The 56,942-nt window shown below is 62.3% G+C and carries 53 protein-coding genes (1 of these 53 running past the window's edge); 20 read left to right on the top strand and 33 right to left on the bottom strand.

The window, feature by feature from the left end:
- On the top strand, nt 1–841 hold the 3' portion of the coding sequence (locus AC07Y9_RS27570; RefSeq protein ID WP_102681405.1) for a sigma-54-dependent transcriptional regulator. It extends 488 nt beyond the left edge of the window; the window shows 841 of its 1,329 coding nt (coding positions 489–1,329); its start codon lies beyond the left edge, outside the window; its stop codon occupies nt 839–841.
- Here the strand turns inward: AC07Y9_RS27570 and thiO are convergent.
- The 7 genes from thiO to AC07Y9_RS27535 are packed head-to-tail and all read right to left on the bottom strand — an operon-like array spanning nt 838 to nt 7,583.
- Nucleotides 838–1,938 carry a glycine oxidase ThiO gene (gene thiO, locus AC07Y9_RS27565; protein WP_102681404.1) on the bottom strand — a complete coding sequence of 367 codons (1,101 nt, stop codon included), beginning with the start codon at nt 1,936–1,938 and terminating at the stop codon, nt 838–840. The genes AC07Y9_RS27570 and thiO overlap by 4 nt on opposite strands.
- Before the next feature lie 54 nt (nt 1,939–1,992).
- Entirely contained in the window at nt 1,993–2,394 is a 402-nt protein-coding gene (locus AC07Y9_RS27560) for a type IV pilin protein (protein WP_007924724.1), read from the bottom strand.
- Nucleotides 2,395–2,407: 13 nt separating this feature from the next.
- Complete coding sequence (locus AC07Y9_RS27555) at nt 2,408–5,479, bottom strand: pilus assembly protein (RefSeq protein WP_102681403.1); 3,072 nt, start codon at nt 5,477–5,479, stop codon at nt 2,408–2,410.
- The gene (locus tag AC07Y9_RS27550) at nt 5,466–5,942 is read right to left on the bottom strand and encodes a pilus assembly PilX family protein (RefSeq protein ID WP_256581005.1); all 477 of its coding nucleotides are present in this window, start codon (nt 5,940–5,942) and stop codon (nt 5,466–5,468) included. The genes AC07Y9_RS27555 and AC07Y9_RS27550 overlap by 14 nt, the downstream gene beginning before the upstream one ends.
- Nucleotides 5,943–5,953: 11 nt before the next feature.
- Nucleotides 5,954–6,664 (bottom strand): PilW family protein, encoded by a 711-nt coding sequence (locus AC07Y9_RS27545; protein WP_102681401.1) that lies wholly within the window; start codon nt 6,662–6,664, stop codon nt 5,954–5,956.
- Nucleotides 6,661–7,116 (bottom strand): type IV pilus modification protein PilV, encoded by a 456-nt coding sequence (gene pilV / locus AC07Y9_RS27540; protein WP_007924729.1) that lies wholly within the window; start codon nt 7,114–7,116, stop codon nt 6,661–6,663. Before pilV ends, AC07Y9_RS27545 begins: the two co-directional genes overlap by 4 nt.
- The gene (locus AC07Y9_RS27535; protein ID WP_102681400.1) at nt 7,113–7,583 is read right to left on the bottom strand and encodes a GspH/FimT family pseudopilin; all 471 of its coding nucleotides are present in this window, start codon (nt 7,581–7,583) and stop codon (nt 7,113–7,115) included. The genes pilV and AC07Y9_RS27535 overlap by 4 nt, the downstream gene beginning before the upstream one ends.
- 133 nt (nt 7,584–7,716) lie before the next feature.
- Here AC07Y9_RS27535 and AC07Y9_RS27530 point away from each other — a divergent pair, with 133 nt between their 5' ends.
- A complete protein-coding gene (locus tag AC07Y9_RS27530) occupies nt 7,717–8,241 on the top strand; it encodes a GspH/FimT family pseudopilin (RefSeq protein WP_102681399.1) in 525 nt (174 codons plus the stop codon).
- Here the strand turns inward: AC07Y9_RS27530 and ispH are convergent, their stop codons facing one another.
- From ispH to murJ, 6 genes are all read right to left on the bottom strand, one after another.
- On the bottom strand, nt 8,242–9,189 hold the full coding sequence (ispH, locus tag AC07Y9_RS27525) for a 4-hydroxy-3-methylbut-2-enyl diphosphate reductase (protein ID WP_085534619.1): 948 nt from the start codon (nt 9,187–9,189) through the stop codon (nt 8,242–8,244).
- Between the two features lie 139 nt (nt 9,190–9,328).
- Nucleotides 9,329–9,766 (bottom strand): FKBP-type peptidyl-prolyl cis-trans isomerase, encoded by a 438-nt coding sequence (gene fkpB, locus AC07Y9_RS27520; protein WP_172833189.1) that lies wholly within the window; start codon nt 9,764–9,766, stop codon nt 9,329–9,331.
- A 7-nt stretch (nt 9,767–9,773) separates the two neighbouring features.
- On the bottom strand, nt 9,774–10,286 hold the full coding sequence (gene lspA / locus AC07Y9_RS27515; protein ID WP_009045705.1) for a signal peptidase II: 513 nt from the start codon (nt 10,284–10,286) through the stop codon (nt 9,774–9,776).
- Nucleotides 10,279–13,110 carry an isoleucine--tRNA ligase gene (ileS, locus tag AC07Y9_RS27510; RefSeq protein ID WP_102681398.1) on the bottom strand — a complete coding sequence of 944 codons (2,832 nt, stop codon included), beginning with the start codon at nt 13,108–13,110 and terminating at the stop codon, nt 10,279–10,281. The genes lspA and ileS overlap by 8 nt, the downstream gene beginning before the upstream one ends.
- Nucleotides 13,111–13,123: 13 nt before the next feature.
- Nucleotides 13,124–14,068, bottom strand: a complete 945-nt coding sequence (ribF, locus tag AC07Y9_RS27505; RefSeq protein ID WP_007924736.1) for a bifunctional riboflavin kinase/FAD synthetase — start codon at nt 14,066–14,068, stop codon at nt 13,124–13,126.
- A 129-nt stretch (nt 14,069–14,197) separates the two neighbouring features.
- Nucleotides 14,198–15,736, bottom strand: coding sequence for a murein biosynthesis integral membrane protein MurJ (gene murJ, locus AC07Y9_RS27500; protein ID WP_087091944.1), 1,539 nt, complete (start codon nt 15,734–15,736; stop codon nt 14,198–14,200).
- A 253-nt stretch (nt 15,737–15,989) separates the two neighbouring features.
- On the opposite strand from murJ, the gene rpsT reads away from it, so the two are divergent.
- Complete coding sequence (gene rpsT, locus AC07Y9_RS27495) at nt 15,990–16,268, top strand: 30S ribosomal protein S20 (protein WP_007924739.1); 279 nt, start codon at nt 15,990–15,992, stop codon at nt 16,266–16,268.
- A 152-nt stretch (nt 16,269–16,420) separates the two neighbouring features.
- Here the strand turns inward: rpsT and AC07Y9_RS27490 are convergent, their stop codons facing one another.
- From AC07Y9_RS27490 to rplU, 5 genes are all read right to left on the bottom strand, one after another.
- Complete coding sequence (locus AC07Y9_RS27490) at nt 16,421–16,885, bottom strand: CreA family protein (RefSeq protein ID WP_007924741.1); 465 nt, start codon at nt 16,883–16,885, stop codon at nt 16,421–16,423.
- A gap of 10 nt (nt 16,886–16,895) precedes the next feature.
- The gene (gene proB, locus AC07Y9_RS27485) at nt 16,896–18,014 is read right to left on the bottom strand and encodes a glutamate 5-kinase (protein ID WP_085534615.1); all 1,119 of its coding nucleotides are present in this window, start codon (nt 18,012–18,014) and stop codon (nt 16,896–16,898) included.
- A gap of 121 nt (nt 18,015–18,135) precedes the next feature.
- Complete coding sequence (gene cgtA, locus AC07Y9_RS27480; protein WP_007924745.1) at nt 18,136–19,359, bottom strand: Obg family GTPase CgtA; 1,224 nt, start codon at nt 19,357–19,359, stop codon at nt 18,136–18,138.
- Nucleotides 19,360–19,554: 195 nt separating this feature from the next.
- Nucleotides 19,555–19,812, bottom strand: a complete 258-nt coding sequence (rpmA, locus tag AC07Y9_RS27475) for a 50S ribosomal protein L27 (RefSeq protein ID WP_003228360.1) — start codon at nt 19,810–19,812, stop codon at nt 19,555–19,557.
- Nucleotides 19,813–19,847: 35 nt separating this feature from the next.
- Entirely contained in the window at nt 19,848–20,159 is a 312-nt protein-coding gene (gene rplU / locus AC07Y9_RS27470; protein ID WP_007924746.1) for a 50S ribosomal protein L21, read from the bottom strand.
- Between the two features lie 241 nt (nt 20,160–20,400).
- Between rplU and AC07Y9_RS27465 the strand changes: the two genes are divergently transcribed.
- The 3 genes from AC07Y9_RS27465 (at nt 20,401) to AC07Y9_RS27455 (ending at nt 22,341) form a co-directional block, all read left to right on the top strand.
- Complete coding sequence (locus tag AC07Y9_RS27465; protein WP_007924747.1) at nt 20,401–21,369, top strand: polyprenyl synthetase family protein; 969 nt, start codon at nt 20,401–20,403, stop codon at nt 21,367–21,369.
- Between the two features lie 150 nt (nt 21,370–21,519).
- Nucleotides 21,520–21,861 (top strand): zinc ribbon domain-containing protein YjdM, encoded by a 342-nt coding sequence (locus AC07Y9_RS27460; protein WP_007924748.1) that lies wholly within the window; start codon nt 21,520–21,522, stop codon nt 21,859–21,861.
- Between the two features lie 207 nt (nt 21,862–22,068).
- Nucleotides 22,069–22,341: a PA4570 family protein gene (locus AC07Y9_RS27455; RefSeq protein WP_009045712.1), complete on the top strand. Its 273-nt coding sequence runs from the start codon at nt 22,069–22,071 to the stop codon at nt 22,339–22,341.
- Between the two features lie 98 nt (nt 22,342–22,439).
- Here AC07Y9_RS27455 and bamJ read toward each other — a convergent pair whose 3' ends face one another.
- The 3 genes from bamJ to AC07Y9_RS27440 form a co-directional block, all read right to left on the bottom strand.
- Nucleotides 22,440–23,057 carry a BamJ family beta-barrel-assembly machinery protein gene (gene bamJ / locus AC07Y9_RS27450; protein WP_007924751.1) on the bottom strand — a complete coding sequence of 206 codons (618 nt, stop codon included), beginning with the start codon at nt 23,055–23,057 and terminating at the stop codon, nt 22,440–22,442.
- Between the two features lie 131 nt (nt 23,058–23,188).
- Nucleotides 23,189–23,491, bottom strand: coding sequence for a DUF6482 family protein (locus tag AC07Y9_RS27445; protein ID WP_102681338.1), 303 nt, complete (start codon nt 23,489–23,491; stop codon nt 23,189–23,191).
- Nucleotides 23,492–23,626: 135 nt separating this feature from the next.
- The gene (locus tag AC07Y9_RS27440) at nt 23,627–24,115 is read right to left on the bottom strand and encodes a TIGR00645 family protein (protein ID WP_007924753.1); all 489 of its coding nucleotides are present in this window, start codon (nt 24,113–24,115) and stop codon (nt 23,627–23,629) included.
- 159 nt (nt 24,116–24,274) lie between these two features.
- On the opposite strand from AC07Y9_RS27440, the gene AC07Y9_RS27435 reads away from it, so the two are divergent.
- Complete coding sequence (locus tag AC07Y9_RS27435) at nt 24,275–26,107, top strand: hypothetical protein (protein WP_102681337.1); 1,833 nt, start codon at nt 24,275–24,277, stop codon at nt 26,105–26,107.
- Between the two features lie 32 nt (nt 26,108–26,139).
- On the opposite strand, the gene AC07Y9_RS27430 is transcribed toward AC07Y9_RS27435, so the two are convergent.
- Nucleotides 26,140–26,451 carry a PA4575 family protein gene (locus AC07Y9_RS27430; RefSeq protein ID WP_007924756.1) on the bottom strand — a complete coding sequence of 104 codons (312 nt, stop codon included), beginning with the start codon at nt 26,449–26,451 and terminating at the stop codon, nt 26,140–26,142.
- 210 nt (nt 26,452–26,661) lie between these two features.
- Entirely contained in the window at nt 26,662–29,100 is a 2,439-nt protein-coding gene (locus tag AC07Y9_RS27425) for a Lon protease family protein (RefSeq protein ID WP_007924759.1), read from the bottom strand.
- A gap of 273 nt (nt 29,101–29,373) precedes the next feature.
- Between AC07Y9_RS27425 and AC07Y9_RS27420 the strand changes: the two genes are divergently transcribed.
- The 4 genes from AC07Y9_RS27420 to AC07Y9_RS27405 all read left to right on the top strand — a co-directional run bounded on the left by AC07Y9_RS27420 (nt 29,374) and on the right by AC07Y9_RS27405 (nt 32,828).
- On the top strand, nt 29,374–29,862 hold the full coding sequence (locus AC07Y9_RS27420) for a DUF3015 domain-containing protein (protein ID WP_007924760.1): 489 nt from the start codon (nt 29,374–29,376) through the stop codon (nt 29,860–29,862).
- A 94-nt stretch (nt 29,863–29,956) separates the two neighbouring features.
- Nucleotides 29,957–31,810 (top strand): DUF7840 domain-containing protein, encoded by a 1,854-nt coding sequence (locus AC07Y9_RS27415; RefSeq protein ID WP_102681336.1) that lies wholly within the window; start codon nt 29,957–29,959, stop codon nt 31,808–31,810.
- Between the two features lie 94 nt (nt 31,811–31,904).
- The gene (locus tag AC07Y9_RS27410; RefSeq protein WP_009045718.1) at nt 31,905–32,261 is read left to right on the top strand and encodes a hypothetical protein; all 357 of its coding nucleotides are present in this window, start codon (nt 31,905–31,907) and stop codon (nt 32,259–32,261) included.
- A 72-nt stretch (nt 32,262–32,333) separates the two neighbouring features.
- On the top strand, nt 32,334–32,828 hold the full coding sequence (locus AC07Y9_RS27405) for a GreA/GreB family elongation factor (RefSeq protein ID WP_007924763.1): 495 nt from the start codon (nt 32,334–32,336) through the stop codon (nt 32,826–32,828).
- On the opposite strand, the gene gdhA is transcribed toward AC07Y9_RS27405, so the two are convergent.
- Nucleotides 32,825–34,162 (bottom strand): NADP-specific glutamate dehydrogenase, encoded by a 1,338-nt coding sequence (gdhA, locus tag AC07Y9_RS27400; protein WP_102681335.1) that lies wholly within the window; start codon nt 34,160–34,162, stop codon nt 32,825–32,827. The genes AC07Y9_RS27405 and gdhA overlap by 4 nt on opposite strands.
- Nucleotides 34,163–34,421: 259 nt before the next feature.
- Nucleotides 34,422–36,086: an energy-dependent translational throttle protein EttA gene (gene ettA, locus AC07Y9_RS27395; RefSeq protein WP_007924767.1), complete on the bottom strand. Its 1,665-nt coding sequence runs from the start codon at nt 36,084–36,086 to the stop codon at nt 34,422–34,424.
- 285 nt (nt 36,087–36,371) lie between these two features.
- Between ettA and AC07Y9_RS27390 the strand changes: the two genes are divergently transcribed.
- The 5 genes from AC07Y9_RS27390 to AC07Y9_RS27370 all read left to right on the top strand — a co-directional run bounded on the left by AC07Y9_RS27390 (nt 36,372) and on the right by AC07Y9_RS27370 (nt 44,911).
- On the top strand, nt 36,372–40,211 hold the full coding sequence (locus tag AC07Y9_RS27390) for a sensor domain-containing protein (RefSeq protein WP_102681334.1): 3,840 nt from the start codon (nt 36,372–36,374) through the stop codon (nt 40,209–40,211).
- Between the two features lie 235 nt (nt 40,212–40,446).
- Nucleotides 40,447–41,700: a serine hydroxymethyltransferase gene (gene glyA / locus AC07Y9_RS27385; protein WP_102681333.1), complete on the top strand. Its 1,254-nt coding sequence runs from the start codon at nt 40,447–40,449 to the stop codon at nt 41,698–41,700.
- Nucleotides 41,701–42,054: 354 nt separating this feature from the next.
- Nucleotides 42,055–43,368 (top strand): C4-dicarboxylate transporter DctA, encoded by a 1,314-nt coding sequence (locus AC07Y9_RS27380; protein ID WP_009045724.1) that lies wholly within the window; start codon nt 42,055–42,057, stop codon nt 43,366–43,368.
- An 83-nt stretch (nt 43,369–43,451) separates the two neighbouring features.
- Nucleotides 43,452–44,156, top strand: a complete 705-nt coding sequence (locus AC07Y9_RS27375) for a FadR/GntR family transcriptional regulator (protein WP_007930042.1) — start codon at nt 43,452–43,454, stop codon at nt 44,154–44,156.
- 44 nt (nt 44,157–44,200) lie between these two features.
- Nucleotides 44,201–44,911 (top strand): GntR family transcriptional regulator, encoded by a 711-nt coding sequence (locus AC07Y9_RS27370; RefSeq protein WP_102681332.1) that lies wholly within the window; start codon nt 44,201–44,203, stop codon nt 44,909–44,911.
- 81 nt (nt 44,912–44,992) lie between these two features.
- Here AC07Y9_RS27370 and yjiA read toward each other — a convergent pair whose 3' ends face one another.
- The 3 genes from yjiA to AC07Y9_RS27355 all read right to left on the bottom strand — a co-directional run bounded on the left by yjiA (nt 44,993) and on the right by AC07Y9_RS27355 (nt 48,395).
- Complete coding sequence (gene yjiA / locus AC07Y9_RS27365) at nt 44,993–45,964, bottom strand: GTPase (RefSeq protein WP_102681331.1); 972 nt, start codon at nt 45,962–45,964, stop codon at nt 44,993–44,995.
- Between the two features lie 151 nt (nt 45,965–46,115).
- Nucleotides 46,116–46,313: a YbdD/YjiX family protein gene (locus tag AC07Y9_RS27360; protein WP_007930039.1), complete on the bottom strand. Its 198-nt coding sequence runs from the start codon at nt 46,311–46,313 to the stop codon at nt 46,116–46,118.
- A gap of 15 nt (nt 46,314–46,328) precedes the next feature.
- Entirely contained in the window at nt 46,329–48,395 is a 2,067-nt protein-coding gene (locus AC07Y9_RS27355; RefSeq protein ID WP_053262750.1) for a carbon starvation CstA family protein, read from the bottom strand.
- Between the two features lie 209 nt (nt 48,396–48,604).
- Between AC07Y9_RS27355 and AC07Y9_RS27350 the strand changes: the two genes are divergently transcribed.
- The gene (locus tag AC07Y9_RS27350) at nt 48,605–49,066 is read left to right on the top strand and encodes a methyltransferase family protein (RefSeq protein ID WP_102681330.1); all 462 of its coding nucleotides are present in this window, start codon (nt 48,605–48,607) and stop codon (nt 49,064–49,066) included.
- A 53-nt stretch (nt 49,067–49,119) separates the two neighbouring features.
- Nucleotides 49,120–49,488 (top strand): PilZ domain-containing protein, encoded by a 369-nt coding sequence (locus AC07Y9_RS27345; protein WP_007930036.1) that lies wholly within the window; start codon nt 49,120–49,122, stop codon nt 49,486–49,488.
- Nucleotides 49,489–49,513: 25 nt separating this feature from the next.
- Here AC07Y9_RS27345 and AC07Y9_RS27340 read toward each other — a convergent pair whose 3' ends face one another.
- The 4 genes from AC07Y9_RS27340 to katB form a co-directional block, all read right to left on the bottom strand.
- Nucleotides 49,514–50,242, bottom strand: coding sequence for a hypothetical protein (locus AC07Y9_RS27340; RefSeq protein WP_102681329.1), 729 nt, complete (start codon nt 50,240–50,242; stop codon nt 49,514–49,516).
- 24 nt (nt 50,243–50,266) lie between these two features.
- Nucleotides 50,267–51,634: a DNA repair protein RadA gene (gene radA / locus AC07Y9_RS27335; protein WP_102681328.1), complete on the bottom strand. Its 1,368-nt coding sequence runs from the start codon at nt 51,632–51,634 to the stop codon at nt 50,267–50,269.
- Between the two features lie 46 nt (nt 51,635–51,680).
- Nucleotides 51,681–52,229 carry an ankyrin repeat domain-containing protein gene (locus AC07Y9_RS27330; protein ID WP_007930033.1) on the bottom strand — a complete coding sequence of 183 codons (549 nt, stop codon included), beginning with the start codon at nt 52,227–52,229 and terminating at the stop codon, nt 51,681–51,683.
- Nucleotides 52,230–52,416: 187 nt separating this feature from the next.
- A complete protein-coding gene (katB, locus tag AC07Y9_RS27325) occupies nt 52,417–53,958 on the bottom strand; it encodes a catalase KatB (protein ID WP_009045732.1) in 1,542 nt (513 codons plus the stop codon).
- A gap of 286 nt (nt 53,959–54,244) precedes the next feature.
- Between katB and mscL the strand changes: the two genes are divergently transcribed.
- Nucleotides 54,245–54,658, top strand: coding sequence for a large-conductance mechanosensitive channel protein MscL (gene mscL, locus AC07Y9_RS27320; protein ID WP_007930031.1), 414 nt, complete (start codon nt 54,245–54,247; stop codon nt 54,656–54,658).
- Between the two features lie 56 nt (nt 54,659–54,714).
- Here mscL and AC07Y9_RS27315 read toward each other — a convergent pair whose 3' ends face one another.
- The gene (locus AC07Y9_RS27315; RefSeq protein ID WP_009045734.1) at nt 54,715–55,491 is read right to left on the bottom strand and encodes a ferredoxin--NADP reductase; all 777 of its coding nucleotides are present in this window, start codon (nt 55,489–55,491) and stop codon (nt 54,715–54,717) included.
- A gap of 228 nt (nt 55,492–55,719) precedes the next feature.
- Between AC07Y9_RS27315 and AC07Y9_RS27310 the strand changes: the two genes are divergently transcribed.
- Nucleotides 55,720–56,844: a methyltransferase gene (locus AC07Y9_RS27310; RefSeq protein ID WP_102681327.1), complete on the top strand. Its 1,125-nt coding sequence runs from the start codon at nt 55,720–55,722 to the stop codon at nt 56,842–56,844.
- Nucleotides 56,845–56,942: the final 98 nt, after the last annotated feature.

Genomic DNA, 56,942 nt, shown 5'->3' with positions numbered 1-56,942 from the left:
CGGAAGCGGCAAGGAACTGGTCGCCCGCGCGATCCACGATCTGGGTCCTCGAGCCAGCCACGCCTTCGTGCCGGTCAATTGCGGGGCCATCCCACCGGAACTGATGGAGAGCGAGTTTTTCGGCCATCGCAAAGGTAGCTTCAGCGGCGCTATCGAAGACAAGCCCGGCCTGTTCCAGGCGGCGCACGGCGGCACGCTGTTTCTCGATGAGGTGGCCGATCTGCCGCTGGCGATGCAGGTCAAATTGCTCCGCGCGCTGCAGGAGAAGGCGGTACGTTGCGTCGGTGGGCAGCAGGAGGTCCAGGTCGATGTGCGCATTCTCTGCGCCACTCACAAGGCGTTGCAGGCGGAAGTGCACACCGGGCACTTTCGCCAGGATCTCTACTATCGCCTGAACGTGATCGAGCTGCCGGTGCCACCGCTACGGGCGCGCAAGGTTGATATCGAACCCTTGGCCACCGCCATCCTCGAGCGCCTGGCACAGGGTAACGACCAACAACTGGCACGGCTTCAGCCAGGTGCGTTGCTGGCACTCCAGGGCTACGACTTTCCCGGTAACGTGCGCGAACTGGAGAACCTGCTCGAACGGGCGCACACCCTGTGCGAGAACCGGCGGATCGAAGCACGCGACCTGCGCCTGACGCCCAACGGCGCCCACCCGGCCATCACGCCCGGCCCGGCACAGGTGATCAACCTTGAGAAACATCTGCAAGAAGTCGAGCGCCGACTGATCCTCCAGGCCCTGGAGCACACCCGCTGGAACCGCACGGCGGCGGCCCAGCGCTTGAGTCTGTCGTTTCGTTCGATGCGCTACCGGTTGAAGAAACTCGGCCTGGATTAAATTCGCCCACTGGGCGCATAAGGCGCCGGGTCGATGATCGGCTCCCGGCCCAGCATCAGGTCGGTGAACAGCTGGCAGGACGCGGGCGCCAGGACCAAGCCATTGCGGTAATGCCCGCAGTTCAACCACAGCCCCGCCAGCCCGGGCACCGGGCCGATATAGGGAATGCCCTCGGGCGAACCTGGGCGCAACCCCGCCCAATGTCCCACTACCTCGGCCTGCGCCAGCGCCGGGATCAACTCGATGGCCGAAGCCTTCAGGCTTTCCAAGGCCGACGAGGTTGGGGTCTTGTCGAAGCCTTCGTGCTCCAGGGTACTGCCGATCAAGATGTGACCGTCGCGCCGGGGAATCGCGTAACGCCCCTTGGCCAGGACCATGCAGGAAAGAAAATCCGACGCGCACTTGTAGAGGATCATCTGGCCTTTGACCGGTTCCACCGGCAATGCCAGACCCAGACTCTTGAGCAATTCGCCGCTCCAGGCCCCTGCCGCCAGCACCACCTGATCGCCACGGATTTCGCCCAGTGAGGTCTGCACCCCGAGCACCCGCTCCCCTTCGCGGATAAACCCGCTGACTTCGCACTGCTCGTGAAGGGTCACCGCTGGCAACGCCGACAGGGCGGCCTTCAGCGATTTGACCAGGCGCGGGTTGCGCACGTTGGCCACGTCGGCCATGTAGATCGCCCGCGAAAAACCGCCACCCAGCACCGGCACCGCGTCATGGGCCACCGAGATATCCACAGCGCTCAATGGCCTCTGCTCCCGCCGGGCCCAGACCAGCGCTTCGGCCTCGTCGTCGAGGTCCAGCCAGTACAGACCGGTGGTGTGCACTTCGGGATCGACACCGGTGGTGGCGAACAGACGTTCGGCCAGCTGTGGATAAAAATCCTGCGACCAATGCGCCAGCGCGGTGACCGCCGGGCTGTAGCGCCAGGGGTACAGCGGCGAGACGATCCCGCCGCCGGCCCAGGAGGATTCCTGGCCGACATTCGAGCGTTCGAGCAGCACCACCTGCTGCCCGGCGGACGCCAGGTTGAACGCGGTCAGCAGGCCGATCACGCCACCGCCGACAATCACCACTTGCTGTTGCTTTGCCATAGTCCAGTCCAGGAAATGAAAACACCGGGCGCCGCCAGCGCCCGAAAAGGTTGTTCAGCGCCCCCAGCAATCTTTGCTGGTCACCCCGTCGGCCATATTGTTGTTGCCCATGGCACCGGTGTGGCTAAGGGTGAACTCGCCGCACTTGTCGCCGGCCATCATGCTCTCGGTTTTCGGCGTCGCGGTCAGGGTAAAGCTCTGGTCGGCCAGGACTGGCGTGATGCTGTAGTCATCGTTGCCGGCGCTGAGGCCCGGAGCGTTGCTGTAGACACCGCCCTTGGAATGAAACCGCTCGAGGCTCTGCGCCTGTTCCGACAGCAGGCCGGCAATCTGCGTGCGATGGGTTTTCTTCACGTACTCGGTGATGCTGGGCAGGCTCAGGGTGACAACGAGCCCGATGATCGCAATCACGATCATGATTTCGATCAGGGTAAAACCTTGGTTGGATCTACGCATGCCTCACTCTCACTTACTGTATTTGTCGCCACATGATGCGGCGGCTGCCACCGCCCGGTTTCTCGACCAGGGAGGCGATACCGCCGCTGGAATCGCTGACGATTTTGCGGGTAGCGCGATTAAGCACAGCGCTCAATGCAGGAATGCCGCCGGTAAAGATGACACCGCTGGAAGGCGTATCCAGACCATCGACCACTTCATCGCCATTGGTGTCGAGCACCGCGTCATCGAGCATCTTACCGCTGAATGCGTCCAGCTCGACCAATTTGCCGTTGCCGGCGCTGGAACAAGGGTCGCCCGCCTCGACAGCAGCAGTGCTGAAAACAATGCGACCCGCCACCAGCGTGGCCTGATTGATGACCCGCTCGCCACTCGACGCCTCCCCCAGCGGCAGGTACCAGCCCTGCTCGGCCGGATAACTGACGTCCGCCTGGGTGCTGGTGATATAGGAGCCCGCGCTGCCGGCAAACAGCCCGGTGATCGCTTGCGCCTGCAGGTCAGCCACGGTGATGCTGCCCGTACCAGCCGGGGCATCCCAGACCGCGTAAAAGCCCTGGGCATCCTTGCTGCGTTTGTCGGCCAGCTCGCTGAGCTTGCCGGTGCCGAACAGCACCAGCTTGCCGCCCTCGGGATGATCCACCAGCAACGGCTGCGCGGTGATCGGCTGGCTCGCGCCACCCGGAGCGCTGAACAACGGAGCACCGCCAAAGGCCGGGCCCCAGCTGTCCGGCGCCGAACCGCTCAAATCGAACTTCCACAGATGGCCCTGGAGGTCGCCGCCATAGGCCGCCTGGACCACATTCTGGCTGTCCACCCGAACCTTCACCGAGGACAGGCCGTTCTCCTGCCCATTGCCATCGACCGGGATTTTCCTGATCAGCGAGCCATCGCGAATATCCACCACATACAGGGCGGCGACCCCGGAATGGCTGCCATAGCCATTGCCGACAAAGGCCGCCCAGCGCCCGTCGGCCAAGCGTGCCACTTCCGGGCGGGCGTAGGCATAACCCAGGTCATTGAACGGGTGGCTGTTATCGGCAACCTCAGGCGCGGCGATTTCCCACAGCGCCTGAGGCGTATTGCCGGCCTGGCCATACAGCTGCACTGCGTAAAACACCTTGCCGCCGGCCCCGGTGCCCGCCAGCGCCAGGGTTGCCCAGGCCGTGCCGAGTTGGGCATCGAAGACCGCCACCGGGCCATCGGCCAAAAATCGGTGACGCTCCCCGTTGACATAGCCGGGGTCGGCGATGTGATGCAGCAGCGGCAAGGCACTGGAGGGCATATAGGCGTAGCGGCGCCGGCCATTCTCAGGGTCGATCAGCGAAAGCAGGCCATCATTGGCGTTGACCAACAGGCTCGGGGTCATGCCTTGGGCCTTGCTCGCCAGGTAGGCGCTGTAGTCGCTGTCGCCCTGCAGGTCGGCGGCGTCCTGCGCGGTCGGCGCCGCCATGACCAGCGGCGAGTTGACGATGTCCCCCAGCAGGCGGGTACGCACCTTGAGCCCAGCCCGGTTACTCCCCTGGCTCCAGGCCAGTAGATCGGCCGCGGTGGTGCCGGGCGGCAGGTTCTGGGCGAGCGCGGCCTGCTGCGCGCCGGACAATTGGTCATGGCGCAAGGCAACGGCGGTTCGGGAGGCACTGTTCCAGGTCTGGAAGATCCCCGGCGACGCATCGGCAACCAGGGTCGAGTCCGTGCTCCACAGCGGCGTACGGGTGTCGACCGCACCAGCGGGGCTGATGCCATACGCCCTGATGGTGCCGTGCCAATCGACGGGGTCATAAGACGCCTGGAAATAACTCGAACCGCTGGCCAGCCCGGCGGCCCCCGCCGTGGCGCTGCCCGCCTGGGCGGCGGAAGCTGAAACCTCGCCCAGGGCCGAGGCCAGTGCGGCGTCGAGCCCAGCCTTGTCGGTCACCGGGTAGAACTTGCCCCGGCCATAGTTCGCCGCATCCGCCAGCATGGGGTACTGCGCGTTGAGACCGATGGTGTAAGTGTTCATGTGCTGCTGCGCGAAGCCCGCCGAATCCCAGCTTTTCCCCGCGATATCCAGGCCTGCCGCGCGCATGTCGATATCCACCGCCAGCTTGGCGATGTCATCCAGATACAGGCTGCTGCCCTCCTCGTTGCCGCCAGGATCAATGCCGTCATTGGGCACCCCATCCCAATCTGGCAGGCTGCTCGCCCCCTGGGGTTCACGGGAGGGAAAACTGTGGTCGTAACTGGGCAGGCCATCGGTCACCACCAGGCCGTAATTGCGCTGGCAGCGATACTGGATCGGGCTGCCATAGGTAGAGGGCGTGCGGTTGTAGTAAGGCGTCAGCCCCCGAAAATAACGGCTGATCTCGTAATAGGTTTCCGCCAGCGGCGCCTCGGCCGAGGCCCTGAGCCCGCCGATGGCGGACAGCAATACCCGGTAATTGTCGTCAGCCTGAGCCCGGCTGACCTGATCGCCGACCGGTGCCAGATCGCTGATGGCGCGCACGATACGCCCACCCGGCGCCAGATCGCCGCCCGCTGGCGGGTTGAAGCTCGCCAGGCCAATGCGCAGCGCGCGGTTGTCAGCCACCAGCTTGCTGGCGGCCTCACGCACCAGGGTCATCCGGTCCTGAGCGGGAATCGAGCCATCGGTGAAATCCCGGTCGCGACCATCGGCCAGGGCCAGCAGGTAAGCCAAATAGGCAGCCGAATAACGGGTGCGGCCGTTCCCCGCGGGATCAGGCAGCTTGAGGCACTGTGGCCGGGCATGGTCGCGGTAGAAACCGACATAACCGCTGGCGCAGTCCGCCTGGCTCAGCGTTGAGAGAGTAAGCGAATCCGCGCTCGGACTGGCTCCGGCCAGGCATTCGCCCGCCTGCATCCGGCACGGCCTGACCGGCGCCCGCGCCAGCCCGGGATCGAAGCCCGGGGCATAGACGACGCTGTTCATGCTCTGCGAATCGTCGAGCAGCAGCATCACATTCGGTGCCACCGCCGCCGCGTTCGCCAAAGGTGCCTGCGCCGGGCTGAAGCCATAGGCCGGAGCACTCAGATAGAGGCCCAGCAAAGCACCAGCCAGCAATCCCCCAGGCCTTTCAATACTTGGCATAAATGCTCTCCAGCACGCTGCGCGAGTGGCCGGCCAGCCCGACAGCGGTCACCCGGTACAGGGTCGCGGAAACGTTGCTCGGCACATGGACTGCCCCCAGCGTCGTACCGAGGTTCTGCACAGCGTAAAAACCGTTATCGGTGGCGATCCAGGTCACGCCCGAATGGCTGTTGTGGCCCGCGGCACCGACAGCCGCGGACTCGCCGGGCGGCGCGCACTGGCCGCCGCTACAGGCCGCCAATACATAACTGTCCTGCTGCACCGCGCTCTCACCGATGCGCAGCGCCATCTCCGCCGCCTGGAACGACTGATTGCGCAGCCACAGGCCGCCGGCCATCTTTTCCTGCAAGGTCGCGCTCTGCATCGACGAAATGCCGATCAAGGTCAGCAGCAACAGGAACACCAGGCTCATCAACAGCGCCATGCCGCGCTGCGCCCCGGGAGCCGTTCGATACGAAGTCATCGGCAACTCCCTCACAACAGGCGATTGCGCAAGGCGGCCACCACATTGAACGTCTGCGGCCGCACTCGCGCCTGGGGATCGCTCAGGGTCAGGCTCAAGCGCACGCTGCGGATCCGTGCCGGGTCTGCGGGATCACGGCTATAGCTGGAGGCCGCGACATCCGTGGCGGTGCTGGCGATGCCGAACGACACGTCGAACGCGCTGACATTGTTCACCAGCACCGCCTGGCCGGAGCCAGTGCCGGTGCCCATCAGCAGTTGATCGTCCTTCAAGCTGTACACCAGGCGCCGCACCGCAAACGCCTGCTGCCCCGAGGGGGCCTTGCGGGCGCCGGTGTAGGCGGTGGCGCTATTGCGGCAATCGCTCAGCACGGTCCAGGTCGGGGCGCCACCGCTGTCGCCGATATCGGCCGTGACCAGCGTCAGCCGGTGGTTGGCGTTGTCCCAGCGGATCGGCGTTTGCGCATGGCCGGCGAAGTCCGCGGCAATGCTGGCATCGGCGATGCTCTGCAGGCAGCCGAACATGCCGGCCATGCGTATCTCCTGGATCATCTTGCTCAGCACGAAGCGCGCATCCTCTTGCAGGCTGGCCGAAGCGTTCTGGCTGACATAGGTGTTTTTGGCCGAGATGAAAATCTGCGTCACACCCAAGGCCACGATCAGGCTCAACGCCAGCGCCACCAGCATTTCGATCAGACCGAAACCGCTGTTCCCGCGTCTCATGGCTTGCTCCCCGGATCCACCGCCACCCGGCTGCTCAGGACAAAACTGCGGGAGCCTTCAGCAGGCTGGGCAGAAACATGGGCGGCACGGGCGTCGTCCCAGGTGATGCTGATGGTGAACACGCCCTGCTTGAGGCTGATATGGCCCTCGGCGGTCGGCCCGCCGAAACTCTCGACATTGCGCTGGAAGTCATAGAGGTCCTGGTCCCGAACCACACCGAAATTGCCGGCCTCGGGAGCTGCCACGGTGTAGTCCGCGGCGCTGTTGGCGCGGATGCGATCGAGCATGTCATAGGCGATGAAGCTGGCCTGGCTGGTCATCAATGCACTGTCGGTGTAGCGCAGGGCATTGAGCTGGACCGCCGCCGCACCGAGCAGGCCGACGCCGAGAATCAGCACCGCCACCAGCACCTCGATCAGCGTCATTCCGGCCTGCACGCTCCTGCCCGTCATTTGCACTCCCCGTTTACCGCTATCCGTCCGTTCAGGCACAGCGTGATCGTCCTGTGTTGCTCGCCCAGCACATAAGTCATGACCGGCGGGACCGCTGCCGATACACCGCCCAACGCGTTGAAGCCAATGCTGTCGAATTCAGAGGTTAGCGTCAGCCGGGCGCCGCGACTGACCGCGGGAACAACCCGCAATACATTCGTCGCCGGTCCGTCGCCTTGATAAATCGACAGCCCCCGGCTCCAGTCCGAATCGACCGCGGCCGGGCGCAGGTGAACCGGCAAGCCGCTGTCGATCGCCTCCAGACGCGCGTAATTCAAGCTGCGCAGCAGTTCGCTGATGTCGCTGTCGGCCTTGGAGCGCTGCGCCATCTGACTGAACGCGGGAGCCACCAGGGTCAACAAAACCGCCGAAACTGCCAGGGCCACCAGCAATTCGATCAGCGTGAAACCTTCTGTACGGTGACGCATGCCATCCCCTTGAGCGGCCAGCGGCTATAACTGGCTCTGGCACTTCGAACCTTCATAGACCGAGGGTTTGAGGTTTTGCTCAATGGCCGGGCAAGGATTGTCCGGACCTGGCGCACTCCATGGAGGGAGAACCATGTCGCAGAAGGGTTTCGGCCTGATCGAAATAATCGTGGGCCTGGCGCTTGCCAGCCTGCTGATGCTGTTCGCCACCACCTCATTCGGGGAGTTGTTCCAGTCGACACGCCGGCTGGATGCCGCACAGATGCTTGCCAGCAGCATTCGCAATGCCCGCACCGAAGCCATCCTGCGTCAGCAGCGAACCGTGATTCACGGGTTGAACGATGACTGGAGCCAAGGCTGGCGGATCATTCTGGATATCAGCGGCGAGGGCTCGCAGGACAGCGATAACCCGGTATTGCTTGAACGCCGGGGGGACGCCCGGGTGGCGATTGTCGGCAATCGCCCGGTGGAGCATTTCGTGCGCTTCAGTGGCCTGGGCGATCCGCAGTTGCCCAGCGGCGCCTTTCAGGCCGGGACGCTGCACATCTGCGCGGCCGATCCGGGAACGAGCCAGCACCAGGTGGTGCTTTCCCGCAGTGGGCGGGTCAGCCTGCGCAGCGACAAGGCCACGCAGGCGTTATGCGACAGGCGGGGCTGATCAGAGCAGGGAGCGAACGCGCAGCTCTTTGGGCATGGAGAAAGTGATGTTTTCTTCGCGGCCGGCCAGTTCGTCGGCGCCGGTGGCGCCCCAGGCGTGCAGCTGCTCGATCACGCCCCGTACCAGCACCTCGGGAGCCGAAGCCCCGGCGGTGATGCCGATGCGCTCGACGCCGTCGAACCAGCTGCGTTGCATGTCCTCGGCGCCGTCGATCAGGTACGCCGGGGTGGCCATGCGCTCGGCCAGCTCACGCAGGCGGTTGGAGTTGGAGCTGTTCGGGCTGCCCACCACCAGTACCACATCGCACTCGTCGGCCAGTTGCTTGACCGCGTCCTGACGGTTCTGCGTGGCGTAGCAGATGTCGTCCTTGCGCGGCCCGCCAATCGCTGGGAAACGCTGGCGCAAGGCATCGATGACCCGGCTGGTGTCGTCCATCGACAAGGTGGTCTGGGTAACGAACGCCAGCTTTTCAGGATTGCGCACCTGCAGCTCGGCGACGTCTTGCTCGTCCTCCACCAGGTAGATCGAGCCTCCATTGCTGGCGTCGTACTGGCCCATGGTGCCTTCGACTTCCGGGTGGCCGGCATGGCCGATCAGGATGCATTCGCGGCCGTCGCGGCTATAGCGCGCCACTTCGATATGCACCTTGGTCACCAGCGGGCAGGTCGCATCGAAGACTTTCAGGCCACGGCCCGCCGCTTCGCTGCGCACGGCCTGGGAAACGCCGTGGGCGCTGAAGATCACGATGACGTCATCCGGCACCTGGTCCAGCTCTTCGACAAAGATCGCGCCGCGAGCGCGCAGGTCTTCGACGACAAATTTGTTGTGCACCACTTCATGACGCACGTAGATCGGCGGCCCGAAGACCTCCAGGGCGCGATTGACGATTTCGATCGCGCGGTCCACGCCAGCGCAGAAGCCACGGGGGTTGGCGAGTTTGATTTGCATGCTGTGCCTCGTGTCTTGCCCTGTAGGAGCGAGCTTGCTCGCGAAGAACTCAAAGACGCCGCGCTCATCCTGAATGCCAGCGTTATCGTTGAAGAACTTCGCGAGCAAGCTCGCTCCTACAGCAGGCTGGTTTCGTTAGTTACAGCGCTTTAACGTCGATGATCTCGACATCAAAGGTCAAGGTTTTACCGGCCAACGGATGGTTGAAATCAACCGTCACCTGGGCGTCATCAAAAGCTTTGACCACGCCTGGCAGCTCGGTATTCGCCGCATCGTTGAAGATCACCAGCAGGCCTTCGGACAGCTCCATATCCTGGAACTGCGAACGCGGGATGATCTGCACGTTTTGCGGGTTCGGCTGGCCAAAGGCGTTTTCCGGCTCGATGGTCAGGTTACGCTTGTCACCCGCCTTGAAGCCGAACAGGGCCGCTTCAAAACCTGGCAACAGGTTGCCGTCACCGACCTTGAAGGTCGCCGGGGCCTTGTCGAAGGTGCTGTCCACCGTGTCGCCGTTCTCCAGGCGCAATGCGAAATGCAAAGTGACTTCCGTGTTCTGGCCGATGCGTTGTTCAGCCAATACCTGTTCAGTCATGAACGGCTTCTCCGGTTTTCTTGCTTTTGAACATATCCAGCGCAAGCATCACCGCACCTACGCTGATGGCGCTGTCGGCAAAGTTGAACGCCGGGAAATACCAGCGGTTCTGCCAATGCACCAGGATGAAATCGATCACATGGCCCAGGGCGATGCGGTCATACAGGTTGCCCAGCGCGCCGCCCAGCACCAGTGCCAGGGCGACCGCCAGCCAGGTTTCGTTGCGCCCCAGGCGCTTGAGCCAGACCACCAGCACCGCGCTGACCACCACCGCGATCAGGGCGAACAACCAGCGCTGCCAGCCCGAGCTGTCCGCCAGGAAGCTGAATGCCGCGCCGGTGTTGTAGGCCAGGGTCCAGCTGAAGTAATCCGGGATCACCACGATCTGCTGGTACATCGACAGCGAGCTTTCGAAGTGCAGCTTGCTGGCCTGGTCGATGACCAGGACCAGCACGCTCAACCACAGCCAGCCCAGACGGCCGAAACGGCCCGTGGCATTAGGCATAGTGACGAACCTCGCCTGCGCCGCTGATGTTGTCGACGCAGCGACCGCAGATTTCCGGGTGCTCGGGGTGCACGCCGACATCTTCACGGCAGTGCCAGCAACGGGCGCACTTGGCGAAGCTCGACTTGACCACTTTCAGCTTGAGGCCGGCGACTTCGGTTTCCACCGCATCCGCCGGTGCCTGCGCGAAAGGCGCGACGCTGGCGGTGGAGGTGATCAGCACGAAGCGCAGTTCGTTGCTCAGCTTGGCCAGGTCGGCGCTCAGCGCTTCCTCGGCGTACAGGGTCACTTCGGCTTGCAGGTTGCCACCGACGGCCTTGGCCGCGCGCTGGATTTCCATTTCCTTGTTGACCGCGACCTTGACCGCCATGATCCGCTCCCAGTAGGCACGGTCCAGCTCGAAGCCTTCCGGCAGCTCGCTGAGGCCCTGGTACCAGGTGTTGAGCATGACCGACTCGTTGCGCTCGCCCGGCAGGTACTGCCACAGCTCGTCGGCGGTGAAGGCGAGGATCGGCGCGATCCAGCGCACCAGCGCTTCGGAGATGTGGAACAGCGCGGTCTGGCACGAACGACGGGCCTTGCTGTCGGCGCCAGTGGTGTACTGGCGGTCCTTGATGATGTCCAGGTAGAAACCGCCCAGCTCCTGCACACAGAAGTTGTGCACCTTGGAGTAGACGTTCCAGAAGCGGTACTCGCCGTAGTGCAGTTCCAGCTCGCGCTGCAGCAGCAGGGTGCGGTCCACGGCCCAACGGTCCAGGGCGAGCATTTCTTCGGCCGGCAGGATATCGGTGGCCGGGTTGAAGCCGCTCAGGTTGGAAAGCAGGAAGCGCGCGGTGTTGCGGATACGCCGGTAGGCGTCGGCGCTGCGCTGCAGGATCTGGTCGGAAACCGCCATTTCACCGGAGTAGTCGGTGGCCGAGACCCACAGGCGCATGATGTCGGCGCCCAGGGTGTCGTTGACCTTCTGCGGCGCGATCACGTTGCCCAGGGACTTGGACATCTTGCGACCGTTCTCGTCGACGGTGAAACCGTGGGTCAGCAGTTCGCGATACGGCGCATTGCCATCGATCGCGCAGCCAGTCAGCAGGGACGAGTGGAACCAGCCGCGGTGCTGGTCGGAACCTTCCAGGTACAGGTCGGCACGCGGGCCGCTGGCGTGGCCCATCGGGTGCGAGCCGCGCAGCACGTGCCAGTGAGTGGTACCGGAGTCGAACCAGACGTCCAGGGTGTCGCTGATCTTGTCGTATTGCGAGGCTTCGTCGCCCAGCAACTCGGCCGCGTCCATCTTGAACCAGGCTTCGATGCCTTCGTGCTCGACACGCTTGGCAACGATTTCCATCAGCTCGACGGTGCGTGGGTGCAGATCGCCGCTTTCCTTGTGCAGGAAGAACGGGATCGGCACGCCCCAGTTGCGCTGACGGGAGATACACCAGTCCGGACGGTTGGCGATCATCGAATGCAGGCGCGCCTGGCCCCAGGCCGGCACGAACTGAGTCTCTTCGATGGCCTGCAACGCACGCTGGCGCAGGGTGTTACCGCTGGTTGGCTGCTTGTCCATGCCGACGAACCACTGCGCGGTGGCGCGGTAGATCAGCGGGGTCTTGTGGCGCCAGCAATGCATGTAGCTGTGGCTGATGGTTTCGGTGTGCAGCAGCGCACCGACTTCAGTCAGCTTGTCGACGATGGCCGGGTTGGCCTTCCAGATGAACTGGCCGCCGAAGAACTCCAGCGAGGTGGCGTACACGCCATTGCTCTGCACTGGGTTGAGGATGTCGTCGTTGACCATGCCGTAACGCTTGCAGGTCACGAAGTCGTCTTCGCCGTAGGCTGGCGAGGAGTGAACCACGCCGGTACCAGCGCCCAGCTCGACGTACTCAGCCAGGTACACCGGCGACAGACGATCGTAGAACGGGTGACGGAAGTTGATCAGCTCCAGCGCCGAACCCGGGGCGGTGGCGATGACCGAGCCTTCCAGGTTGTAGCGAGCCAGGCAGGACTCCACCAGCTCCTCGGCCAGCACCAGCAGCTTGTCGCCAGCGTCGACCAGGGCGTAGTTGAACTCAGGGTGAACGTTCAACGCCTGGTTGGCCGGGATGGTCCATGGAGTGGTGGTCCAGATCACGATCGAAGCCGGCTTGCTCAGCTTGGCCAGGCCAAAGGCAGCGGCCAGCTTGTCTTCGTCGGCGATCGGGAAGGCCACGTCGATGGTCGAGGACTTCTTGTCCTGGTACTCGACTTCCGCTTCAGCCAGGGCCGAGCCGCAGTCGAAGCACCAGTTCACTGGCTTGAGGCCCTTGAACACGAAACCGCCCTTGACCATTTCCGCCAGGGCGCGGATTTCCCCGGCCTCGTTGGCGAAGTCCATGGTCTTGTACGGGTTGGCCCAGTCGCCCAGCACGCCGAGGCGGATGAACTCGGCTTTCTGGCCTTCGATCTGCTCGGTGGCGTAGGCACGGCACAGCTCACGGGTCTTGTCCGAGGACAGGTTCTTGCCGTGGGTGACCTCGACCTTGTGCTCGATCGGCAGACCGTGGCAGTCCCAACCCGGAACATAAGGCGCGTCGAAGCCCGCCAGGGTCTTCGAGCGGATGATCATGTCCTTGAGAATCTTGTTGACCGCATGACCGATGTGAATCGAGCCGTTGGCGTAGGGCGGACCGTCATGAAGTACGAACTTCGGACGATCCTTGCCAATTTCGCGCAACTTACCGTACAGGCCAATGCTGTCCCAGCGCTGCAGAATCTGCGGTTCGCGCTGAGGCAGGCCGGCCTTCATTGGGAAGGCGGTGTCCGGAAGGTTTAGCGTGGCTTTATAGTCGGTCATTTAAGGCTCTTCATTAGCGATTGGCGCTATGGATACGTGCAACTTCGGCACGGGCGGCGGCGACATCCGCGTTGATCGCCGTCTTCAGCGCCTCCAGAGAGGCGAAACGCTGCTCTTCACGCAGCTTGTGGTGGAAAACCACCGTCAAACGCCGGTCATACAGATCGCCGGCAAAATCTAAAAGATGGACTTCCAGGTGGGCCTTGCCATCACCTGCTACCGTCGGCCGCACGCCGATATTGGCGACGCCCGGCCAGGTTTTGCCGTCGATATCGACATCGACCAGGTACACCCCGGACAACGGTACGCGACGGCGCTTGAGCTGCACATTGATGGTTGGCGTACCCAACTGGCGCGCCAGCTTCTGCCCGTGCAGGACCCGCCCGGCGATGCGGAACGGGCGACCGAGCAGACGCTCGGCCAATACGAAATCGGCAGCCGCCAGTGCATTGCGGACCTGGGTGCTGCTGACGCGCAGGCCATCCAGTTCGACGGTCTGCGCGGCCTCGACGGTAAACCCGTGGGTGATACCGGCCTTTTGCAGGAAATCGAAGTCACCGACCCGGTCGCAGCCAAAACGAAAGTCATCGCCGACTTCCAGATGCTGTACACCCAGGCCGTCGACCAGGATGGTCTCGACGAACTCACTGGCGCTGAGCTTGCTCAAGCGCTGGTTGAACGCCAGGCACAGGACCCGGTCGACGCCCTCCTCGGCCAGCAGCTGCAGCTTGTCGCGCAAGCGTGCCAGGCGGGCCGGGGCGGTATCCGGAGCGAAGAACTCGCGCGGCTGCGGCTCGAATATCACCACGCAGCTGGGCACGCCCAACTCAAGCGCACGCTCGCGCAGCCGGCCCAGGATAGCCTGGTGGCCACGGTGAACACCGTCGAAGTTGCCAATAGTGGCGACACAGCCCCGATGCTGGGGGCGCAGGTTGTGGAGGCCTCGGACCAGCTGCATAACGCGCTTCTTGCTCATAAAGTGGTCGATTATAACCACACCCGACGGCCGGTGACAGGCAACAGCACGCGCCAAAGTGATCGAACCGACAAAACCACTGCCTCGCCGGCGTCCAAGTGCCTCAGGACCTCAGTGCAACGCCTTGCGATTGAAGTCGCGCAGACGGAAGCCGAACAACGCCAGCATGCCGAAATAGGCCACCACGCCCGCCACCACCAGCACACCCAGACGCAGGAAGCGTGCGAGCATATTCCCCTGATCCCAGGCCGGCATGAACTGCATCAGCCCCAGCAACACCGCCGACATCACGCTCACCGCGACGATCAGCTTGAGGGCAAACTTGCCCCAGCCAGGTTGCGGCAGGAACATCTGCTGCTTGCGCAGCTGATAGAACAGCAAACCCGCGTTGATACAGGCCCCGGCGCTGATCGCCAGCGCCAGGCCCGCATGTTTCAGCGGGCCGATGAACGCCAGGTTCAGCAGTTGCGTGACGATCAGCGTGAAAATCGCGATTTTCACCGGGGTACGGATGTTTTGCTGGGCATAGAAACCCGGTGCCAGCACCTTGATCACAATGATCGCGAGCAACCCGACCGAATACGCGACCAGCGCACGCTGGGTCATCGAGGCATCGAAAGCGCTGAACTGGCCGTACTGGAACAGCGACACCGTCAATGGCTCCGCCAGAATCCCCAGGGCCAGCGCGCAAGGCAGCACCAGCATGAAGCACAGGCGCAGGCCCCAATCGAGAATCCGCGAATATTCATGCCGGTCCTTGTTGGCGTAAGTCTTGGCCAGCGTCGGCAGCAGGATCGTGCCCAGCGCCACCCCCAGAACCCCTGAAGGCAGTTCCATCAGGCGATCGGCGTAATACATCCAGGACACCGAGCCGGCCACCAGGAACGAGGCGAAGATGGTGTTGATGATCAGCGAGATCTGGCTCACCGAGACCCCGAGAATGGCCGGCAGCATCTGCTTCAGCACCCGCCAGACCCCGGTGTCGCGCAGGTTCAGGCGCGGTAGCACGAGCATGCCGATCTTTTTCAGGTGCGGCAGCTGATACAGCAGCTGCGCCAGGCCACCCGCCAGAACCGCCCAGCCCAGGGCCATGACCGGCGGATCGAAATAAGGCGTCAGGAATACCGAGAAGACGATCATGGCGACGTTCAGCAACGTCGGCACGAACGCCGGGACCGAAAAGCGGTTCCAGGTATTGAGGATCGCCCCCGCCAGGGAGGACAACGAGATCAGCAATATATAAGGAAAGGTCACGCGCAACAGATCGGTGGTCAGCGTGAATTTTTCCGGGGTGTCGACAAAACCTGGCGCCGTCGCCCAGATCACCCAGGGCGCGGCGATGATCCCCAGCGCCGTCACCAGCGCCAGCACCAGGGTCAGCAGGCCGGACACATAGGCAATAAAGGTCCGGGTCGCCTCCTCACCCTGCTGGCTTTTGTATTCCGCCAGGATCGGCACAAAGGCCTGGGAAAAAGCCCCCTCGGCAAAGATGCGACGCAGCAGGTTGGGCAGCTTGAAGGCGATGAAAAAGGCGTCCGTCGCCATGCCGGCGCCGAATGTGCGCGCAATGATGGTATCGCGCACGAACCCCAGAACCCGGGAAAGCATGGTGATAGAGCTGACAGCGGCCAACGACTTGAGCAGGTTCATGGAAAGGTTTTTTGCCTGTAGATAAACAGCAGGCGAACAATGCGCCCACTTGTGCGATACTCCGCGCCGCAACAGCACAGAGCCAAAGCTCGCGAGTTTACAGGTCAAGCGCCGGAAATAAATATCCCGCCTCTTCAGATCCAACCACTCAGCGGAACGCATCACCTGCCCTTGACAAGCCTTCAACTCATCGGCATGATTCGCGGCCTATTTTGTTTGCTATTTCCCAAAAAGTCTTTCGAGGAGCTCGACGGTGGCCAACTCACCTTCCGCCAAAAAACGTGCAAAACAGGCTGAGAAGCGTCGCAGCCACAACGCCAGCCTGCGTTCCATGGTTCGTACCTACATCAAGAATGTAGTTAAAGCCATCGACGCAAAAGACGCTGAAAAAGCGCAAGCTGCTTATGTTCTGGCCGTGCCAGTTATCGACCGCATGGCCGATAAAGGCATCATCCACAAGAACAAAGCTGCTCGCCATAAAGGTCGTCTGAATGGCCACATCAAGGCTCTGAACCTTGCTGCTGCAGCCTAAGCGACACGCTTGTTAAAAAACCGACCTCAGGGTCGGTTTTTTATTGCCTGCGATTTGCTGCCTTGACCACCAAACCACTATCGCCAGCAATCGAACATCGACCGGCAACCCCTACAGGGAATAACCACTGCAGGAGCCAGCCCTAAAGACCGTTACGGAGTCTGCGCCCAAGGCAGGATCGGAATCGCCGTCACCGCATTCTGCGGACTACCCTCGATCAACCGATCGCTATAGACCAGGTACACCAGGGTATTGCGCTTCTTGTCGAGGAAACGCACCACCTGCATGGTCTTGAACACCAGCGAAGTGCGCTCCTTGAATACCTCTTCGCCATCCTTGAGCTCACCCTTGAAGCTGATCGGGCCGACCTGACGACAGGCAATGGAGGCTTCGGCGCGATCTTCCGCCAGACCCAACCCACCCTTCACACCACCGGTCTTGGCGCGCGACAGGTAGCAGGTCACGCCCTCCACCTTCGGATCGTCGAAGGCCTCGACCACAATGCGGTCATTAGGCCCGACAAATTTGAACACCGTCGACACCTGGCCGATTTCTTCAGCGCAGGCCAGCAACGGCATCGCCAACAGCAACCCCAACAACCCTTTTGCTACACGCATTGGTTTTTCCTTAGACCAGAATCAGGTTGTCACGGTGAACCAGCTCAGGCTCAGCCATGTACCCCAACAAACCGACAATCGCATCAGAGGACTGACCGATGATTTTTTGCGCCTCCAGGGCGCTGTAGTTGGCCAGGCCGCGGGCGATTTCACGCCCGTCCGGCGCCACGCATACCACCATCTCGCCACGACGGAAGCTGCCCTGAACCAGCTTGACCCCCACCGGCAGCAAGCTTTTGTTGCCCTGGGACAAGGCCGACACCGCACCATCATCCAACACCAGGGTGCCACGGGTTTGCAGGTGCCCAGCCAGCCATTGCTTGCGCGCCGCCAGCATGCCGCGCTCAGGCGACAGCAAGGTACCCAGGCGCTCACCTGCCTTGAGACGATCCAGCACACGCTCCAGACGCCCACCGACAATGATGGTGTGCGCCCCGGAACGGGCCGCCAGACGCGCCGCGCGCAGCTTGGTCTGCATACCGCCACGCCCCAGCGCGCCACCCGTGCCGCCCGCCACTGCGTCCAGCGCCGGATCGTCGGCACGCGCCTCGTAAATCAGCTGGGCATTAGGATTATTACGGGGGTCCGCATCGAACATGCCGTCGCGATCCGTGAGGATCACCAGCAGATCGGCCTCGACCAGGTTAGCCACCAAGGCCGCCAGAGTGTCGTTGTCGCCGAAACGGATCTCATCGGTAACCACGGTGTCGTTTTCATTGATGACCGGAATCACCTTGAGCTCGACCAGCGCACGCAAGGTGCTGCGGGCATTGAGGTAACGCTTGCGGTCGGACAGGTCGTCATGGGTCAGCAGAATCTGCGCGGTGTGCAAGCCGTGCTCGGCAAAGCTCGACTCCCAGGCCTGCACCAGGCCCATCTGGCCAATGGCCGCGGCCGCCTGCAGCTCATGCATCGCACTCGGTCGTGCGGTCCAGCCCAGGCGGCTCATGCCGGCCGCGACCGCGCCGGAGGAAACCAATACCAGCTCGACACCGGCCTCATGCAAGGCCACCATCTGCTCGACCCAGACACCCATTGCCGCGCGATCCAGCCCTTTGCCGTCCGCCGTCAGCAGCGCACTGCCGATCTTCACGACCCAGCGCTGCGCACCTGTCACCTTACTCCGCATCTTCTTCAACCTTAGCTTGAGAGCCACGCGACCGAGCGCGCCCATAAAGTTATTCGTGGCTACGTTTCCCGGATACTAAAACGCCGCTCAGTGAGCGGCGCTTGTAGTTTACTGCAACGAATCAGTCGCGGACGTAAATGATTTCCGGACCATCTTCGTCATCCACATCTTCCTCATCCCAATCATCGTCGCCGATGTCGTGCACGCTCTTCACGCCGCTGCGGCGCAGGGCACGCTGGTCGTCCAGAGCCTGCAGCTGGGCACGCGCCTCGTCCTCGATACGCTGATCGAGCTCGGCCAATTCGTCGGCGTAGGCCGGGTCGGCCGCCAGACGATCGGCACGATCTTCCAGATACCGCATGATGTCGCGACTCAGGCGCTCAGTACCGTCCTTGGAAATAGCCGAGATCACGTACACCGGACCGGTCCACTCCAGGCGATCGACGATCTCCTTGACCCGCGCCTCATGCTCTTCCTCGAGGATCTGGTCGCATTTGTTCAGCACCAGCCAGCGATCGCGCTCAGCCAGGGACGGGCTGAACTTGGTCAACTCATTGACGATCACTTCCGCCGCATCGGCCGGACTGCTTTCATCCAGCGGCGCCATGTCCACGAGGTGCAACAGCAGACGAGTACGCGCCAGGTGCTTGAGGAAACGGATACCCAGGCCCGCACCATCCGAAGCGCCTTCGATCAGACCCGGAATATCGGCGATCACGAAGCTCTTCCAGCGGTCGACACTGACCACGCCCAGGTTCGGCACCAGGGTCGTGAACGGATAGTCAGCCACTTTCGGCTTGGCCGCGGACACCGAGCGAATGAAGGTACTCTTGCCGGCATTCGGCAAGCCCAGCAGACCAACGTCCGCCAGCACTTTCAGCTCCAGCTTGAGGTCACGCTGCTCCCCCGGCTTGCCCGGCGTGGTCTGGCGCGGCGCGCGGTTGGTACTGGACTTGAAACGGGTGTTACCCAGACCGTGCCAGCCGCCCTGCACCACCAGCAAACGCTGACCAGCCTTGGTCAGGTCACCGATCACTTCCTGGGTCCCGGCGTCGATCACCGTGGTGCCGACCGGTACGCGCAGCTCGAGATCCTCACCCTTCTTGCCGGTGCAATCGGTACTGCCGCCATTGGAGCCGCGCTCGGCATCGAAATGACGGGTGTAGCGGTAGTCCACCAGGGTATTGAGGTTTTCGTCGGCGATCATATAGATCGAGCCGCCATCGCCACCATCACCACCGTTCGGACCACCGTTTTCGATGAACTTTTCCCGACGGAAACTCATGCAGCCATTGCCGCCGTCGCCAGCTTTTACTCGGATCGAAACTTCATCAACGAACTTCATAACAAAACGCCTCTCGCCGCATGGGCGAGCCGAAAAACACTAAGACATAAGACTCTTGCAAAAATGAGCGCAGCGACCCCGATCAACGGCCGTAACATCCAGCGCTGGCAGCCCATACAAACAGTTTTGCAAGAGACTCACCCCACAAACGAAAAAGCCCCGTCGCGAGACAGGGCTTTTCCAGCGATCGCGCAATTAAGCCGCGACGACGCTCACGTAACGACGACCGAAGGCGCCTTTTACTTCAAACTTGATCACGCCTTCGATTTTCGCGAAGAGGGTGTGATCCTTACCCATGCCAACGCCGTAGCCAGCGTGGAATTGGGTGCCGCGCTGACGCACGATGATGTTGCCGGCCTTGATGACCTGGCCGCCATACATCTTCACGCCAAGGCGTTTGGCTTCTGAGTCGCGACCGTTACGGGTACTACCACCAGCTTTTTTGTGTGCCATGAGTTCAATTCTCCTAGTGAGGAATTAGGCTGAAATTAAGCCTGAATACCGGTGATTTTGATCTCGGTGAACCACTGGCGGTGGCCCATACGCTTCATGTGGTGCTTACGGCGACGGAACTTGATGATGCGGACTTTATCGTGACGACCTTGGGAGATCACTTCAGCCTTGACGGTTGCGCCAGCAACAACAGGTGCGCCGATGTTCACGTCGTCGCCATTGGCAACCAACAGAACGCGGTCAAAAGTCACGGATTCGCCAGTGGCGATTTCCAGTTTTTCGATCTTCAGGTATTCACCTTCAGCGACCTTGTATTGCTTACCGCCGGTAACGATTACTGCGTACATGGTATTTCTCCGATAATCCTGCTCACCCAGCTCTTTATAAGAAGAGGTATTGGCTGGCATGGCTGCATGGGGCTGGAACGGCCCAAGTGCAATTGCGTAAGGCAGGTGCTGCCCAGGAAGTTCAGGGTGCGCGATTGTACGCAAGCTGTCTTGGCGATGCAAGGGGCCGTCCATCGCGCCTTGACAGCCCCGGACGTGGGTCCTAGCATGCCGCGCAACCCTTCTGGAGCACCTGTCGCTGATGCAACCCCAAGCTTTCTACCGCGCGGTGGCGGACGATTTTAGCGCCGTCGACGGCATCATCAAGAAGCAGCTGACCTCCCGAGTGCCGCTGGTATCGAAAATCGGCGACTACATTACCTCGGCCGGGGGTAAACGCCTGCGTCCTTTATTGGTGCTGCTGTGTGGCAAGGCCCTGGGTCGCGAAGGCGACGACCTGCGCCTGCTGGCCGCCACCATCGAATTCCTGCACACCGCCACCCTGCTGCATGACGACGTGGTCGACATGTCCGGCATGCGCCGCGGCCGCTCGACCGCCAACGCCATGTGGGGCAACGCCCCGAGCGTGCTGGTGGGCGACTTCCTGTACTCGCGCTCCTTCGAGATGATGGTCGAGCTGGGCTCGATGCCGGTGATGAAGATCCTTTCGCAGGCCACCCGTATCATCGCCGAAGGCGAGGTGCTGCAGCTGTCGAAAGTCCGTGATGCCAGCACCACCGAAGAAACCTACATGGAAGTCATCCGCGGCAAGACCGCGATGCTCTTCGAGGCCTCGACCCACAGCGCCGCCGCCCTGGCCGGCGCCACCGAAGAGCAGAGCGAAGCCCTGCGCACCTTCGGCGATCACCTGGGCGTGGCCTTCCAACTGGTGGACGACCTGCTCGACTACCGTGGCGACGCACAAACCCTGGGCAAGAACGTCGGCGACGACCTGGCCGAAGGCAAGCCGACCCTGCCGCTGATCTACACCATGCGCGAAGGCACGCCGGAACAGGCTGCCCTGGTGCGCCAGGCGATCCAGAAAGGCGGTATCGAAGACCTGGAAAGCATCCGCGCTGCCGTGGAGGCCTCCGGCTCCCTGGACTACACCGCGCAACTGGCCCGCGACTATGTCGCTCGTGCCATTGCCTGCCTGGAAGCCCTGCCGCCGAGCGAATACCGCGACGCGCTGGTAGAACTGAGCGAATTCGCCGTAGCCCGCACCCACTAAGATCCGATTGCACACAAGCCCGCTCCTGCCCTGCGCAGGGGCGGGCTTGTTCGTGATGCTTTCCCCCTCGATCCCCCGCTATACCCCATCCCCAAGCAAAACCCTATATAATGTGCGCTTTTTTAGCCTTCCTGAATCCGAGGAGCCTTAGTGAGCACGTTGCCACCCTGCCCGAAATGCAATTCCGAATACACCTATGAAGACGGCGCCCAACTGGTCTGCCCGGAATGCGCCCACGAATGGTCCGCCAACGGCGAAGCCGAGGCCGCATCCGATGAAACCGTGAAAAAGGACTCGGTCGGTAACGTCCTGCAAGACGGCGACACCATCACCGTGATCAAGGACCTCAAGGTCAAGGGCACCTCGCTGGTGGTCAAGGTCGGCACCAAGGTCAAGAACATCCGCCTGTGCGATGGCGACCACGACATCGACTGCAAGATCGACGGTATCGGCCCGATGAAGCTCAAGTCCGAGTTCGTCCGCAAGGTCTGATATTCCGGCTATCGCCCCGTGCCAGGCACGGGGTGAAGCCCTCCCCGCTCCCGCCAGACTCCCCTCATTTCCCGCTATATATCAAAAGGCCAGCCCTTTTGACCCACAACAATTTCCACACAGAAAAAAGCAGAAACCGCCAATAGGTACTTGCTATTCATTGAATAAGAATTATTCTCATTGAAACCCATCAAGGAGATGAGACTCATGACTTATTTGATCGACGCATGGCTGGACCGCCCACACCCTTACCTGAGAATCCTCCATCGGGAAACCGGGGAAGTCTGTGCGGTACTGGAAGAAGAAGCCTTGAACGAGCTGCAGGATCAGGGCGACCTGGACCTCAACGGCCTGAGTTCCAGCGAGCCGGTGGTGCTCAAGGAACTGGTGCGCAACCTGTTTCTGTTCTGCTATGCACGGGCCTTGCGCCCTGCTGGAACAGCCGAAGGGCAAGGCCTGAGCGCAAAAATACGTCTATGACCCCACCTGACCCCTCTGCCAAGGCAAGCCTTCTCGCGATCCCTACACCGCAAACACGGCGTATGGATCGCGAGCAAGCTCAACCCGGCAGCTGAGGCTTACAGAACGTCGAGCAGCTCGACGTCAAATACCAGAACGCTGTGCGGCGGGATGCTGCCAACGCCTTGCGCGCCGTAAGCCAGTTCGCTCGGCACGTACAGACGCCATTTGCTACCGGCATTCATCAGTTGCAGCGCCTCGGTCCAGCCAGCGATCACGCCGCCGACCGGGAATTCCGCAGGCTGGCCGCGCTCGTAGGAACTGTCGAACACGGTGCCGTCGATCAGGGTGCCGTGGTAGTGGGTACGCACGCTGTCTTCACGGGATGGCTTGGCGCCTTCGCCCTGGGTCAGCACTTCGAACTGCAGGCCGGAGGCCAGAGTGGTGATGCCTTCACGCTTGGCGTTTTCAGCCAGGAAAGCCAGGCCCGCACCAGCAGCGGCTTCAGCCTTGGCAGCGGCTTCGGCCTGCATGATTTCGCGGATCACCTTGAAGCTGGCGGACATTTCTTCCTGGCCTACACGGCTAGGCTTGCCGGCGAACGCGTCGGTCAGGCCAGCCAGGATGGCGTCCAGGCTCACGCCCGGTGGCGGGTTGTCACGCAGCTGGTCGCCCAGCTGACGGCCGATACCGTAGCTGACGCGGGTTTCGTCGGTGGACAGATTTACTTCGGACATGACACTGCTCCGCTGTGCGGACGGCTCGGAAATCCGCCGTGCGTACACAGCGCATCCCGGGACGCCCGGAACCAAAAGGGCGAGCAGACTAGCACAGATGCCATGGCGATGATGAACGTGCGTCCCGCCTGTCAGGCCGAGCGGACGGCGAGGGGCACCCGCAGGCTGTCATCGGTACCGGCCGAGAGGCCACACATCTCGTCATGCACTGAAGCATGGATCAGGTTGAAGGGCAGCCTGGGAAAGGCGTGCAACACTTCCCGGGCATGCTCCACCGAACGCAGATGCAACATCTGACCGTGGGCATCGCTCAACGGATAGGCCGCCCCATGCATCCGCGCCTCGAGCAGATAGATGCCGCCTTCGAGGGAGATCAGGTTCAGCTCGTCGATTTTTCCGGCGACGGCATAAGCATTCAACTCGTGCAGGTTCATGAGTGCACCTCGCGCAGTTCAAGCCCGTGACCGTTACAGGGATATGCCTCGGCCGGTAAAAGCACAAGCTACAAACGACACCGCCCGTCCGTTTCACAACGGCCGGGCGGCGCGGCTACAGCGGTGATCAGGCGATCAGTGCTTGGTCAGCTTGTCCAGGTAGCCCATGGCGAAGGCCGAAATCACGAAGGTCATGTGGATGATCACGTACCACATCAGGTACTGCGGCTCGATGTTCTTCGCATCCATGAATACCCGCAGCAGATGGATCGAGGAGATCGCCACGATGGACGCGGCCACCTTCATCTTCAGCGAGGAGGAGTCCATCTTGCCCAGCCAGTTGAGCTTTTCCTTGTCCTCGTCGATGTCCAGCTGGGACACGAAGTTCTCGTAGCCGGAGATCATCACCATCACCAACAGGCCACCCACCAGCGCCATGTCGATCAACGACAGCAGCACCAGGATCAGATCGGACTCGGCCATGCTGAACACGTTGGGAATGACGTGGAAGACTTCCTGGAAGAACTTCAGGGCCAGGGCCAGCAGCCCCAACGACAGACCAAAGTAGATCGGCGCCAGCAGCCAGCGCGAGGCGTACATTGCATTCTCGATAAAACGTTCCATTGAATCTCACACAGGTCTGAAAACGGCGGCGAGTATATCAGCCGCCCAAAAGCCCATAAACCGCAACCAAATCCATTACCTGCGCGTCTGCCAAAGCGTTTTCTGCTAGTGTCGGAATCACGTGAACAGCTCAATGACATCGGACAGGAAGCCTGGAGAATGGATTTGCGATTGCCTTTGGCGGGTACCGGCCTGTGTATCGCGGTACTGCTCAGCAGCGGCTGCTCGCCCAGCGACGAGAAGCAGCAAGTCAGCCTGGAACAGAAAACCGCACAGTTCGAACAATCCCTGGACGCTATCCAGGACCCCAAGCTCAAGGACGCCATCGCCGACCTGGGCGGTTCGCTGTTACTGCTCGAACGCGCGCAACTGCGGCTCCAGAAAAAGCCCATAGAGACCGAATACGGCGATGACGCCCTGGCCCTGCTCAAGCACTACCCCAGCCCGCAGGCGCTGGTCGACACCTACCTCAACGGCCTGTTCGTGCTGCGCAAGACCTCCAATTCCGACTACCTGACCGACCTGCAGCCGGTATTTCCCTTCAGCTTCAACATGCCGGCGCAATTCCCCTTCCCCCACGGCCTGGAATGGCAATCCGTGACCCTGAGCAACGGCAAGGTCATCGCCTTCCAACCCGAATGGTCGGAAACCGATCCCGGCATCCAGTTGAGCCCGTCCAGTTCCAACCTGACCAACCCGGATGACCTGACGGTGACCTACCCGTTCATCGAAGGCCTGGAAGTCGAAAACAAGAACCAGCCCCAACCCGTGACGCTGCAAGGCAAGGCCGAAGTGATCGCGCCACACCAGGTCCTCACCTTCGAACTGGGCAAGGCCGATATCGGCAAGCAACGCAGCGACAAGAATGTCAGCGTAAAACTGCTGTCCCTGGACAAGAACAGCGCCGAAATCGAGTTGACCAACAGCGCCCCACTGTCGCCCGAACTCAGCGAGACGCCGCTCAACCCATTACTGGTGCAGGCACGGGACACCACCGGGCAGATCCTTTCGCGCTCCGGGTCGATCAACGAAAACAGCCAACAGATCGCCTTCTACACCAAACAGCTCAGCGAAATGCAGAAGCAGAAGGCCTGGAGCCAAGCGTTCGAGCAGCAGCTTGAAAATGAGCGCAAAGCCTTCGAGCGCGAACAGCGCAGCCATTACACCAAGGTGTATTTCAACGGCCTGATCGACAAGCTCGAAGTCAATGTGCTGGACTTCTCCGCAGCCACCATCACCCGCAAAGACCTCAATCTTCCGGTGCGACGCTTCGACCCTCTGACCACCGACAGCAAGATCCAGCCCCTGCCCATGCCGGTAGTGGTGTATGACGATCAGGCACCGAACTACCTCAAGGGCGCCAACCTCGACCAAGAAACCTTGAAGAAAAGCGTGGTCGTTCATCAATCCACCGAGGACGCCAGCGCGGCGCGGATCGAGTTCGACCACCCGAGAACCTTCAATGACGAGTTGCTGGGCACGTCCTTCTCCACCGGCGACAGTCCCGTGACCTTCTTCACCCAGAACGAAAACGGCAAACGCGGCGAGCCCATCGAACTGCCATCGGAGGCAGTCGAGGTCGATCCGATGCGCAGCTCGATCACTTACGACCTGACCCTGTTCCCGGAAACCCCGGCTTACGCCGTCGGTGCGATCCCGCTGTTCCTGGCCAGCATCGAGAAGAAAGCCCTACCCGTCAGCCAGCTACCCAAAGGCCTGGAGCTGCGGGGCAATGCGCTGATCGTCGACCAGCGCCTGTTCCCGTCCGAGGCCTGGCGTTTCTACGCCAAGGACGCCAGCGGCCAGTACCTGAAGGAGATTCTTGCGGTCAGCCATGAGGCGCCGGCAAGCGGCCCGGCCTTGTTCGACGTGCATTACTTCTATGGGCAGCCCACCGAGCTGGAAACCTACCAGCGCAGCGAACTCAACACCGTCGAATATGGCTTTGAGGTCAAGCTCGACAAGCTGGAGAACCCACTACCCGCCGAGTAGGACTCAGCGGTAGGGATTAACGGGAGATTGCGTCAATGGCGGCAGCGTTCGCCATTGATCTGCCGTAGTTGCGCCTGAAGGTGCAGGCACCAGATCTGCGGATCGTCGGCCAGCTCATAACCATGGGTGGTCAGGCTTTCGACGATGGAATCAAGGATGGATTCGGCCACGCTGGGACCGCAGAAAGGTCCCTGGGCCTTGATGGCCGAAGGTTGCTCGCCAGCCATTCCGGCCGCGAACAGTAGGGTCCACATTCCGTTATCTCCCGCCAGCGGGCGGATACTGCATTCGATACGGGTGACCAGGCCAAGACACTGGCGGGTAAGGCAGAGGTTGCGCGACATGGCGGCGACCCTCGGTAGATCCGGTATTCAGCCCTCATGTGAAGACTGTTTCGATCCAGTGACGACTGTCGTTCTCCTTGCCTGAGAATAGGAAGAAAAGCCTGAGAAGCAAAGTTGACCGGCTGAACAGGCGCCGAATGGTCTATTCGCGAAAGTTGACGCCAGCGGACCGGCGCCGCGACGAAGGCCAAGCCCTCGTCGCGGCAAGGCTCATGCCGGCTTGGTTTGTGCCAATGCCTCTTGCGCCTGCTCTTTTTCCGCTTCCTTGAGGTCCTCCTCGCTGACCATTTCAGCGATGACCCGCAGGCGCTCCACCACCCGCGCGTTGACGCTGCCTTCCGGGAACTGGCCATCCGCATCCGGCTCGCCCGCGGGTTCGCCGACCAGCAGGCTCAGGGCCTCGTCAGCCTGGCGCACGGCATACACGTGGAATTGCCCGGCGCGGACTGCCGCCAGCACCTTCTCATCGAGCATCAGGGTCGCGACGTTGGCGTGAGGAATGATCGCACCTTGCTCGCCCGTCAGGCCCCGAGCTTCGCAGAGGCGGAAGAAGCCTTCGATCTTCTCGTTGACCCCGCCAACCGCCTGCACTTCGCCGAACTGGTTGATCGATCCGGTAATGGCAAAGCATTGCTTGAGCGGGGTTTTCGACAAGGCCGAGATCAGCGTGCACGCCTCGCCCAGCGATGCACTGTCGCCATCGACGTAACCGTAGGATTGCTCCAGCGCGATGCTCGCCGAGATCGCCAGGGGGAATTCCTGGGCGTAACGACTGCCCAGGTAGCCGGTGAGAATCATCACGCCCTTGGAGTGAATCGGCTGGCCGAGATTGACCTCGCGCTCGATGTCGACGATACCGCTGCCCCCCGGGTAGACCGTGGCGGAAATCCGCGCCGGCACGCCAAAGGCCGAGTCGCCCACTTCCAGCACCGTCAGCCCGTTGCACTTGCCTACCGCAGCGCCATCGGTGTCGATCAGGATGATCCCCGCCAGCATGTCGTCGAGAATCCGCGCCGAAACCCGCCCGGTACGGGTGGCCTTGGCTTTGAGTGCCCGTTCGATATGCCCGGCATCGGTCATCTCGTCCGAGGCCAGGTGACGGATGAAGTCCGCCTCGCTGACCAGCTGGAACAGATCGCCAATACGCGCCGACAAGCGCCCCTGATGCTCCGCCAGCCGGGCGCTGTAGGTCGCCAGGCGCGCCACCGCGTCCGCGGTCAGCGGTGCCATGCCTTCTTCGGAGGTGCGAGTTTTCAGCAGCTGGGCGAACTGTTCGAGGCTCTCGTCCACCATCGGGATGTCTTCGTCGAAGTCCACCAGCACGCGAAACATTTCCTGGAAGTCCGGGTCCAGGTCCTGCAGCGTGTAGTACAGCTGGCGGGCACCGATGATCACGACCTTGACCTGCAACGGGATGTGTTGCGGGGTCAGGGTCACGGTGGCCAGGCGTCCCAGTTCGCCCAGCGGCGACTCCATCTTCAGCTTGCGCGATTGCAGGGCCCGCTTGAGGGCATCCCAGACAAAGGGTTCGCTGAGCATCTTCTCGGCTTCGAGAATCAGGAAACCGCCGTTGGCCCGATGCAGGGCACCCGGACGCAACTGCCGGTAAGTGGTGTAGAGCGCGCCCTGGTCGGTGCTGTATTCAATGCGGCCAAACAGGTTGTCGTAGGTCGGGTGCGGCTCGAACACCACTGGCGCGCCGCCACTGGCCGGATGGCCGACCACCAGGCTCGGGCCGTACTGTTCTTCCAGCAGCTTGCGGGCCACGGCGTCGGTCTTGCTGTCGTCCACCAGTTGCTCGACCACGGTCTTGAGCAGGTACACCTGCATGGCTTGCAGGTAGCCGCATACACCGGCGTTTTCCGCGTACTTCTCGGACAGCGGCGCCAGCAGCGGCTGCAAAGCCAGGGTAATGGTTTCTTCGTTGAGGTGACGCAGCTGGTTGCTCGACTCGCGCTTCCACTGCGGCAGGCTCGCCAGTTCTTCATTGAGGCGCTCTTCCAGGGCGGAAATGTCCTCATGGAAACGCTCGCGATCGGCTTCGGGCAATTGCGCGAACTCGGCCTCGTCCAGCGCCTTGCCGTCGAGCATCGGGGTGAAGGCGATATTGCTGCTGTCGCGGTACAGCGCGACGTCCTTCTCCAGCGCCAGGCGCTCGATAACGTCGAGGGCACGGTCGTAACGCTGGTTGAACGCGCGGTCGATGGCGCTTTTCTTCTGTTGATAGGACGGATGCTCGAAGACCGCCGGAAAGGTCGCCAGCAGGTTGTCGATCAGGCCGTTGATGTCACTGATGAACGCACCCGCGGCCCCCGAAGGCAGCTCCAGCGCGCGTGGCTCGCGCGGCTCATCGAAGTTGTTGACGTAGACCCAGTCGGACGGGGTCTGCAGACGTTTGCCTTCAGCCTTCAGGTAGCGTTTGACGAAAGAGAAGCGGCCAGTGCCGGGCTCGCCCATGACAAAGACGTTGTAACCGGGGCGTGGCATGGCCACACCGAACTGCAAGGCTTCGACCGCACGTTCCTGGCCAAGCACACCGCGAAAGGGCTCCAAATCATTGGTGGTCGAGAAGCTGAACTGTTCAGCGGAAAACGGACGGGTCAGCGCTTCGGGCGCTAGACGCAAGCTGGCAGCAACAGGATCAGGCATCGGGCTTCCTTACATCAGGCGGGGCAGATGGGGCATTCTGGCGCCGGGTACAGCGGCTGGCAAGGCGCGACGCAGCGAAAGCGCGGACAGATCCCCGGCCCCACGCAGACAGCATAAAAACCGTCTATTTCAAGGAATGTCATGCAAAAAAACACGGAACCCTTGGAATCTGCCTAAACTCCAAGCTGCGCGGCTGGACTAATAACCGGCCCACTGGCGCCGACATGGGCCAGAACCCTTGTCCATTGGTTTGCACACAAAGAGAACAAAGCTATGAAACGGATTCTTCTCGGTACTCTCTTCACCGCTGTTTCCATCAATGCAATGGCCCAAGCGCCAGGCGGTCCGGATTGTGGGTGGGGCAACCTGCTGTTCGAAGGACAGCGCGGCACTCCGGCTCACTTCCTGGCCTCCACCACCAACGGCACCTCCGGTAACGCGACCTTCGGTATGACTTCCGGCACCAACGGCTGCTCGACCAACAGTGCGCTGACTTACGGCGGCAAATCCTGGTTTGCCATGAATGGCATGATGAACGAGCTCTCCGAAGACATGGCCAAAGGTGAAGGCGAAGCGCTGACCACCTACGCCGTGGTCCTGGGCGTCGCTCCTGAAGACCGCGCGCACTTCGCCGCCGTCACCCACGAGCACTTCCAGCAGATCTTCAGCAAAGCCGATGTGACCGCGGAAGATGTGCACACCAACACCCTGGCCGTGCTGAAAAGCGATGCACGCCTGGCCAAGTACGCCACCCCGGCTTAATCTCGACCCGCCCGCTCTTCTCGGGGAGCGGGCTTTTGTTTTTCGGACATGACCCCTCCCGGGTCTTTGTTTTTTCCGACTCAAGTTGCCCACCATGCTCAAACGCCTTGCCTCCCTGGCGCTCTGTGTCTGCGCCCCGCTGTCCGCCGCGCCACAAATCGACCACTCACGTTTGCAGCAACTGGCCAGCGATCCGTTCTGGATTTCCCTTGGCCACTACGAAACCGCCAAGCTCGGTGGCTGGCGCAGTTATGTCAGCGACCCGAAGTTTTTCCTCGCCAAAGACGGTGCCGAACACCCCGACGCCGAACTCAAGGCCACCCTTGACGCGCTCTACGCCCCCGCCGGCAGCGGCAACCAGCATGCTCAATGCGTGTACCCCGCCCGCACCCGCTGGCTCAAGGCCCAACTGCGCCTGAGCGATCTGCCGGCGGTGGACTGCAATGAGTTCAACCAGTGGTTCAAGGACGTCTCGCCCCACAGCACGGTGATGATTTTCCCGGCGGCCTACCTGAACAGCCCGTCGTCGATGTTCGGCCATACCCTGCTGCGCATCGACCAGGCCGACGTCCAAAGCAACCACACCGCCCTGCTCAGCTACGCGATCAACTTCGGTGCCTATATCGAAGGCTCGGACAACAGCATTCTCTATGCCTGGAAAGGCCTGATGGGCGGCTATCCCGGCCTCTTCGCCCTGGTGCCCTACCAGGAAAAGCTCTCGGAGTACCGCAGCCTGGAAAACCGCGACCTGTGGGAATACCGGCTGAACCTGACCCAGGCCGAAACCGAACGCATGGTCGAGCACGTCTGGGAACTGAAGCAGATCAAGTTCGACTACTTCTTCTTCGACGAGAACTGCTCCTACCGCTTGCTCGAGCTGCTGCAAGTCGCCCGCCCGAGCCTGCGCCTGACCGGGCAATTCCCGCTGACGGCGATTCCTACCGACACCGTCAAGGCGGTGAAGGAAGCCGGCCTGGTGGAGAAGATCGAGTACCGCCCGTCCCGCGAACGTGAACTGCTGGAGCGCGCCAAGCCGCTGAGCAGCGACGAACAGCAATGGGTGCTGAAGGTCAGCGCCGACCAGCAACAGCTGCAGGAGCCGGCCTTCAAGGCCCAGCCACGGGACCGCCAGGCGTTGATCATCGATGCAGCCTATCGCCTTGAGCGCTACCGGGCCAACGGTCAAGAGCGCGATCCGCAACGGGCGCAGCGCAGTTTCGAGCTGTTGCGGGCGATCAACCGCAACCCGCCGCCCGAACTGTCCATCGAACGCCCTGGCCTGCCGGAAGACGGCCATGAATCGCGCACCTGGCAGGTCGGCGTGGGCACCCGCGGCGACCAGGCCTTTGGCGAATATGGGCTGCGCATGGCCTATCACGACCTCAATGACAACGCCCAAGGTTTTCCCTTGGGCGCACAGATCGAAATCCTGCAAATGAAACTGCGCCAGTACGAAGGCAACAATTGGCAGCTACAGCAACTGGACCTGGCGACCATTCGTTCGCTGACGCCGCGTAACGAACTGCTGCAACCCTGGTCCTGGCAGGTCACCGGCGGCCTGGAGCGGGTGCCGGGCAAACACGACGATGAAACCCTGGTCAGCCATGTCAACGGTGGCGGTGGCGGCACCTGGCAGCTCAGCGAGAACATGCTCGGCTTCGCCCTGGGCACCGTGCGCGTCGAGCACAACGCCGATTTCGCCGGCTTCATCACCCCGGCGGCCGGCTTCAACACCGGCCTGCTGTGGAAAAACCCGTTGGGCAACTTCAGCGTCGAAGCCAAGGGCGATTACTTCACCAATGGCGAGGTGCGCCGCAGCCTGAGCCTCAACCAGCAATGGGAGCTGTCGCGCAACCTGGGCCTGCGCCTGAGCGCCCAGCGCGAGTTCAGCCACCTGGCCACGGCGGAAAACGAGGTGATGCTGGAACTGAAGTGGTACCACTACTGACGCCCGGTAGCATTCTTGCCGCGCTTTCACAGACCACTGACGAATCCCCTTCTAGACTTTCTCTATCAGCCGTTGAACGGCGTGGGAGTCAGAGATGTGGCGGTATGCGGTAGTGGCAGCGTTGCTAGCGTTGATGACCGGTTGCGAGACGACCCACGAGCAGTTGCTCAAGCAGGGTTATCCGCCGGCCTTCGCCGACGGCTTCGATGATGGCTGCGCCAGCGGTCGCCAGGCCGCCGGGGCGATCAACGGCGAATTTCGCAAGAACGTGCCGCGCTACCTCAAGGACCCGCAATACGCCGAGGGCTGGAGCGACGGCTTTCGCCAGTGCCAGGCCATGCTGGAAAACCAGGACCGCAACGATTATCGGGAGCGTCACTGGGACGAACGCGAACGCGCCTGGCAAGAAGAAAAAGACCGCGACGCCGCGCGAGCCTATCGCTCACAGTAAGTCGCTTTCAGGCATGGCCAGAAACCAAAAGGCTGCGACCATGGCCCAAACCTCCATTACGGGAAAACGCCCATGAGCCGAGCCTTCGTCAATGAGGAACTGACTGCCGCCCAGGCCGACCAACCCGTGGAACGGCAGATCAGCGCGCAGCCCAACTACGTCACCCCGCAGGGCCTGAGCGAACTGCAGGCCAAGGTCGCGTTCCTGCAAACCCGGCACAACGAACAATCGGCGCTGGGCGACCAGGCGGACCCACAGCAGCTGGCCGATATCGAACGCGACCTGCGCTACTTCAACCAGCGCCTGCAAAGCGCCCAGGTGGTTCCCCAGGCGACATCGCGGTCGAAAGTGCAGATCGGCAGCAGGGTCATCTTCGCCGACGAGCACGGCACCGAGCAGTGTGTGCAACTGGTGGGAGAGGATCAGGCCGATGTCGCCAAGGGCCTGATCAATTGGGGCTCGCCGTTGGGCCGGGCGCTGCTGGGCACCCAGCTTGGCGATGAAGTGCTGTGGCAGCGGCCGGCGGGCGATCAGTTGATCGAGGTGATCCGCATCGACCCGGCTTAAACCACGCCCTGGGCCAGCATGGCATCGGCGACCTTGACGAAGCCGGCGATGTTGGCCCCTTTGACGTAGTTGATCCGACCGTTTTCTTCGCCGTAATGCACGCAGGCGTGGTGGATCGACTGCATGATGCCGTGCAGCTTGCTGTCCACCTCGCCGGCGCTCCACAGTAGGCGCATGGCGTTCTGCGACATCTCCAGCCCGCTGACCGCCACGCCACCGGCGTTGGACGCCTTGCCCGGGGCGAACAGAATGCCGGCCTCGATAAAGATATCCACAGCCTCCAGGGTGGTCGGCATGTTCGCCCCTTCAGCCACGCACATGCAGCCGTTGCGCAGCAGCGTGCGTGCCGACTCGGCGTCCAGTTCGTTCTGGGTGGCGCACGGCAGCGCGATGTCGCACGGCAGCGCCCAGGGGTGCTGTCCGGCAAGGAACTCGAGGTTGAACCGCGTCGCCAGCTCGCTGATGCGCCCGCGCTTGACGTTCTTCAACTCCAGCACCGCCTGCCATTGCTCCTCGGTCAGCCCGGCCTCGCAGTACAGCGTGCCTTCGGAGTCCGACAGGGAGATCACCTTGCCGCCCAGGTCCATGACCTTGCGCGCGGCGTATTGCGCCACGTTGCCGGAGCCGGAAATCGCCACGCGCTTGCCCTCCACCCGCTCGTCACGGCGCTTGAGCATTTCTTCGGCGAAGTACACGCAGCCAAAGCCGGTAGCCTCCGGACGGATCAGGCTGCCGCCGTAACTCATGCCCTTGCCGGTCAGCACCGAAGTGAACTGATTGCTCAGGCGCTTGTACTGGCCGAACAGGAAGCCGATTTCCCGGGCGCCCACACCGATATCCCCCGCCGGCACGTCCACGTCCGAACCGATATGGCGATACAGCTCGCTCATGAAGGACTGGCAGAAGCGCATCACCTCGGCGTCGCTCTTGCCCTTCGGATCGAAGTCCGAGCCGCCTTTGCCGCCGCCCATGGGCAGCGAAGTCAGGGAGTTCTTGAAGGTCTGCTCGAAGGCGAGGAATTTCAGCACCCCCAGATTGACCGAAGGGTGGAAGCGCAAACCGCCCTTGTACGGGCCGATAGCGCTGTTCATCTGGATGCGGAACCCGCGATTGACCTGGACCTTGCCCTGATCGTCGACCCACGACACACGAAACACCACCGCCCGCTCCGGCTCACAGATGCGCTCGAGAATGCCCGAGGTCAGGTAATGCGGATTGGCCTCCAGGAACGGCCACAGGCTGCGCAGCACCTCTTCCACCGCCTGGTGGAATTCAGGCTGGTCCGGGTCGCGTTTTTTCAGGCGGGCGAGGAAGTCTTCGACGGATTCGATCATGGGAAAGTCTCGGCAAATTTATTGTCGTTAACGCAGATTTGCCCGGGACTTTAGCAACTCGAACAGCACCATGACAGAGCAAAATGTCGCAGTTATGAATTTAAATGGTGCAATTGATATAAATTTTTCACCATTTCCGGCATTTAACGCACCATTCAGGTGATCCTAATCACCAGCAATGCCCCATGTTGGCGAACCCGAAAAACAGGCAAAAAAAACGGAGCCCGAAGGCTCCGTTTCTTTCAAGCAACTTGCCCGATCAGGCCAGTTTCTTGTAACGCACGCGGTGCGGTTGGGCTGCCGCGTCGCCGAGGCGCTTCTTGCGATCGGCTTCGTACTCGGTGTAGTTGCCTTCGAAGAACACCGCTTGCGAGTCGTCTTCGTACGCCAGGATGTGGGTCGCAACACGGTCAAGGAACCACCGGTCGTGGGAGATCACAATGGCGGCGCCCGGGAAGTCCAGCAGGGCTTCTTCCAGGGAACGCAGGGTTTCGACGTCGAGGTCGTTGGACGGTTCGTCGAGCAGCAAGACGTTGCCGCCCTCTTTCAGGGTCAGGGCCAGGTGCAGGCGGCCACGCTCACCACCGGACAGGTCCTTGACGAACTTCTGCTGGTCGCCGCCCTTGAAGTTGAAGCGACCGACGTAGGTACGCGACGGGATCTCGTAGCTGCCGATACGGATCTGGTCGGAACCGTCGGAGATCTGCTGGAACACAGTCTTGCTGCCGTCCAGGTCTTCGCGGCTCTGGTCGACGCAAGCCAGCTGCACGGTTTCGCCGACTTCGATGCTGCCCGAGTCCGGCGTTTCCTTGCCCATCAGCATGCGGAACAGGGTGGACTTACCGGCACCGTTACCGCCGATCACGCCGACGATGGCGCCTTTGGGCATGGAGAACGACAGGTTGTCGATCAGCACGCGATCGCCGTAGCCCTTGGTGACGTTCTTGAACTCGATGACCTTGTCACCCAGGCGCGGACCGGCCGGGATGTAGATCTCGTTGGTCTCGCTGCGCTTCTGGAATTCCTGCGATTGCATTTCTTCGAAGCGAGCCAGACGGGCCTTGGATTTCGATTGGCGAGCCTTCGCGCCCTTGCGCACCCACTCCAGTTCTTCCTTCATGGCCTTTTCATGGGCCGACTGCTGCTTGGATTCCTGGGCCAGACGATCGGACTTGGCTTCCAGCCAGCCCGAATAGTTGCCCTCGTAAGGAATACCGGCGCCGCGGTCGAGCTCGAGGATCCAGCCGGCGACGTTGTCCAGGAAGTAACGGTCGTGCGTGATCGCAACCACGGTGCCCGGGAAGTCGTGGAGGAAGTGCTCCAGCCAGGCCACGGAATCGGCGTCCAGGTGGTTGGTCGGTTCGTCGAGCAGCAGCATGTCCGGGGCGGACAGCAGCAGGCGGCACAGGGCCACGCGACGCTTTTCACCACCGGACAGGTGTTCGACCTTGGCGTCCCAGGCCGGCAGGCGCAGCGCATCGGCGGCGACTTCCAGCTGGCGCTCCAGGTTGTGGCCATCGCTGGCCTGCAGGATCGCTTCGAGCTTGGCCTGTTCGGCGGCCAGCTTGTCGAAGTCGGCATCCGGATCGGCGTAGGCCGCGTAGACCTCGTCCAGGCGCGCCTGGGCGTCCTTGATCACGCTGACCGCTTCCTCGACCACTTCACGCACGGTCTTGGTCGGATCCAGCTGAGGCTCCTGGGGCAGATAGCCGATGTTCAGCTCGGGCATCGGACGGGCTTCGCCCTCGAACTCGGTGTCGACGCCGGCCATGATTTTCAGCAGGGTGGACTTACCCGAACCGTTGAGGCCCAGCACGCCGATCTTGGCGCCCGGGAAGAACGACAGAGAGATGTTTTTCAGGATTTCCCGCTTCGGCGGAACAACTTTTCCCAGCCGATGCATGGTGAAGACGTATTGAGCCATGATGAACCTAGCGTCAGTGACTGATGAATGGAGAGAGGGCGAAGCCCGGGCCAGGCCATGCGCGGCGCCGGCATTTGATCGTGATCAATGCCTGCGTACGGAAAAAGCCTGATTGTCTGGAGCTGGAGCGCTCCCGCGTAACCGGCAAAGCTACCTCAATGGCCGGGCAAGGTCCAGCCAGCCGGGACTGGCACTTTGCCACAACTCAAGGCATGCTAGCCGCCCTTCGGGCGTCCGGCTTATAGTGCACGTCGCGCCAGTCCAGCCAAACCGCAGGATCACAGTTTGTCCAATGCCACTCCGCCCTTTTCCCTGCGCGCACCTGCACCTGCGTCCGGCTCGCCCCTGCGCGGCACCCTGAAAGGCGTGCTGGCGACCCTGGTCCTGCTGCTGCTCGCCCTGCTGTTCTGGCAACTGCTCGACCAACTGCAACAGACCCGCAAAGACCAGCGTCAACACGCGATCGACTACAACGCCGACCTGGCCGAGCACATCAGCCTCAACCTGGCACTCAATGCGCAGATAGCCCTCAACCTGCTGCCGATCGTCGAGCCGCCCCAGAATGCCGAACAGCAACAACTGCTGCTGAAAAGGCTGCAGCTGTCCCTGCCCGACCTGCAAAGCATCGCGCTGCTGGATGCCAAGGGCCAGCTCATCAGCGACAGTGGCGCCGACGGCCAGGACGCCGCATGGCTCGCCGAGCTGACCAGCCGCAGCCGCGGCCAGCGCTACTACTACAGCAACGCCACCAACGGCGCGCTGGTACAGCTGCTGTTGCACCAGCCCAGCGGCGCCCTCAAGAGTTACTGGGTGCTGCGCCTGGCACCGTCTTTCGTCCAGTCCCTGGAGCCCAGTCCCGACCAGGGTTTTCACCCGACCTGGGTCATTGAAAACCGCCTGAACCAGAAAACCCTCAGCCGCGACGACGGCAGCAACACCCCGGTGAGCACCGACGACATAGCCAACAGCGTGCTGGTCGCGCCACTGGGCAATAGCGACTGGCAATTGCGCGGCCTGTTCGACGAGCGCGCGGTGATCGAGCAACTGTTGCCGGCGTTTATCGCCAAGTGCCTGCTGGGGCTGGCGTTTTCCCTGCTGCCGGTGATCGCGTTGCTGAACATGCGCCGCCGCCAGCGTCAGTTGCACGAAGGGCGTCGGCGCTATCAGGATATTTTCGAAGGCACCGGGGTCGCTCTCTGTGTCCTGGATATCTCCGGGCTGCCGGCGTTTCTCGACAAGGCGCAACTGCACGACAGCGAACAGCTCAAGGCCTGGCTGGAGCACAACCCACAGCAGCGCCAGCTGCTGCTTGAAGAACTGCGTGTCACCGAGGTCAATCAGGTGGCCCTGCGGCTGCTCAACGTTGACTCCTGCGAGCAGGCCTGGAAACTGCTGATCGAAGGCAGCCCGCTCCACAACAGCGCCATCGGCAACCAGTTGCTGGAGACCGTGATCAACCAGCACAAACAGCTGGAGCTGGAAATCCGCCTCAGCGACGCCCAGGGCCACGACCAGCATCTGTGGCTGGTACTGCGCCTGCCGGAAGACCCCTGCGACTATCGCGCGGTGATCCTCAGCATCAGCGACATCACCAGCCGCAAGCTCATCGAGCTGTCGCTGCTGGAGCGCGAGGGTTTCTGGTCGGATGTGGTGCGCACCGTGCCGGACCACCTTTATGTGCAGGACGTCATCAGCCAGCGGATGATCTTCAGCAACCATCACCTGGGCCAGACCCTCGGCTACAACAAGACCGAACTGCACCAGATGGGCGAGTATTTCTGGGAAATCCTCCTGCACCCGGAAGACGCCGACCTCTATCACCGCCTGCGCCAGGAACAGCGGCATGCCGGCTACCTGCAGTTGCTGCAGTGCCACTTGCGCTTTCGCCACCGCAGCGGCCAATGGCGCTGTTTCGACATCCGCGAACAGGCCCTGGCGCGGGACAAGTACGATCAGGTCACGCGCATCATCGGCGTGGCCAAGGACATCACCGACCAGATCGAGGCCAGCGAATCCCTGCGCGACAGCGAACGACGCTATCGCATGCTCGCCGAAAGCATCAGCGACGTGATTTTCTCCACCGACAGTAAGATGGCCCTCAACTATGTCAGCCCCTCGGTGCAGTCGGTACTGGGTTATGACGTGGAGTGGATCTTCCAGAACGGCTGGCAATCGACCATCGCCAACCCGCAACAACTGACCGGCATCTACGCCCTGATGGAGCGGGTCAGCAAGGCCCTGGACAAGCCCGAGCAACTGGCGCGCCTGCGTAACCAGGTGCAGACCCAGTTGTTCCTGTTCGACTGCCTGCGGGCCGACGGGCGCAAGATTCCGATCGAGTTGCGCCTGGTGCTGGTGTGGGACGAACACGGCGCTTTCGAAGGCGTGCTCGGGGTCGGCCGCGATATCAGCCAGCAGCGTCGCGCGGAAAAAGACCTGCGCATGGCAGCCACGGTATTCGAGCACTCGACCTCGGCGATCCTGATCACCGACCCGGCGGGCTACATCGTCCAGGCCAACGAGGCGTTCAGCCGGGTCAGTGGCTACGCGGTGTCCCAGGTGCTCGACCAGTTGCCGAACATGCTCACCGTCGACGAACAGCAGGAAGCCCACCTGCGCTATGTGCTCAAGCAGCTGCACCAGCACAGCACCTGGGAAGGCGAGGTCTGGCTCAAGCGTCGCAACGGCGAGCACTATCCGGCCTGGGTCGGCATCACCGCGGTGCTCGATGACGAAGGCGACCTGGCCAGCTACGTGTGTTTCTTCACCGACATCAGCGAACGCAAGGCCAGCGAGCAGCGCATTCACCGCCTGGCCTACTACGACGCCCTGACCCACCTGCCCAACCGCACGCTGTTCCAGGACCGCCTGCACACCGCCCTGCAATCGGCGGAGCGGCAGAAGTCCTGGGTGGTGCTGATGTTCCTCGACCTGGACCGTTTCAAGCCGATCAACGACTCCCTGGGCCACGCCGCGGGCGACCGCATGCTCAAGGAAATGGCCACCCGCCTGCTCGATTGCGTCGACGATGACGACACCGTGGCGCGCATGGGCGGCGATGAGTTCACCCTGCTCCTGCAACCACGGACCAGCCGCGAGATCGCCCTGAACCGGGCGATCCACGTTGCCGAACAGATTCTCGCCAGCCTGGTGAAGCCGTTCGTGCTCGAAGGCCGTGAGTTCTTCGTCACCGCCAGTATCGGCATTGCCCTGAGCCCGCAGGACGGCAACGAACTGAGCCAGCTGATGAAAAACGCCGACACCGCGATGTACCACGCCAAGGAGCGCGGCAAGAACAACTTCCAGTTCTACCAGGCCGACATGAACGCCAGCGCCCTGGAACGCCTGGAGCTGGAAAGCGACCTGCGCCACGCCCTGGAACAGCAGGAATTCATCCTCTACTACCAGCCGCAGTTCAGCGGCGACGGCAAGCGCCTGACCGGCGCCGAGGCCCTGCTGCGCTGGCGCCATCCGCGACGCGGGCTGGTACCGCCGGGGGACTTCATCCCGGTGCTCGAAGAACTGGGACTGGTGGTGGATGTCGGCGACTGGGTCATCAGCGAAGCCTGCCGCCAGCTCAAGGCGTGGCACCAGGCCAAGGTCCGGGTGCCGAAGGTCTCGGTGAACATCTCGGCCCGGCAATTCTCCGATGGTCAGCTGGGCATGCGGATCGCCACCATCCTCAAGGACACCGGCCTGCCGCCGGCCTGCCTGGAGCTGGAACTGACCGAAAGTATCCTGATGCGCGAAGTCAGCGAGGCGATGCAGATCCTCGACGGGCTGAAGAACCTCGGCCTGAGCATCGCAGTCGACGACTTCGGTACCGGTTATTCATCGCTGAACTACCTCAAGCAGTTCCCCATCGATGTCTTGAAGATCGACCGCACCTTCGTCGACGGCCTGCCGTCCGGCGAGCAGGACGCGCAGATCGCCCGCGCCATCATCGCCATGGCCCACAGCCTGAACCTGGCGGTGATCGCCGAGGGCGTGGAAACCCATGAGCAACTGGACTTCCTGCGCGAACACGGCTGCGACGAAGTCCAGGGTTACCTGTTCGGCCGGCCGATGCCGGCCAACAGCTTCGAAGGGCAGTTCAGCAACGACGCGCTGTTCATGTTCGATTGATCAACCTCGCCTTCCCTGTAGCCGCTGCCGCAGGCTGCGATAAGGCCGAAGGCCTTCGTGGCCTCAAGAGCACGACCACTGCGTGGTCGATCGCAGCCTGCGGCAGCGGCTACAGGACTCAGCCTGGGCAGCTCATGAACACCACTTGTCTGCGACATGATGTCCTTTCATATGCCATCTAAAACCCGTTGGGTTAGAATGCCCCCCTTTTCTGCCCCGATCCTTGAGGACCGCCATGTTCAGCCGTGATTTGACTATTGCCAAGTACGACGCCGATCTCTTTGCCGCCATGGAGCAAGAAGCTCAGCGCCAGGAAGAGCACATTGAGCTGATCGCTTCGGAAAACTACACCAGCCCTGCGGTGATGGAAGCTCAAGGCTCGGTGCTGACCAACAAATACGCCGAAGGTTACCCAGGCAAGCGTTACTACGGCGGCTGCGAATACGTCGACGTGGTTGAGCAGCTGGCCATCGACCGTGCCAAGGAACTGTTCGGCGCCGACTACGCCAACGTCCAGCCGCACGCCGGCTCGCAAGCCAACGCCGCCGTTTACCTGGCGCTGCTGTCGGCTGGCGACACCATCCTGGGCATGAGCCTGGCCCATGGCGGTCACCTGACCCACGGCGCCAGCGTTTCCTCCTCCGGCAAGCTGTACAACGCCATCCAGTACGGCATCGATGCCAACGGCCTGATCGACTACGACGAAGTCGAGCGCCTGGCGGTCGAGCACAAGCCGAAGATGATCGTGGCCGGTTTCTCTGCCTACTCGCAGGTCCTGGACTTCCCACGTTTCCGCGCAATCGCCGACAAGGTCGGTGCCTATCTCTTTGTTGATATGGCTCACGTTGCGGGGCTGGTCGCCGCTGGCGTCTACCCGAACCCGGTGCCTTTCGCCGACGTGGTAACCACCACCACCCACAAGACCCTGCGCGGTCCACGTGGCGGCCTGATCCTGGCGCGCGCCAACGCCGACATCGAGAAGAAGCTGAACTCCGCGGTATTCCCGGGCGCCCAGGGCGGTCCGCTGGAGCACGTGATTGCCGCCAAGGCCATCTGCTTCAAGGAAGCGCTGCAGCCTGAGTTCAAGGCCTACCAGCAACAAGTGGTGAAGAATGCCCAGGCCATGGCCGGCGTGTTCATCGAGCGCGGTTTCGACGTGGTTTCCGGCGGTACGCAGAACCACCTGTTCCTGCTGTCGCTGATCAAGCAGGAAATCTCCGGTAAAGACGCCGATGCCGCCCTGGGCAAGGCCTTCATCACCGTGAACAAGAACTCCGTGCCAAACGACCCACGCTCCCCGTTCGTCACCTCCGGCCTGCGCTTCGGTACTCCGGCTGTGACCACTCGCGGCTTCAAGGAAGCCGAGTGCAAGGAACTGGCGGGCTGGATCTGCGACATCCTGGCTGACCTGAATAACGAAGCGGTGATCGACACCGTTCGTGAGAAAGTCAAAGCCATCTGCAAGAAGCTGCCGGTATACGGCGCTTAATTAGCAGAGCGTTACCTGAAAAGCCCGGCCTTCGCGCCGGGCTTTTTTTCGGCCGCGAATTGTCTGGCCCGGGGCCTGTAGCCGCTGCCGCAGGCTGCGATCGGCCGGCACGGCCGCAACACTCTGAAGATCGCAGGAAGGCCTTCGGCCTTATCGCAGCCTGCGGCAGCGGCTACAGGACCAGCACCACTGGTCAGACCGGTCATGCCAATTTTCGGATTTACCCTTGTATTCGCGGGAAAATCGAGCATAGACTGCGCCTGCACTGGACATACCGGTAAGACCACAATAATTAAGTCCCGAATCTGATGCGCTCCGCGCACGGCAGCCGGGACACCGACCAGGATTCCCCTCATGCTCAGATGGTGCTCGCGTTCGATTTTCCTCCAGGTAGTCCTCGGACTGATGCTCGGCATCGTGTGCGGACTGACACTCCCCGAATACTCCTCGCAACTCAAGCCACTGGGCGACGCCTTTATCAAGCTGATCAAGATGCTGATCGGCCTGATCGTCTTCTGCGTGGTGGTCAGCGGCATCTCCGGCGCCGGCGACCTGAAAAAGGTCGGACGCATCGGGCTCAAATCCGTCATCTACTTCGAAGTCCTGACCACCATCGCCCTGGTAATCGGTCTGGTCTTCGCCTTTACCACCGGCATCGGCAGCGGCGCCAATATCCATCTGGAACAGCTGTCCGCCGCCGACATGGGCGACATCGCCCAGCGCAGCCAGCACATGCACGGCACCTCCGAGTTCCTGATGGGGCTGATCCCCAACTCGGTACTGGGCGCCTTCGCCGAAAACAACATCCTGCAGGTGCTGCTGTTCTCCGTGCTGTTCGGCAGTGCGTTGAACCTGGTGGGCGAAGCCGCTTCCGGCATCTCGCGGCTGATCAACGAACTCAGCCACATCATCTTCCGCATCATGGGCATGATCGTGCGCCTGGCGCCGATCGGCGTGTTCGGCGCCATCGCCTTCACCACCAGCAAATACGGCCTGGACTCGCTGCAGCACCTGGGCAGCCTGGTGGGCCTGTTCTACCTGACCTGCTTCGCCTTCGTGGCGGTGATTCTCGGGCTGGTCATGCGCTGTTCCGGTCTGCGCATGCTGCCCTTCCTCAAATACCTGCGCGAAGAGCTGCTGATCGTCCTTGGTACCGCCTCCTCCGATGCCGTATTGCCACAGATCATGCGCAAACTGGAGCACCTGGGCATCGGCAGCTCCACGGTCGGCCTGGTCATCCCGACGGGTTATTCGTTCAACCTCGACGGTTTCTCGATCTACCTGACCCTGGCCATCGTCTTCATCGCCAATGCCACCGGCACGCCATTGTCGATGTCCGATTTGCTGACCATCTTGCTGGTGTCGCTGATCACCTCCAAAGGCGCCCACGGGATTCCCGGTTCGGCGCTGGTGATCCTGGCCGCCACCCTGACGGCGATCCCGGCCATCCCGGTGGTGGGCCTGGTGCTGGTGCTGGCAGTGGACTGGTTCATGGGCATCGGCCGGGCGTTGACCAACCTGATCGGCAACTGCGTCGCCACCGTGGCGATCGCCCGCTGGGAAAAAGACATCGATATTCAACGGGCCAACAAAGTCCTGAGCGGCCAACAGGGCTATGGTTTCCAACCGCGCAAACCGCTGCCCGGCGCGCAGCAGCAGGAGTTCTGAGGCATGCCTTGTGCCTCTCGCCGGCAGGCACAACAATCAGCGCCTGCCATGGGCCTCATCCGCCATATTCCAGGGAGTGAACAGTGATCACCTCGTCAACGGTTGTAAATTCAGTGGTAGAAAAGCTGCGGGCGGCCTTGGCCCGTGGTCAATGGCGCTCCGGCGACATGCTGCCGGGGCAACGTGAATTGGCCGAGCAACTGGGCATCAGCCGCCCGAGCCTGCGCGAGGCGGTGACTGTTCTGGAAACCCTGGGCCTGGTGCGCTCCATGCCCGGCAAAGGCGTGGTGGTGCTTGAGGCCAGCCTCAACGAACAACCGGCCAGCGACAGCGGCGTGGCGGGCGCCAGCCTCGAGGATGTACTGCAACTGCGCTACACCCTCGAGCCGTTCATCGTCGGCCTGGTGGCGCAGTCCATCAGCAGCAAGGAAGTGGGCCAGTTGCGCCTGACCCTGATGGACATGCGCGAAGCCCTGGACGCCAACGACAGCGAAGCCGGGATGAACGCCTACATCGCCTTCCATGAAGAGCTGTTCACCCTGACCTCCAACCCGATCTTCCAGAACGTGGTGCAGCAGACCAGCAACGCCCTCAAGCAGAGCGCTGAGATCCTGCGCAACTCGCCGGAGCACCTGGCCGAACGCCTGGAAGAAAACGAAGCGGTAGTCCGGGCGATCCGCAACAAGAACAGCGCGCTGGCCAGTGCCGAAATGCGCCGGCACATCCTCAGGGAAGGCCAGCGCATGGGCATCGAGCTGAACATCCCGGACGACCATCTGGGCAACTAAGCCGCACAACACTTTCGTATCGGTAACCGGACTGGAGACAGGCCATGGCCAGCTACGCCTTGAACAAACTTGCATTCCCCCTCCCCGCTGCCCTGCCACGGCGCCGCAGCGGCGAGAAAAAACTGCTGGTCGACGATGTCTACCCGCAGATTTTCGATGCCATTCTCGAACAACGCATCGCCCCCGCCAGCCGGTTCACCGAGGACAGCCTCGGCGAAGTGTTCGGGGTCAGCCGCAGCATCATTCGCCAGGTCCTGGCGCGCTTGTCCCATCAGCAGGTAATCATCCTGCGGCCCAACCACCGGCCTCAGGTGGCGGCTCCGGACCACGAGCAAACGCGGCAGATCCTGCATGCCCGACGCCTGACGGAAGTCACCCTGGTCAGGCTTGCCTGCCAGCAATCGGCACCGCGCAACCTCAAGCGTCTGCGGGAGCTGATCGCCGCTGAGCGCGATTGCATCGACCGCGGCCTGCGTGGCCCGGCGATCCGCCTGTCCGGCGAGTTCCACCTGCAATTGGCCGAGGTGGCCGGCAACGCGCCGCTGGCGCATTTCCTCGGCAGCCTGGTGCCGCTGACGTCACTGGCGATTGCCCACCATGAAACCCGCGCCTGCAGCCATTGCGCCTGGCAGGAGCACGCGGCGATTGTCGATGCCATCGAAGACGGTGACGTAAAGGCCGCGGTCGCCTTGATGACCGGGCACCTGGATCACCTGGAGGAAAGGCTGCTCAAGGCCAGCGCGGGTTCGCAGTAACCGGCGTTTCGCGAGCACGCTCGCTCCTGCGGACCGGAGCGGGCTTGTTCGCGATGACCTCGTGGCAAATGTGTAACGAAACTACTGCGCCGCCATCCGGGCGAATCCGGCACGGATCTTCTCTTCCGGCAGATCGTCGGCAATGAACACAATCACGCTCTCCCGTGTCTCGCCTTCGGCCCATTCGGTATCCCAGTCGAAACCGTACAGCTTGAGCACACCCTGAAACACCAGGCGCCGTGGCTCACCGGCAATGTTCAGCACACCCTTGTAGCGCAGCAGTTGCTTGCCGTGCTCTTCCAGCAGTTCGTTCATGAACTCGCTGAGCCGGTCGATATCCAGCGGCGCGTCGGTGCGCAGCACCAGGCTGGAAATACGATCAATGGAAGGCGTCTTGCTCACCGGACGCAGGCTGACACCGCCGCCCAGGTCGGCATTCAGGTTGAAGCCTCGCACATCCAGCAGTTCGGCCAAATCGATGCGCCCATGCTCGACCACACGGATCGGCGCACGGCGGTTGATCCGGGTCAGGCGCTCGCTCAGCGCATTGAAGGTCGGCTCGTCCACCAGGTCGCGCTTGCTCACCAGCAGACGGTCGGCGAAGCCGATCTGGGCCTGGGCGATGGTCTGGGTCAGGTGGTGCTCGGCGTGCTTGGCGTCCACCAGGGTGATGATGCCGTCGAGGATATAGCGCTCGCGCAGCTCTTCGTCGATGAAGAAGGTCTGGGCCACAGGCGCGGGGTCGGCCAGCCCGGTGCATTCGATCACCAGCCGGTCGAAGGCGATCTCGCCGCTGTCCAGCCGTTCCAGCAACAGGTACAGCGCCTTGGTCAGATCGGTGTGGATGGTGCAGCAGACGCAGCCATTGGACAGCGTCATCACTTGCACCGGCTCGTCGCCCAGCAACTGGGTGTCGATACCGGCATCACTGAATTCGTTTTCGATCACGGCGATTTTCAGGCCGTGCTCGGCCTTGAGCAGGTGACGCAGCAAGGTGGTCTTGCCGGCGCCGAGGAAGCCGCTGAGAACGGTGACGGGGATTGGAGAGGACAAAAGCGGTTCTCCTGAAAAAATGGGAACGCAAAAACAACTGTAGGAGCGAGCTTGCTCGCGAAGAACTCAAGGACACCGCGTGCGTTCAGAATGAACTCGGCGTCTTTACGTTTTTCGCGAGCACGCTCGCTCCTACAGAGGGACTAACGAATCAACAGCATTTGGGCCCGGCTTTGCCGCCGTACCGTGCTTCCTGGCGTTCCCGGAAGAACGCCTCGTACGACATCACCGGCTTGTCCGGGTGCTTGGTCTGCATATGCTCGACGTAGTTGTCGTAGTCGGGCATGCCGACCATCAGGCGCGCGGCCTGACCGAGGTATTTACCGAGGCGACTCAGGTCATTGAACACGATTGCAATCCTCGATCAAGCATCTGGCAGTGCATGGAATGGCGATTCTTTATCCGTGCGTTCTTTTTTACCCCAGGCGGAAATACCCACCTTGAGGGCGTAGAACAGGATGCTGAATACCACCAGCAGGAACAGCACCGTCAGCGTGGCGTTGGTGTAGGCGTTGAAGATCACGTGCTGCATCTGCGTGATGTCCTTGGCCGGCGCGAGGATCTGACCATTGGCCAGGGCATCGCTGTACTTCTTGGCCAGGGCCAGGAAACCGACGGCCGGGTTGGCGTCGAACAGCTTGATGAGGCCCGCGGTGGTGGTGCAGATCAGCAGCCAGGCGGCTGGCAGCAAGGTCACCCAGATGTAGCGTTGACGCTTCATCTTGATCAGCACCACGGTGCCGAGCATCAGCGCGATACCCGCCAGCATCTGATTGGAGATGCCGAACAGTGGCCACAGGGTGTTGATGCCGCCCAGCGGGTCGATCACGCCCTGGTACAGCAGGTAACCCCAGAGGGCCACGCAGCCGGCGGTAGCGATCAGGTTGGCGGTCCAGGACTCGGTGCGTTTCAGGGCTGGCACGAAGGAGCCCAGCAGGTCCTGCAGCATGAAACGACCGGCACGGGTACCGGCGTCCACCGCGGTCAGGATGAACAGCGCTTCGAACAGGATCGCGAAGTGGTACCAGAACGCCATGGTGTTCTCGCCCGGCAGCACATGGTGGAGGATCTGCGCGATACCGACCGCCAGGGTCGGCGCACCGCCGGCACGGGCCAGGATGGTGGTTTCACCGATGTCCTTGGCCACCGCTTGCAGGGCGTCCGGAGTAATGGCGAAGCCCCAGCTGCTGACCGTCTGCGCCACAGTGACCACGTCACCGCCGACGATGGCCGCCGGGCTGTTCATGGCGAAGTACACGCCAGGCTCGATCACCGAAGCGGCAACCATTGCCATGATGGCCACGAAGGATTCCATCAGCATGCCGCCGTAACCGATGTAACGGGCGTTGGTTTCGTTATCCAGCAGCTTCGGCGTGGTCCCGGAAGAGATCAGCGCGTGGAAGCCGGACACCGCGCCACAGGCGATGGTGATGAACAGGAACGGGAACAGGCCGCCTTTCCAGACCGGGCCGGTGCCGTCGGTGAACTGGGTCAGCGCCGGCATCTTCAGCTCGGGCATGGTGATCAGGATGCCGATCGCCAGGGCGATGATGGTGCCGATCTTGAGGAAGGTCGACAGGTAGTCGCGAGGCGCCAGGATCAGCCATACCGGCAGCACCGCGGCGACGAAACCGTAGCCGATCAGCATCCAGGTGATCTGTACGCCGGTGAAGGTGAAGGCCTTGGACCACACGGGGTCCGCGGCAATCTGGCCCCCCAGCCAGATCGAGCCCAGCAGCAGGAGCACACCGATGATGGAGATTTCACCGATGCGGCCCGGGCGGATGTAGCGCATGTAGACGCCCATGAACATCGCGATCGGGATGGTCGCCATCACCGTGAAGATGCCCCACGGGCTTTCGGCCAGGGCCTTGACCACGATCAGCGCCAGCACCGCGAGGATGATGATCATGATCAGGAAGCAGCCGAACAGCGCGATGGTCCCCGGGATCCGGCCCATTTCCTCACGGACCATGTCGCCCAGGGAACGGCCGTTGCGCCGGGTGGACATGAACAGGACCATGAAGTCCTGCACCGCCCCCGCCAGCACCACCCCGGCAATCAGCCAGAGCGTGCCGGGCAGATAGCCCATCTGCGCCGCCAGTACCGGACCCACCAGCGGGCCCGCGCCGGCGATGGCCGCGAAGTGGTGACCGAAGAGAATGTGCTTGTTGGTCGGAACGTAGTCCAGACCGTCGTTGTTGAGCACGGCGGGGGTGGCCCGGCGCGCATCGAGCTGCATCACGTTGTTAGCGATGAACAGGCTGTAGTAACGGTATGCGACCAGATAGATGGCCACGGCAGCGACCACGATCCACAAGGCGTTGATCGCCTCGCCGCGGCGCAATGCCACTACGCCGAGGGCGCACGCTCCTACGATTGCCAGCACCAGCCAGGGTAAGTGGCGTAGCGGGCTATTATTATTTTTCATTTTATTATTCCAGCCAGGGTGGACAAGAAAGACAGCCATCCGGAGTTTAGCGCTACTGGCCCCAAAGGCCACCCCCCACGTTGGTCTAGAGCGTCCTTTTGAGTTTTTTCCTAGGTTTTGCACCGCCTCGGTGCAAGCGTTCCCGGAGCACTGAACCACCCGAGCGAAAAAGCGGTCGCACCTGTAAGGACTCGTCGTCTGGAGTGCCCATGCCCACGCCGCCCAATAGACCGCCGTTGTCACCACCGCTGCTGTATCTGCTGTTCCTGGTGGCGGCGCTGTCGCTTGCCGACGGTGTGCCCTTGCCGGTCCCGGTCAACGGCTGGCTGCGCACCCTGGCCCTGCTGTTGATTATCGGCGGCCAGGGCCTGTCGTTCTGGGCGATGTGGCGTCTCAGGCAACGGCACACCACCACCAGCAATGCCGGCGAACCCCGGCGCCTGCTGTGCGATGGCCCGTTCGCAATCTCGCGCAACCCCATCAATCTCGGCGACACCCTGGGTTACTGCGCCATCGCCCTGTTGCTCGGCAGCCTGTGGCCGTGGCTGCTGTTGCCGCTGCTGATTTACCTGATGAACCTGACGGTGATCCGGCCGGACGAGCACCATCTGCTGGAGTTGTTCGGCGACCGCTACCGTGACTATTGCCGCAAGGTGCGCCGCTGGCTGTAGCGGGTTGGGCAAACCCGGGTCTATAGTCATTTCACCATGCAGAGGGGCTGCTCATGAGCGAACACCATTCCGATCGTCGCCGTTTCAAACGCATCGCCTTCGATGCCCGTACCGAACTGAGCCAGGGCCCTTATCGCTGGTCCGTGCAGTTGGTCGATCTCTCGCTCAGGGGCATGCTGATCCAGCGCCCCGATCCCTGGCTGGGGGACGAAAGCCAGCCGTTCGAAGCCGATATCCATTTGAGCGATGACGCCGAAGTACGCATGGACGTGCGACTGGCGCACGACGATCACGGTCAGTTGGGCTTCGTCTGCCTGCATATAGACCTGGAGTCGATCGAACATCTGCGCCGGCTGATCGAACTGAATCTCGCCGACCCGCAGGAGCTGGAGCGCGAGCTGGGGGCGCTGCTGGAGGTTTGAGCGCCCGCCTCTTCCCGTCAGCCGTTCAGGGGAACGCCGAGGGCTCGGGAAATTCGCTTTCCATATCCCAATAACCGGGCTGTTGCCGACTGGCGGCGGTCCACTGCCCGTCCACCCAGCGATAAATCCGGTAGGTGGTCACAAAATCGTCACCCTCGCTGGCAGGCGCCGAAGACACCTGGGCAATCGACTCGGTAGCCCCCGATGCCGATGGAAGGATCTGCCAGGCCGCCTTGCCGGTCTGGGCCATCGCCAGCGGGCGCTGCTCCCCGTTTTCGTCCCGATACAGTACGGGCTCCAAGCGGCTTTGCGTCGGCGCCAGGATCTGCGTGGCCGGGCCGCTATAGCTGCCCATTGGGGCCGTCTGATCGACGGTGAGGAAAAATGCCGGGTATGGCAGGCCGCTGAGCGGCGCCTTCTCGACCTTCGCCAGCGGGTAGCCCAGGGACTGCTCGGCCAGCACTTCGCCAACCTCCGACACCAGGCGCACCCGAGCCTCCAGCTGCGGCTGGTGCTCGCTGTCCGTCGACTCGTCGAAGGTTTCCTCGTCCAGGCCGCTGCCCCAGCTCTGCGCATGCAATTGCGCGGTGATGCGCCGGTCTTCCAGGACCTCAAGCACCGTGCCGTCGCCGACCAGCAGTTCCTGGGCGATCCGATAGCCGTGCGGCGCATCTTCCTGGCTGGCCGCAGCCAGGCCGCTGGCCCACAACAGCGTAAAACCAAGGGCGCCAAGGCCCGTTCCTGTCATCCGCATCAACTGCTTCCTTTCAGTAAGGGGTCATTCGAACAGCGCATCCAGCGCCTGCTCCAGACGGGTTACCGCAATGATTCGCAGGCCCGGTGGAGGCTCTTTTGGAGCATTGCCCTTGGGCACGATGGCCCGTTTGAAGCCGTGCTTGGCCGCTTCCTTGAGGCGCTCCTGGCCGCTCGGCACCGGGCGCACTTCGCCGGACAGGCCGACCTCGCCGAACACCAGCAAGTCGTGGGGCAAGGGCCGATTGCGCAGGCTCGACATCACCGCCGCCATCAACGCCAGGTCGGAGGCGGTTTCCAGCACCTTGACCCCGCCGACGACGTTGAGGAACACGTCCTGATCGTGGGTCGGAATGCCGCCGTGGCGGTGCAGTACCGCCAGCAGCATCGCCAGGCGGTTCTGGTCCAGGCCCAGGGTGACCCGCCGCGGGTTGGCCAGGTGGCTATCATCCACCAGCGCCTGGACTTCCACCAGCATCGGCCGGGTGCCTTCCCAGGTAGCCATGACCACACTGCCCGGGACTTCTTCCTGGGCACGGGTGAGAAAGATCGCCGAAGGATTGGAAACTTCTTTCAGGCCGCGGTCGGTCATACCGAATACGCCCAGTTCGTTGACCGCGCCGAAACGGTTCTTCACCGCCCGCAGCAAGCGCAGGCGGCCGTCGGATTCACCTTCGAAATACAGCACGGTGTCGACCATGTGCTCGAGGACCCGCGGCCCGGCCAGCGCGCCCTCCTTGGTCACATGGCCCACCAGGAAAATCGCCGTGCCGCTCTGCTTGGCGTAGCGCACCAGCAGCGCCGCGCTTTCGCGCACCTGGGAAACACCGCCGGGGGCCGATTGCAACTGCTCGGTGAAGATGGTCTGGATCGAGTCGATCACCATGACCTTGGGCTTCTCCTGCCGGGCCGTGGCGATGATGGTTTCGATACAGGTTTCGGTCATCACCCGCAGCTGGTCCTGGGGCAGACCCAGGCGCCGGGCGCGCATCGCCACCTGTTGCTGCGATTCCTCGCCGGTGACGTAGAGCGCCGGCATGCGCGTGGCGATGTTGCACAGGGTCTGTAACAGAATGGTCGACTTGCCGATCCCCGGGTCGCCGCCGATCAGCACCACCGAACCGTCGACCAGGCCGCCGCCGAGCACCCGGTCCAGTTCGCCGGAAGCCGTGGAAAAACGCGGGATCTCTTCGACGCTGACCTCGGCCAGGGTCTTGATCTGCGCCTGCTGCCCGGCCCAGCCGATACGACCGCTGGGGGCCGCGGCACCGCCGCTTTCCACCATGGTTTCGGTCAGGGTGTTCCAGGCCCCGCATTCGCCGCACTGGCCGGCCCATTTGGGAAAGGTTGCGCCGCACTCGGTGCAGCCGTACATGCGCTTGGCCTTGGCCATCTGATCCCCCGGGCAAAAACCGCGATGATAGCTCAGCTGGAGCGGATCAGCGCGGCGCCACCGTGCGGATTTCGCCCTCAGCCAGACGCGTGGCGCTATTGCCCAGCGAGTCCTCGGCATTCAGGTCGGCGCCCTTGGTCGCCAGGGCGTCGAGCAGCTCCACCCGTTTGAACAGCCCGGCGTACATCGCCGCCGTCTGGCCGGCGCCGTTGCGCTGGTCGGGGTTGCAGTCGGTGGCCAGCAGGCGCCGGGCGATCTTCACTTCGCCCTTGAAGATGGCGCCCATCAGCGCCGTGTTGCCCCTTTTATCCTGCACGCAGGCGTCGGCACCGGCGGCCAGCAAACGCTCCACCGCCGGCCCCTGGCCGTGATATGCCGCGAGGATCAGGGCGGTGTAGCCCTTCTCGTCCTGGGTATCGAGGGAATAACCGGCCTCGATAAAGGTATTGAGCATCTCGACGTCGCCGCGACGGGCCGCATCGAAGTAGTAATTCTCTAGTTGGACCTTGACCGCCACCGGGTCCGCCGGGGCCGGTGGCTGCGCATGAGCGCCCAGCGAGCAGGCGGCCAGCAGCAGCGAAATGAACAGGCGCATGGTGCGACTCCCTTGTCTCAAAGATTCTGTAGGAGCGAGGCTTGCCCGCAATGACTTCAGCCCGGGCAAACGTTCGTCAGCTAGAACGCCATCACCGGTATTGGGGCTGCTTTACGGCCTTTCGCGGGCAAGCCTCGCACCTATATAAAGAGGAAGCGTCACGCCAGGGGCGTGACGCGGGGTGGGATCAATCCGACAGCTTGGCGGCCAGGGCCTTGACCCGGGCCAGGTCGCCCTTGGCCACCTTGGTCACGCCAGTGCCGTACTCCGGATCGGCCTTGTAGAGGAACGACAGCATGATGTGCTTGCTCTCGTCATCGGTGGTCGCCAGGGAACCGCCGAAGTTCTCGATCAGGTCCTGACGCTCCTTCTGGCTCAGCGAACGATACAGATCGCCGGCCTGCTTGAAGTTCTGCTCGCGCTGGATCTTCGCCTGCTGGGTGCTGCCACTCAGCGCCAGCTGGCTGTAACGCGCGCTTTGCGGCTCTTCACGCGGCATCAGGCGGCTCGGCTGGTAGTTCACGCCGGTGCTGGTGCTGCCGCTGTTCATCGCGCCGTCCTGGTTGCCATTGTTCACCGCGACTTTCGGCGCGTTGATCGGCAATTGCAGGGCGTTGGCGCCCAGGCGGTACAGCTGGGTATCGGCATAGGAGAACACCCGGCCTTGCAGCAGGCGGTCTTCCGACGGCTCGATGCCCGGTACCAGGTTGGCCGGGGCCATGGCCACCTGTTCGGTTTCCTGGAACACGTTGGCCGGGTTGCGGTTGAGCACCATCTGCCCGACCTTGCGCTCAGGCACGCCCGGCCAGATCTTGGTGGCATCCAGCGGGTCGAAATCGAACTTGGCCAGATCTTCCGGCTTCAGGACCTGGACATACAGGTCCCATTTCGGGAAGTCGCCCTTGTTGATATGCGTCACCAGGTCATTGGTCATATGGCTGTAATCACGCCCCTGCACCTCGACCACTTGTTTGGGATCGAGGTTGTTGATGCCCTGCAAACTCTTCCAGTGAAACTTCACGTAATGCACTTCGCCCTTGGCATTCACCAACTTGTAGGCGTGCACGCCGTTACCGTCCATTTCCCGGTAACTGGCCGGAGTGCCGGAATTGGAATACAGCTCGGTCAGGGTCCGGGTGGCTTCCGGAACATGGGAGAAGAAATCGAAGCGCCGGGAATCGTCATCCAGGTTGGTGCGCGGATCAGGTTTGAATGCATGCACCATGTCCGGGAATTTGATCGCGTCGCGAATAAAGAAAGTCGGGAAGTTGTTGCCGACCAGGTCCCAGTTACCGTCGGCGGTATAGAACTTGGTGGCAAAACCACGCGGGTCACGCAGGGTTTCCGGCGAATGGTTGCCATGCACTACCGCGGAAAAACGCACGAATACCGGTGTTACCTGGCCGGCGGCGAATACCTTGGCCTTGGTCAGGTCGCTCAGGCTGTCGGTCACGGTGAAGGAACCATGGGCACCGGTGCCACGGGCATGCACCACCCGCTCTGGAATGCGCTCGCGATCGAAACGCTGGAGCTTCTGGATCAACTGCACATCCTGCAGCAATACCGGTCCGGTAGCGCCCGCGGTCTGCGAGTTCTGGTTATCGCCCACCGCGGCCCCGTTGTCGCGGGTCAGAGTGGCGGCCTGTACGGAGAGAGAAAGCATACTGGCGGCGAGTACGCCCAATACGCGTCGTTGGGAAAAACTCCCAAGGCCAATGATCATGGTCATGTTTTATTCCTCTGGTTTTAATCAAACGCATCCAGGTGCGCCTGTCAGAGGCTAGTGACCAAAGAGTCGAACTCTAAATAGAAAGGTCGCAACAGTCTGATTGAAAAAATATTCTGGTATGTAAGAGCAAGCGCAGGTATTTCGCGCGCGATTGATGGCACTTTGTAAACTATTTGCCGTTAACTCGGTCGATAACTGCGAACGCTGTAAGCAGTTGTTGCAAGCAAGATGCCTTGTGCTGAATTACACTGCGTTCACCAACCTCATCTGTAACAAGGAATAACCTATGGGCGTGCTAAGTGAGTTCAAGGCCTTCGCGGTCAAAGGTAATGTGGTCGACATGGCCGTCGGTATTATCATCGGCGCCGCATTCGGCAAGATCGTCTCGTCGTTTGTTGGCGATGTAGTCATGCCGCCAATCGGCTTGCTGATCGGTGGGGTGGACTTCAGTGATCTGGCGATCACGCTCAAGGAAGCTGTCGGCGAGACGCCGGCCGTGGTGCTGGCCTACGGCAAATTCATCCAGAGCCTGATCGACTTCATCATCGTTGCCTTTGCCATCTTCATGGGTGTGAAGGCGATCAACCGCCTGAAGCGCGAAGAGGCCGTGGCGCCAACCCTGCCGCCGGTTCCGACCAAGGAAGAAGAGCTGCTGGGCGAGATCCGCGACCTGCTCAAGGCGCAGAACAACAAGCCCTGAGACTCCTGCCGCAACAAAACGGCGCCCCTGCTGGTATTGCAGGCGGCGCCATTTTTTTACCAGTAGTTTTCCACCGCCACCTGCCCGGGCCGCCGGGTCAGGCTCAGGTGCATGTCCCGTTGTTTGAGCAAGGCGCGGGTGTCGTCGATCATCTGCGGGTTGCCGCAGAGCATCACTCGCGAGTGCTCGGCGCTCAGGGGCACGCCAGCGACACGTTCCAGTTCGCCGCTCTCGATCAGATGGGTGATCCGCCCGTTGAGGCTGCCCGGATGCTGCTCACGGGTCACCGTGGTGATGACTTGCAGCTTGTGGGCAACTTCCGCCAGATAATCGCGCTGTTTCAGCTCGGCCAGCAATTGCTGATAAGCCAGTTCCTTGGCTTCGCGCACGCTGTAGACCAGGATGATCCGCTCGAATTTCTCCCAGACTTCGAAATCCTGGAGGATCGAAACAAAAGGCGCGATCCCGGTGCCGGTGGACAGCAGCCAGAGGTCGCGGCCATCGACGAAACGGTCCAGGGTCAGATAACCGAACGCCTGCCGGTCCACCATCAGGGTATCGCCCTCCCCCAGCCGGCTCAGCTCGCTGGTGAACTCGCCGCCAGGCACGACGATGGAGAAGAACTCGAGAAACTCGTCGAAGGGCGAAGACACCATGGAGTACGCACGCCACACCGTGCTGCCATCGGCCTTGGTCACCCCCAGGCGGGCGAATTGCCCGGCGCGAAAGCGAAAACCCGCGTCCCGCGTGGCGCGCAGGGTAAACAGGCTGGGAGTCAGGGGCTGGACGTCGAGCAAGGTCTGGCGCGTGTATTTTTCTGCACTGGCAGTCATGGCAGGCTCCAATAAGCGAATGCCCTTAGTGTCCCGCAAAGCGCGCGGCAGAAACACCGGCGGTTTGTAATGGCATAGAGCACGGGCAATCGAGCGCAAAAAAACGTACCATTGGCCCCCTCTTCGGGCAGCTGCCACGCGGCCTGCGCGCCACCTGCCCGAACGGTCCAGCCCGCATCGCGCCCCTCCCGCCGGCAGGACATTCACCGATTACCAAGAGTCCGTCCCATGCCCCTGCTCGAAAGCCCCTTCGCCCAGCTCGACCTGATCCGCCAGCCCGAACAACAGAACGAGCCCCTGCAAGCTTTCGACGCAGCGGACGAGTACTTGCTCAATCACCTGGCCGAACAGCAGCCGACGGCGGACACCCGGGTGCTGGTGCTCAACGACAGCTTCGGCGCGCTGGCGGCCAGCCTGGTCGGACGCGTACAGGTGCACAGCAGCGGCGATTCGTTTCTCGGCGCACTGGCGCTGGAGAAAAACCTGGTGCGCAATGGCCTGCCATTCGACGCCGTAACAGTGGTACCGGCCAGCGAGCCGTTGACCGGGCCGTTCGACCGCGTACTGATCCGCGTGCCCAAGACCCTGGCCCTGCTGGAAGAACAGCTGATCCGCCTGCAAGGCCAACTGGCCCCGGGCGCCCAGGTGGTGGCGGCGGCGATGGTCAAGCACCTGCCACGGGCCGCCGGCGACCTGCTGGAACGCTATATCGGCCCGGTACAGGCTTCGCTGGCGGTGAAAAAAGCCCGTTTACTGATCGCCACCCCGGAGGCGAAAACCCCGGCGGTTTCGCCCTACCCGACCCGCTACAAGCTCGACGAGCCCGCCATCGAGCTGCTCAACCACGCCAACGTGTTCTGCCGCGAAGGCCTGGACATCGGCACCCGCGCGTTCCTCCCGCATCTGCCGAAAAACCTCGGCAAGGCCCGGGTCGCGGACCTGGGGTGCGGCAACGGCGTGCTGGCCATCGCCAGCGCCCTGCACAACCCCGATGCCCATTACACCCTGGTGGACGAATCCTTCATGGCCGTGCAATCGGCCCTGGAGAACTGGCGCGCGACCCTGGGCGAGCGCGAAGTGACCGTGCGCGCCGGCGACGGCCTGGCCGGCCAGGAGCCGCAGTCGCTGGACGTGGTGCTGTGCAACCCGCCCTTCCACCAGCAACAGGTGGTCGGCGACTTCCTCGCCTGGCGCATGTTCCAGCAGGCCCGCGAAGCCCTGGTAGTGGGCGGCGCGCTGTACATTGTCGGCAACCGCCACCTGGGTTATCACAGCAAGCTGGCGCGGCTGTTCCGCGGCGTCGAGCAAGTGGCCGCCACGCCCAAGTTCGTGATCCTCAAAGCCCGCAAATAATCCCCCTCTCTGTAGGAGCGAAGCTGAACTGGCCTAATAATTCCGGACACCTCTTAAGGGCGATATGATTTCGCCAACTTGGAGGTTCCATGAACGAA

Source organism: Pseudomonas sp. GW456-L12 (assembly GCF_059424045.1).
Note: the sequence above shows the minus strand (reverse complement) of the source record. Positions and strands in the feature narration are given on the sequence as shown.

Coding starts and splice junctions, on each gene's coding strand:
- thiO (WP_102681404.1), bottom strand. CDS start 1,938: ATGGCAAAGCAACAGCAAGTGGTGATTGTCGGCGGTGGCGTGATCGGC.
- AC07Y9_RS27560 (WP_007924724.1), bottom strand. CDS start 2,394: ATGCGTAGATCCAACCAAGGTTTTACCCTGATCGAAATCATGATCGTG.
- AC07Y9_RS27555 (WP_102681403.1), bottom strand. CDS start 5,479: ATGCCAAGTATTGAAAGGCCTGGGGGATTGCTGGCTGGTGCTTTGCTG.
- AC07Y9_RS27550 (WP_256581005.1), bottom strand. CDS start 5,942: ATGACTTCGTATCGAACGGCTCCCGGGGCGCAGCGCGGCATGGCGCTG.
- AC07Y9_RS27545 (WP_102681401.1), bottom strand. CDS start 6,664: ATGAGACGCGGGAACAGCGGTTTCGGTCTGATCGAAATGCTGGTGGCG.
- pilV (WP_007924729.1), bottom strand. CDS start 7,116: ATGACGGGCAGGAGCGTGCAGGCCGGAATGACGCTGATCGAGGTGCTG.
- AC07Y9_RS27535 (WP_102681400.1), bottom strand. CDS start 7,583: ATGCGTCACCGTACAGAAGGTTTCACGCTGATCGAATTGCTGGTGGCC.
- AC07Y9_RS27530 (WP_102681399.1), top strand. CDS start 7,717: ATGTCGCAGAAGGGTTTCGGCCTGATCGAAATAATCGTGGGCCTGGCG.
- ispH (WP_085534619.1), bottom strand. CDS start 9,189: ATGCAAATCAAACTCGCCAACCCCCGTGGCTTCTGCGCTGGCGTGGAC.
- lspA (WP_009045705.1), bottom strand. CDS start 10,286: ATGCCTAATGCCACGGGCCGTTTCGGCCGTCTGGGCTGGCTGTGGTTG.
- ileS (WP_102681398.1), bottom strand. CDS start 13,110: ATGACCGACTATAAAGCCACGCTAAACCTTCCGGACACCGCCTTCCCA.
- ribF (WP_007924736.1), bottom strand. CDS start 14,068: ATGCAGCTGGTCCGAGGCCTCCACAACCTGCGCCCCCAGCATCGGGGC.
- murJ (WP_087091944.1), bottom strand. CDS start 15,736: ATGAACCTGCTCAAGTCGTTGGCCGCTGTCAGCTCTATCACCATGCTT.
- AC07Y9_RS27490 (WP_007924741.1), bottom strand. CDS start 16,885: ATGCGTGTAGCAAAAGGGTTGTTGGGGTTGCTGTTGGCGATGCCGTTG.
- proB (WP_085534615.1), bottom strand. CDS start 18,014: ATGCGGAGTAAGGTGACAGGTGCGCAGCGCTGGGTCGTGAAGATCGGC.
- cgtA (WP_007924745.1), bottom strand. CDS start 19,359: ATGAAGTTCGTTGATGAAGTTTCGATCCGAGTAAAAGCTGGCGACGGC.
- rpmA (WP_003228360.1), bottom strand. CDS start 19,812: ATGGCACACAAAAAAGCTGGTGGTAGTACCCGTAACGGTCGCGACTCA.
- rplU (WP_007924746.1), bottom strand. CDS start 20,159: ATGTACGCAGTAATCGTTACCGGCGGTAAGCAATACAAGGTCGCTGAA.
- AC07Y9_RS27465 (WP_007924747.1), top strand. CDS start 20,401: ATGCAACCCCAAGCTTTCTACCGCGCGGTGGCGGACGATTTTAGCGCC.
- AC07Y9_RS27455 (WP_009045712.1), top strand. CDS start 22,069: ATGACTTATTTGATCGACGCATGGCTGGACCGCCCACACCCTTACCTG.
- bamJ (WP_007924751.1), bottom strand. CDS start 23,057: ATGTCCGAAGTAAATCTGTCCACCGACGAAACCCGCGTCAGCTACGGT.
- AC07Y9_RS27445 (WP_102681338.1), bottom strand. CDS start 23,491: ATGAACCTGCACGAGTTGAATGCTTATGCCGTCGCCGGAAAAATCGAC.
- AC07Y9_RS27440 (WP_007924753.1), bottom strand. CDS start 24,115: ATGGAACGTTTTATCGAGAATGCAATGTACGCCTCGCGCTGGCTGCTG.
- AC07Y9_RS27435 (WP_102681337.1), top strand. CDS start 24,275: ATGGATTTGCGATTGCCTTTGGCGGGTACCGGCCTGTGTATCGCGGTA.
- AC07Y9_RS27430 (WP_007924756.1), bottom strand. CDS start 26,451: ATGTCGCGCAACCTCTGCCTTACCCGCCAGTGTCTTGGCCTGGTCACC.
- AC07Y9_RS27425 (WP_007924759.1), bottom strand. CDS start 29,100: ATGCCTGATCCTGTTGCTGCCAGCTTGCGTCTAGCGCCCGAAGCGCTG.
- AC07Y9_RS27420 (WP_007924760.1), top strand. CDS start 29,374: ATGAAACGGATTCTTCTCGGTACTCTCTTCACCGCTGTTTCCATCAAT.
- AC07Y9_RS27415 (WP_102681336.1), top strand. CDS start 29,957: ATGCTCAAACGCCTTGCCTCCCTGGCGCTCTGTGTCTGCGCCCCGCTG.
- AC07Y9_RS27410 (WP_009045718.1), top strand. CDS start 31,905: ATGTGGCGGTATGCGGTAGTGGCAGCGTTGCTAGCGTTGATGACCGGT.
- AC07Y9_RS27405 (WP_007924763.1), top strand. CDS start 32,334: ATGAGCCGAGCCTTCGTCAATGAGGAACTGACTGCCGCCCAGGCCGAC.
- gdhA (WP_102681335.1), bottom strand. CDS start 34,162: ATGATCGAATCCGTCGAAGACTTCCTCGCCCGCCTGAAAAAACGCGAC.
- ettA (WP_007924767.1), bottom strand. CDS start 36,086: ATGGCTCAATACGTCTTCACCATGCATCGGCTGGGAAAAGTTGTTCCG.
- glyA (WP_102681333.1), top strand. CDS start 40,447: ATGTTCAGCCGTGATTTGACTATTGCCAAGTACGACGCCGATCTCTTT.
- AC07Y9_RS27380 (WP_009045724.1), top strand. CDS start 42,055: ATGCTCAGATGGTGCTCGCGTTCGATTTTCCTCCAGGTAGTCCTCGGA.
- AC07Y9_RS27370 (WP_102681332.1), top strand. CDS start 44,201: ATGGCCAGCTACGCCTTGAACAAACTTGCATTCCCCCTCCCCGCTGCC.
- AC07Y9_RS27355 (WP_053262750.1), bottom strand. CDS start 48,395: ATGAAAAATAATAATAGCCCGCTACGCCACTTACCCTGGCTGGTGCTG.
- AC07Y9_RS27350 (WP_102681330.1), top strand. CDS start 48,605: ATGCCCACGCCGCCCAATAGACCGCCGTTGTCACCACCGCTGCTGTAT.
- AC07Y9_RS27345 (WP_007930036.1), top strand. CDS start 49,120: ATGAGCGAACACCATTCCGATCGTCGCCGTTTCAAACGCATCGCCTTC.
- AC07Y9_RS27340 (WP_102681329.1), bottom strand. CDS start 50,242: ATGCGGATGACAGGAACGGGCCTTGGCGCCCTTGGTTTTACGCTGTTG.
- radA (WP_102681328.1), bottom strand. CDS start 51,634: ATGGCCAAGGCCAAGCGCATGTACGGCTGCACCGAGTGCGGCGCAACC.
- AC07Y9_RS27330 (WP_007930033.1), bottom strand. CDS start 52,229: ATGCGCCTGTTCATTTCGCTGCTGCTGGCCGCCTGCTCGCTGGGCGCT.
- katB (WP_009045732.1), bottom strand. CDS start 53,958: ATGACCATGATCATTGGCCTTGGGAGTTTTTCCCAACGACGCGTATTG.
- mscL (WP_007930031.1), top strand. CDS start 54,245: ATGGGCGTGCTAAGTGAGTTCAAGGCCTTCGCGGTCAAAGGTAATGTG.
- AC07Y9_RS27315 (WP_009045734.1), bottom strand. CDS start 55,491: ATGACTGCCAGTGCAGAAAAATACACGCGCCAGACCTTGCTCGACGTC.
- AC07Y9_RS27310 (WP_102681327.1), top strand. CDS start 55,720: ATGCCCCTGCTCGAAAGCCCCTTCGCCCAGCTCGACCTGATCCGCCAG.